The organism is Vreelandella sp. 21, from assembly GCF_050995515.1.
GTDB lineage: Bacteria > Pseudomonadota > Gammaproteobacteria > Pseudomonadales > Halomonadaceae > Vreelandella > Vreelandella alkaliphila.
Genome location: NZ_CP194673.1, coordinates 57,672 through 115,342, shown reverse-complemented (window position 1 = coordinate 115,342; position 57,671 = coordinate 57,672). Strand labels below are relative to the sequence as shown.

The 57,671-nt window shown below is 53.0% G+C and carries 51 protein-coding genes and 3 rRNA genes (2 of these 54 cut by a window edge); 29 read left to right on the top strand and 25 right to left on the bottom strand.

The window, feature by feature from the left end; all coding sequences use genetic code 11:
• The 3 genes from fliT to ACN06F_RS00515 all read right to left on the bottom strand — a co-directional run.
• A protein-coding gene (gene fliT / locus ACN06F_RS00525) for a flagellar protein FliT (RefSeq protein ID WP_038480188.1) crosses the window boundary here: on the bottom strand, nt 1-358 show its 5' portion. It extends 50 nt beyond the left edge of the window; only the first 358 of its 408 coding nucleotides appear in the window; the start codon lies at nt 356-358; the stop codon falls past the left edge of the window.
• Nucleotides 359-366: 8 nt separating this feature from the next.
• Complete coding sequence (gene fliS / locus ACN06F_RS00520) at nt 367-783, bottom strand: flagellar export chaperone FliS (protein ID WP_038480185.1); 417 nt, start codon at nt 781-783, stop codon at nt 367-369.
• A gap of 196 nt (nt 784-979) precedes the next feature.
• Nucleotides 980-2,671 carry an HD domain-containing phosphohydrolase gene (locus ACN06F_RS00515; RefSeq protein ID WP_433924496.1) on the bottom strand — a complete coding sequence of 564 codons (1,692 nt, stop codon included), beginning with the start codon at nt 2,669-2,671 and terminating at the stop codon, nt 980-982.
• A gap of 230 nt (nt 2,672-2,901) precedes the next feature.
• Between ACN06F_RS00515 and ACN06F_RS00510 the strand changes: the two genes are divergently transcribed.
• Complete coding sequence (locus ACN06F_RS00510; protein WP_084183644.1) at nt 2,902-3,285, top strand: flagellar protein FlaG; 384 nt, start codon at nt 2,902-2,904, stop codon at nt 3,283-3,285.
• Nucleotides 3,286-3,416: 131 nt separating this feature from the next.
• Here the strand turns inward: ACN06F_RS00510 and fliE are convergent, their stop codons facing one another.
• A complete protein-coding gene (gene fliE / locus ACN06F_RS00505; RefSeq protein ID WP_038480180.1) occupies nt 3,417-3,743 on the bottom strand; it encodes a flagellar hook-basal body complex protein FliE in 327 nt (108 codons plus the stop codon).
• Between the two features lie 257 nt (nt 3,744-4,000).
• Here fliE and fliF point away from each other — a divergent pair, with 257 nt between their 5' ends.
• The 13 genes from fliF to fliR all read left to right on the top strand — a co-directional run bounded on the left by fliF (nt 4,001) and on the right by fliR (nt 16,092).
• Nucleotides 4,001-5,764: a flagellar basal-body MS-ring/collar protein FliF gene (gene fliF / locus ACN06F_RS00500; RefSeq protein ID WP_095604333.1), complete on the top strand. Its 1,764-nt coding sequence runs from the start codon at nt 4,001-4,003 to the stop codon at nt 5,762-5,764.
• Nucleotides 5,757-6,764 carry a flagellar motor switch protein FliG gene (fliG, locus tag ACN06F_RS00495; protein ID WP_038480175.1) on the top strand — a complete coding sequence of 336 codons (1,008 nt, stop codon included), beginning with the start codon at nt 5,757-5,759 and terminating at the stop codon, nt 6,762-6,764. Before fliF ends, fliG begins: the two co-directional genes overlap by 8 nt.
• On the top strand, nt 6,757-7,527 hold the full coding sequence (fliH, locus tag ACN06F_RS00490) for a flagellar assembly protein FliH (RefSeq protein ID WP_038486457.1): 771 nt from the start codon (nt 6,757-6,759) through the stop codon (nt 7,525-7,527). Before fliG ends, fliH begins: the two co-directional genes overlap by 8 nt.
• A 40-nt stretch (nt 7,528-7,567) precedes the next feature.
• Nucleotides 7,568-8,956: a flagellar protein export ATPase FliI gene (fliI, locus tag ACN06F_RS00485; protein ID WP_038480172.1), complete on the top strand. Its 1,389-nt coding sequence runs from the start codon at nt 7,568-7,570 to the stop codon at nt 8,954-8,956.
• A gap of 2 nt (nt 8,957-8,958) precedes the next feature.
• Entirely contained in the window at nt 8,959-9,411 is a 453-nt protein-coding gene (gene fliJ, locus ACN06F_RS00480; protein WP_083000316.1) for a flagellar export protein FliJ, read from the top strand.
• 23 nt (nt 9,412-9,434) lie between these two features.
• Nucleotides 9,435-11,537, top strand: coding sequence for a flagellar hook-length control protein FliK (locus ACN06F_RS00475; RefSeq protein ID WP_433924495.1), 2,103 nt, complete (start codon nt 9,435-9,437; stop codon nt 11,535-11,537).
• 168 nt (nt 11,538-11,705) lie between these two features.
• Entirely contained in the window at nt 11,706-12,182 is a 477-nt protein-coding gene (gene fliL, locus ACN06F_RS00470; RefSeq protein ID WP_038480166.1) for a flagellar basal body-associated protein FliL, read from the top strand.
• Between the two features lie 20 nt (nt 12,183-12,202).
• Nucleotides 12,203-13,258, top strand: a complete 1,056-nt coding sequence (gene fliM, locus ACN06F_RS00465; protein WP_038480163.1) for a flagellar motor switch protein FliM — start codon at nt 12,203-12,205, stop codon at nt 13,256-13,258.
• Nucleotides 13,255-13,773 (top strand): flagellar motor switch protein FliN, encoded by a 519-nt coding sequence (gene fliN, locus ACN06F_RS00460; RefSeq protein ID WP_038480160.1) that lies wholly within the window; start codon nt 13,255-13,257, stop codon nt 13,771-13,773. The genes fliM and fliN overlap by 4 nt, the downstream gene beginning before the upstream one ends.
• On the top strand, nt 13,770-14,222 hold the full coding sequence (gene fliO / locus ACN06F_RS00455) for a flagellar biosynthetic protein FliO (protein WP_038480158.1): 453 nt from the start codon (nt 13,770-13,772) through the stop codon (nt 14,220-14,222). The genes fliN and fliO overlap by 4 nt, the downstream gene beginning before the upstream one ends.
• Before the next feature lie 8 nt (nt 14,223-14,230).
• Nucleotides 14,231-14,998 (top strand): flagellar type III secretion system pore protein FliP, encoded by a 768-nt coding sequence (gene fliP / locus ACN06F_RS00450; RefSeq protein ID WP_038480156.1) that lies wholly within the window; start codon nt 14,231-14,233, stop codon nt 14,996-14,998.
• Nucleotides 14,999-15,026: 28 nt separating this feature from the next.
• Nucleotides 15,027-15,296 carry a flagellar biosynthesis protein FliQ gene (gene fliQ, locus ACN06F_RS00445; RefSeq protein WP_038480153.1) on the top strand — a complete coding sequence of 90 codons (270 nt, stop codon included), beginning with the start codon at nt 15,027-15,029 and terminating at the stop codon, nt 15,294-15,296.
• A 4-nt stretch (nt 15,297-15,300) separates the two neighbouring features.
• Nucleotides 15,301-16,092, top strand: a complete 792-nt coding sequence (gene fliR / locus ACN06F_RS00440; RefSeq protein WP_120385965.1) for a flagellar biosynthetic protein FliR — start codon at nt 15,301-15,303, stop codon at nt 16,090-16,092.
• A 101-nt stretch (nt 16,093-16,193) separates the two neighbouring features.
• On the opposite strand, the gene flgL is transcribed toward fliR, so the two are convergent.
• From flgL to flgB, 11 genes are all read right to left on the bottom strand, one after another.
• Nucleotides 16,194-17,447 (bottom strand): flagellar hook-associated protein FlgL, encoded by a 1,254-nt coding sequence (flgL, locus tag ACN06F_RS00435; RefSeq protein WP_083000298.1) that lies wholly within the window; start codon nt 17,445-17,447, stop codon nt 16,194-16,196.
• Nucleotides 17,448-17,462: 15 nt separating this feature from the next.
• A complete protein-coding gene (gene flgK, locus ACN06F_RS00430; RefSeq protein ID WP_038480144.1) occupies nt 17,463-19,121 on the bottom strand; it encodes a flagellar hook-associated protein FlgK in 1,659 nt (552 codons plus the stop codon).
• Nucleotides 19,122-19,183: 62 nt separating this feature from the next.
• The gene (gene flgJ, locus ACN06F_RS00425; RefSeq protein WP_433924494.1) at nt 19,184-20,242 is read right to left on the bottom strand and encodes a flagellar assembly peptidoglycan hydrolase FlgJ; all 1,059 of its coding nucleotides are present in this window, start codon (nt 20,240-20,242) and stop codon (nt 19,184-19,186) included.
• The gene (locus ACN06F_RS00420) at nt 20,243-21,385 is read right to left on the bottom strand and encodes a flagellar basal body P-ring protein FlgI (protein WP_301271694.1); all 1,143 of its coding nucleotides are present in this window, start codon (nt 21,383-21,385) and stop codon (nt 20,243-20,245) included.
• Nucleotides 21,386-21,424: 39 nt separating this feature from the next.
• Nucleotides 21,425-22,114: a flagellar basal body L-ring protein FlgH gene (locus tag ACN06F_RS00415; protein ID WP_253486374.1), complete on the bottom strand. Its 690-nt coding sequence runs from the start codon at nt 22,112-22,114 to the stop codon at nt 21,425-21,427.
• A gap of 65 nt (nt 22,115-22,179) precedes the next feature.
• On the bottom strand, nt 22,180-22,962 hold the full coding sequence (gene flgG / locus ACN06F_RS00410; protein WP_009723999.1) for a flagellar basal-body rod protein FlgG: 783 nt from the start codon (nt 22,960-22,962) through the stop codon (nt 22,180-22,182).
• Between the two features lie 30 nt (nt 22,963-22,992).
• Nucleotides 22,993-23,751, bottom strand: coding sequence for a flagellar basal-body rod protein FlgF (gene flgF, locus ACN06F_RS00405; RefSeq protein WP_433924493.1), 759 nt, complete (start codon nt 23,749-23,751; stop codon nt 22,993-22,995).
• A 42-nt stretch (nt 23,752-23,793) separates the two neighbouring features.
• Nucleotides 23,794-25,080, bottom strand: a complete 1,287-nt coding sequence (flgE, locus tag ACN06F_RS00400) for a flagellar hook protein FlgE (RefSeq protein WP_038480130.1) — start codon at nt 25,078-25,080, stop codon at nt 23,794-23,796.
• A gap of 34 nt (nt 25,081-25,114) precedes the next feature.
• Nucleotides 25,115-25,810, bottom strand: coding sequence for a flagellar hook assembly protein FlgD (locus ACN06F_RS00395; RefSeq protein ID WP_038480127.1), 696 nt, complete (start codon nt 25,808-25,810; stop codon nt 25,115-25,117).
• A 2-nt stretch (nt 25,811-25,812) separates the two neighbouring features.
• Entirely contained in the window at nt 25,813-26,223 is a 411-nt protein-coding gene (gene flgC / locus ACN06F_RS00390; RefSeq protein WP_038480124.1) for a flagellar basal body rod protein FlgC, read from the bottom strand.
• A gap of 24 nt (nt 26,224-26,247) precedes the next feature.
• Entirely contained in the window at nt 26,248-26,679 is a 432-nt protein-coding gene (flgB, locus tag ACN06F_RS00385) for a flagellar basal body rod protein FlgB (RefSeq protein WP_038480121.1), read from the bottom strand.
• A 194-nt stretch (nt 26,680-26,873) separates the two neighbouring features.
• Here flgB and flgA point away from each other — a divergent pair, with 194 nt between their 5' ends.
• The 4 genes from flgA (at nt 26,874) to ACN06F_RS00365 (ending at nt 29,237) form a co-directional block, all read left to right on the top strand.
• On the top strand, nt 26,874-27,590 hold the full coding sequence (flgA, locus tag ACN06F_RS00380; RefSeq protein ID WP_433924492.1) for a flagellar basal body P-ring formation chaperone FlgA: 717 nt from the start codon (nt 26,874-26,876) through the stop codon (nt 27,588-27,590).
• A gap of 85 nt (nt 27,591-27,675) precedes the next feature.
• Nucleotides 27,676-27,942, top strand: coding sequence for a flagellar biosynthesis anti-sigma factor FlgM (gene flgM / locus ACN06F_RS00375; RefSeq protein ID WP_038480118.1), 267 nt, complete (start codon nt 27,676-27,678; stop codon nt 27,940-27,942).
• A 10-nt stretch (nt 27,943-27,952) separates the two neighbouring features.
• A complete protein-coding gene (locus ACN06F_RS00370) occupies nt 27,953-28,402 on the top strand; it encodes a flagella synthesis protein FlgN (protein ID WP_038480115.1) in 450 nt (149 codons plus the stop codon).
• Between the two features lie 79 nt (nt 28,403-28,481).
• Nucleotides 28,482-29,237, top strand: coding sequence for an SDR family NAD(P)-dependent oxidoreductase (locus tag ACN06F_RS00365; protein WP_038480112.1), 756 nt, complete (start codon nt 28,482-28,484; stop codon nt 29,235-29,237).
• A 410-nt stretch (nt 29,238-29,647) separates the two neighbouring features.
• On the opposite strand, the gene rrf is transcribed toward ACN06F_RS00365, so the two are convergent.
• From rrf to lldD, 4 genes are all read right to left on the bottom strand, one after another.
• A 5S ribosomal RNA gene (gene rrf, locus ACN06F_RS00360) occupies nt 29,648-29,763 on the bottom strand.
• 128 nt (nt 29,764-29,891) lie between these two features.
• A 23S ribosomal RNA gene (locus ACN06F_RS00355) occupies nt 29,892-32,785 on the bottom strand.
• Between the two features lie 319 nt (nt 32,786-33,104).
• Nucleotides 33,105-34,639, bottom strand: a 16S ribosomal RNA gene (locus ACN06F_RS00350).
• Together the 16S, 23S and 5S rRNA genes form the textbook arrangement of a ribosomal RNA operon.
• A 609-nt stretch (nt 34,640-35,248) precedes the next feature.
• Nucleotides 35,249-36,403 (bottom strand): FMN-dependent L-lactate dehydrogenase LldD, encoded by a 1,155-nt coding sequence (gene lldD, locus ACN06F_RS00345; protein WP_433924491.1) that lies wholly within the window; start codon nt 36,401-36,403, stop codon nt 35,249-35,251.
• A 308-nt stretch (nt 36,404-36,711) separates the two neighbouring features.
• On the opposite strand from lldD, the gene ACN06F_RS00340 reads away from it, so the two are divergent.
• From ACN06F_RS00340 to ACN06F_RS00330, 3 genes are read left to right on the top strand one after another with little or no spacing between them, the layout of a single operon-like run.
• Nucleotides 36,712-37,485, top strand: coding sequence for a GntR family transcriptional regulator (locus ACN06F_RS00340; protein WP_009724995.1), 774 nt, complete (start codon nt 36,712-36,714; stop codon nt 37,483-37,485).
• Nucleotides 37,482-39,401: a sensor histidine kinase gene (locus ACN06F_RS00335; RefSeq protein ID WP_433924490.1), complete on the top strand. Its 1,920-nt coding sequence runs from the start codon at nt 37,482-37,484 to the stop codon at nt 39,399-39,401. Before ACN06F_RS00340 ends, ACN06F_RS00335 begins: the two co-directional genes overlap by 4 nt.
• Nucleotides 39,394-40,776 carry a sigma-54-dependent transcriptional regulator gene (locus tag ACN06F_RS00330; protein WP_038480102.1) on the top strand — a complete coding sequence of 461 codons (1,383 nt, stop codon included), beginning with the start codon at nt 39,394-39,396 and terminating at the stop codon, nt 40,774-40,776. Before ACN06F_RS00335 ends, ACN06F_RS00330 begins: the two co-directional genes overlap by 8 nt.
• Here the strand turns inward: ACN06F_RS00330 and ACN06F_RS00325 are convergent.
• The 3 genes from ACN06F_RS00325 to ACN06F_RS00315 form a co-directional block, all read right to left on the bottom strand.
• Entirely contained in the window at nt 40,752-41,423 is a 672-nt protein-coding gene (locus ACN06F_RS00325) for a metal-dependent hydrolase (RefSeq protein ID WP_433924489.1), read from the bottom strand. The two genes, ACN06F_RS00330 and ACN06F_RS00325, sit on opposite strands and share 25 nt — an antisense overlap.
• A 111-nt stretch (nt 41,424-41,534) precedes the next feature.
• On the bottom strand, nt 41,535-42,071 hold the full coding sequence (locus ACN06F_RS00320) for a gamma carbonic anhydrase family protein (RefSeq protein ID WP_433924488.1): 537 nt from the start codon (nt 42,069-42,071) through the stop codon (nt 41,535-41,537).
• 44 nt (nt 42,072-42,115) lie between these two features.
• Nucleotides 42,116-43,456: a sodium-dependent transporter gene (locus ACN06F_RS00315; RefSeq protein WP_038480092.1), complete on the bottom strand. Its 1,341-nt coding sequence runs from the start codon at nt 43,454-43,456 to the stop codon at nt 42,116-42,118.
• A 222-nt stretch (nt 43,457-43,678) separates the two neighbouring features.
• Here ACN06F_RS00315 and prlC point away from each other — a divergent pair, with 222 nt between their 5' ends.
• The 4 genes from prlC (at nt 43,679) to ACN06F_RS00295 (ending at nt 49,687) form a co-directional block, all read left to right on the top strand.
• Entirely contained in the window at nt 43,679-45,727 is a 2,049-nt protein-coding gene (prlC, locus tag ACN06F_RS00310; protein WP_433924487.1) for an oligopeptidase A, read from the top strand.
• A 62-nt stretch (nt 45,728-45,789) separates the two neighbouring features.
• Nucleotides 45,790-46,041 carry a YheV family putative zinc ribbon protein gene (locus tag ACN06F_RS00305; protein WP_038480086.1) on the top strand — a complete coding sequence of 84 codons (252 nt, stop codon included), beginning with the start codon at nt 45,790-45,792 and terminating at the stop codon, nt 46,039-46,041.
• A gap of 369 nt (nt 46,042-46,410) precedes the next feature.
• The gene (locus tag ACN06F_RS00300) at nt 46,411-47,391 is read left to right on the top strand and encodes a TAXI family TRAP transporter solute-binding subunit (RefSeq protein WP_038480083.1); all 981 of its coding nucleotides are present in this window, start codon (nt 46,411-46,413) and stop codon (nt 47,389-47,391) included.
• 97 nt (nt 47,392-47,488) lie between these two features.
• On the top strand, nt 47,489-49,687 hold the full coding sequence (locus tag ACN06F_RS00295) for a TRAP transporter permease (protein ID WP_433924486.1): 2,199 nt from the start codon (nt 47,489-47,491) through the stop codon (nt 49,685-49,687).
• Nucleotides 49,688-49,805: 118 nt separating this feature from the next.
• Here the strand turns inward: ACN06F_RS00295 and metF are convergent, their stop codons facing one another.
• On the bottom strand, nt 49,806-50,648 hold the full coding sequence (gene metF, locus ACN06F_RS00290) for a methylenetetrahydrofolate reductase [NAD(P)H] (protein WP_038480077.1): 843 nt from the start codon (nt 50,646-50,648) through the stop codon (nt 49,806-49,808).
• 187 nt (nt 50,649-50,835) lie between these two features.
• Between metF and ACN06F_RS00285 the strand changes: the two genes are divergently transcribed.
• Nucleotides 50,836-51,774 (top strand): AEC family transporter, encoded by a 939-nt coding sequence (locus ACN06F_RS00285; protein WP_120385973.1) that lies wholly within the window; start codon nt 50,836-50,838, stop codon nt 51,772-51,774.
• Nucleotides 51,775-51,779: 5 nt separating this feature from the next.
• Here ACN06F_RS00285 and ligB read toward each other — a convergent pair whose 3' ends face one another.
• Together ligB and metK are read right to left on the bottom strand one after the other, a co-directional pair.
• The gene (gene ligB / locus ACN06F_RS00280; protein ID WP_433924485.1) at nt 51,780-53,465 is read right to left on the bottom strand and encodes an NAD-dependent DNA ligase LigB; all 1,686 of its coding nucleotides are present in this window, start codon (nt 53,463-53,465) and stop codon (nt 51,780-51,782) included.
• Nucleotides 53,466-53,603: 138 nt separating this feature from the next.
• Nucleotides 53,604-54,824 carry a methionine adenosyltransferase gene (metK, locus tag ACN06F_RS00275; protein WP_038480068.1) on the bottom strand — a complete coding sequence of 407 codons (1,221 nt, stop codon included), beginning with the start codon at nt 54,822-54,824 and terminating at the stop codon, nt 53,604-53,606.
• A gap of 247 nt (nt 54,825-55,071) precedes the next feature.
• Between metK and tkt the strand changes: the two genes are divergently transcribed.
• The 3 genes in view from tkt to ACN06F_RS00260 are tightly spaced (at most 33 nt apart) and all read left to right on the top strand, a layout consistent with a single transcriptional unit that may run on beyond the window.
• Complete coding sequence (gene tkt / locus ACN06F_RS00270) at nt 55,072-57,063, top strand: transketolase (RefSeq protein ID WP_095604691.1); 1,992 nt, start codon at nt 55,072-55,074, stop codon at nt 57,061-57,063.
• Between the two features lie 33 nt (nt 57,064-57,096).
• Nucleotides 57,097-57,450: a CidA/LrgA family protein gene (locus tag ACN06F_RS00265; RefSeq protein ID WP_038480062.1), complete on the top strand. Its 354-nt coding sequence runs from the start codon at nt 57,097-57,099 to the stop codon at nt 57,448-57,450.
• Nucleotides 57,440-57,671, top strand: the start of a protein-coding gene (locus tag ACN06F_RS00260) for an LrgB family protein (protein WP_038480059.1). It continues 488 nt past the right edge of the window; the window shows 232 of its 720 coding nt (coding positions 1-232); the start codon lies at nt 57,440-57,442; its stop codon lies beyond the right edge, outside the window. The genes ACN06F_RS00265 and ACN06F_RS00260 overlap by 11 nt, the downstream gene beginning before the upstream one ends.

The following is a 57,671-nucleotide window of genomic DNA, read 5'->3' as shown; positions in this document are numbered from 1 at the left end:
CACCTTGCTGAGGCGCATAAGCACGATGCAGGCTTCGCTGACGTTGAGAAACACCTATCAGTTTGCCTAGCTCATCTCGCCGAGCCACCAAGCGACGACGAATTTCAACATCATGCTCAAGAATGCTCTCCAGCAACTCTGTTTTTCGCTTCCGGCCATCATCATCAAGCACGGTCTCTTCATCGCGCTGACGCAACGCTTCAACTGACATCACATAGTGAGTACGCTGCTCGATAAGCTCCGCCCACTGCTCCGCATGTGCGAGCTCGTGCATTTTTGTCACACAGGTGAGTAGCTTGGCGTACGCATCAATGAGCGCTTGCTGGGCATTTTCACGAGCAGTTTCAGAAGCCGACATGCTTTGCCTCACGCACTTTGCTGTTGACCGATTTCACGCCATGCAGAGGCGATGTCTTCAAGCAAACGTTCTGCTTGGTTAAGGCTGTCTTCATCATTTCGAAGATTTGCGGCTAACAATAAACGAGAAATGTAGTCATAAAGAGAAGCAAGACGCTCAGCAATATCGCCGCCCTTCTCTTGATCCAGCGCAGCCGCCAAGCCATTGTTAATAATATCCAAGGCCTTGGAAATCGACTTTCCCTTTTCAGCCGTGTGGCCTGCCTGCATATGAATACGCGCCGCACGGATGGCCGCCTGAGCACCATCAAACAGCATTACAATGAGCTGATGAGGATCAGCTGACATAACGCCGCTTTCCACGCCAACGCGGGCGTAGGCATTGGCACCTCGGCCATAAGCGGCGCCACCGCGGGAGTATGTCATAAGCGGGCTCTCCTTTATTAATGTGAACAACAGCCACACAATCAACGACTCGCACTGTTTCTCGTTAGCTGTTTCGCGTCCAAAATCGAGCTTATTGACTCGGTTATAACTAGTATCGGCGCCTGGCTAATAGACTTTAATGTTTACCTTACTTTTCGCTCAGAAAATTTCGCTCTCTTTGCCAAGCAGTAAACGGCTACGTAGACACCGCCACTTCACGTGTTGGCTTACCCAACCTTTCTAGAACGTCCCCACGCAGCGTATTGCCCAACGTCTCGCGCATGGGCGCCTCTGCCTGACGGGTCAACGCCACTTCAGCCGGCGCACCCTGCTCGTCAAGGCGAACAACCCAAGCCATCTGTTCACTGGAAAAATACGCCAGCGACCCCACCGGCAGTGGTTTGAAATGCTCGATGTAGCGCTTGGTCCAGCGGGGATCAAATTGGTGAGGGTGGCTCAGCAAATGACGATATATTTGCTGCGCCGTTTTAGCCGGTCGGTCAGCTCGATCACGCCGCATCGCTTCTACCACATCGACCACAGCGCTCGCTTTCGCTAGCTCGTTAATATCATTGCCGGTTAAGCCATCAGGATAGCCACTACCATCCAACCGTTCGTTAATACCACCAATCACCGCTTGGGCAACGGCAGCAGAAAGCCACTGGCAGTGCTGAAGACGATCTAATAGCAACGCCACATGCTCACTCATGGCTTGGCGATGAGTGGCCTCGAAGTGTGGCGCCTTAAACAGTATTTGTGGAACAAGCGCCTTACCCAGATCATGCACCAAACCACTCGCTACAATCGCTTTGCGCACATCACGGGGCATATTTGCCCCCACCAAATCGAGCAAATGCACGGCTACTGCAATGCCATGGCGAACAAGCAGCGGCTCTGGCGACAAGCAGCGCGTCGCAAACAGCAGCGCTTCACGGTCTTCCTCATGGAGCAACAAAAGACGGTCTGCATTACGTGATAGCTGGCGAGAATCGATGTCGCTGCCTTGCTGTAAAAGCAGCAGTTGGGCATCCAGATAAGCCGCAATTTTCACTAAGCGCCGCGCCATTGGCGTTGCATAGCGGCGAATATCACGCCGCCCGACATGCTCACTTCCCGCCGCACGTTTGCCAGACTGCTCGAATAGCGGCGATGGCTGACGATCATCCTGCGCTTCTTTTTTATAACGGGCGGCTTCACGCTCGATTTCACAGACAAAATACCAAATTTGTCGCTCTTGTTCCGAGGCGCAATTCGTAAAACGGAAGCCTACGCGCAATAAGTGCCGTTCAGGGTCGGTTTTTTGATGGCGCGGGACACCCTGCACTTCAAAATAGGTGCCATCAGGGAATGTAAAGGCGAGCGTTAGCGGCAAGTCAGCTTCAGCTAACACGCCACTGGCAGTCAGCGGCAGCTCTATCTGGCAGCCATCTTGGGAAAGGTCGCGTAGCTCCCCGTAAACCCCATCACCACTTTCGCCACATATTGAAGCGGGCACAACCATGCCTAAACGCAGCTCAGCGCGAAACGACTCGCGGCGCTGGAGCACTTCCAAGGTCGCGGGGTAGTCGCTACAACATAAAAAACGCCCCCCTGCATGGCGGGTTTCGGTTAACGACAGAAACGGCGTGCGCACCACTTTACCCTGGGAGTGGCCGCGTAGAAAAAACGACTCACCTTGCTGTAAGCGATTTAGCAAATGATCGACCGAGGATAAGTCCATCACTAGCGTCTTGCCGGCGTACTGCTCCATCAACACGATAGGCTCTGGGCGTGCATCAGCGGAGGCCAAACAAAGCGACACCCCTCCACCTTCGATCATGGTATTTAAAAGAGAGCTGACTGCCGTTGGACTGGTAACTCTTTCATATTCATCTTGTTGGACTGACATTCTCGTCTCGCTCACTACCACGTTGTTATTACGTCACACCCACAAAAAGGCGACAGAGCATATCAGAAGCTTTTGGGCTGCCGTTATAACGACCACAGCCCTACGCTATGCAAAAATAAAGTTTTCAGCCCCCCTGCCGATAGCAGTGAAGAGGCCTATAGCTACGACTCGACGGCCTTATCACTTTATTGCTACCACGCCGTGTGGCTTTTTTCTAAAGGATTCCGTCTATGGGCCCCTTGTTAATTGATGAGCTAATCTCGATAGCAACAGCTCCCTATTCATCAAACAACCATCAATCAACCAATTTCCAACCAGCCAATCAACAAACATCGCTGAAGCAGACGCCGGGCATTCCAGGCGTTGGCGGAGAGCAAGCAGAGCCGCGCAACGTAAGCAAAGAATCGCTTGCGGAGCCTATACAGCGGATCAACGAAACCTTGCGGCCACGGGGGTTGGAATTTGTACTAAGTGAGCAATCTGGGCGCGTCATCACGAAGGTCATCGACCGCGAAACCGGTGATGTTATTCGCCAAATACCAGCCGAAGAGGTGTTGCTCGTCGCAGAGCGGCTGGAAGAGCTACAAGGACGAATTATTTCTTTAGAAGCCTGATCAAGCGATAGGAGAGGTTACTTCGCCATGACCAGTGATCTCTCTTGCTTACGCCACCCGCTAATCAATTACCCAGTGTTCTCATTAGCGCTTGTTACTAGCTTTTTTCGACGCCAACGAATAAACGCCATCTACACCTGCATATTCATTACGTCGCGATAGGCCGTTACCAGGCGATTACGCACTTGAAGACCCATCTGAAAAGCAACGCTCGCCTTCTGCATGTCGACCATCACGTCATTCAGTTCAACGTTCGGTTCGCCTGCCTGAAACGCCATCGCCTTTGTATTGGCGGCCTGCTGTAACCGATTGATACGCTGAATAGACGCCTGCAACTCACTACCAAAACTGCCCTGGCCCACCGCCGTGGCAATATGCTCACCCTTAATAGGCTGGGCTGCCTGGGTAGCTAAACCTTGCATTTGCTGCAGCGCTGATTGTATCGCAGGTGAACTCATAAGCACGCCTCATCCGAAGGAAGGTGAAGTAATACCAAAAGCCTATCACTGGTAGCAGAACACTCATACGTACAAATACGCCTTAAAAGCCAACCTGTTCATTCATTTATGCTCGACCTGCCACAGGATAATGGCGTCCATCACAATTCCGCTTCATCTTTTTAGCGGATAACCGCGATTGACGGATATTAGCCTATGCCTTCTTTGGTGATGCGCCTGAGCCGTCATCAGTTTTGCCTGTCCTCGTGGGGGCACGCATGAGCGAAACTGGTGCTACGGCAGGCCGTCAGAATAGTACGACACAACATGCACCCCGCAGCGGAACGGCAGACAATGAAACCAAAAGCCCCACGACGGCTCAGCGCACGTTAAAACAGCTGCGTGGCAACCCGTTGGTTGTGCTGTTGGTCGCTGCTGCAGCTTCTATTGCGATTATTGCTGCGCTTTTCATGTGGGCCAGCAGCCCTGAGTATCGGGTTCTGTATAGCAACCTGAATGAAGCCGATGGTGGACGTATCATTGCGGAGCTGGATAGCCGCGGCGTTCCCTATCAGTTCAGCGAGGGCGGTCAAGCGCTGTTAATACCAAGCGATCAGGTACACACGCTAAGGTTACAACTTGCTGAGCAAGGGCTCCCCCGTGGCGGTAACCTGGGCTTTGAGCTGATGGAGAATCAAGCCTTTGGTATCAGCCAGTTTGCTGAACAAGTTAACTTTCAACGTGGCCTTGAAGGTGAGCTGTCTCGCTCCATTGAATCACTGGGGCCCGTCGATAAGGTTCGCGTTCATCTTTCGATGGCCAAGCCGTCGGTCTTTATTCGTGATCGTGAGCCCGCCAAAGCATCGGTGGTACTGACGATGCTGCCTGGGCGTGTCCTGGGCGAGGGGCAAGTCAGCGCTATCGTCCATATGGTATCCAGCAGTGTTCCTGAGCTGGCACCGGAAGACGTCACCATTGTGGACCAAAATGGCCGCCTGCTTTCGTCTACAGCGTCACAAGGAAACGACCTGGATGGCTCTCAGCTGGCTTACATCGCGGAAGTCGAACGCTCCTATCAGCGCCGTATCGAAAATATCCTGTCTCCCATTCTTGGCAATGACAACGTACGCGCACAGGTAGCGGCGCAGATCGACTTTTCTCGCCGTGAACAGACCTCAGAGCGCTATGCCCCCAACCAGGCCCCCAATGAGTCCGCGGTTCGCAGCCGTCAGCTTAGCCTGTCATACGATGGCGAGGATCCTCTGGCGACAGGTATTCCAGGGGCATTGAGCAACACCCCTCCCGGTGTAGCGCCATCACCTATCAATCAGCCCGACGCTGATGAAGAGGATGCAGAAGTACCTGAAAACGCCTTACAGAACCTGCGTCAAGATGACGTGGTGAACTATGAAGTTGACCGCAGCATTGAACACATTCAGCACCGCCTTGGCCAGGTAGAGCGCCTATCGGCAGCGGTTGTCGTGAACTTCCGCCAGGTTGTAAATGACGAGGGCGAAGCAGAGCAAGTTGCGCTAAGCCCAGAAGAGGTTGCTCAGCTAGAGCGCTTGGTTCAACAGGCCATGGGCTTCTCGCAAGCGCGTGGCGATCAGGTGGAAGTCGTTAATACGCCGTTCGTCAGTGTCGATGACAGCGCGTCTGACGTCGTTTGGTGGCAACAGCCTGAGACCTTGTCGATTGCCTCAACCTTGGGCCGCTATCTGCTTGTCGCCCTGGCAACGCTATTGCTCTATTTGCTGATTCTACGGCCACTGATCAAGCGCTATACCCAGCCACCTGTGATGGCTGCCGCCATACCTGGCAGTACGTTTAGCGCCAGCGTTGGAGGCGAAAGCGAAGAAGATGAGCAAGAGAACGAGGCATCTGCGTCTGGTGAGAACGAGGATACCTACAGCAGCAAGCCCAAACGGCGGCGCAAAACCTCGCTGTACGAACACAATCTTAACGACCTGCGTGAAATGGCCCAGGAAGACCCCCGTATGGTCGCAATGATTATCCGCAGCTGGATGAACACTCATGAGTAGCCCGATTGCCGAGATGACCGGTGCACGCAAAAGCGCCATTCTCTTGCTTGCGCTGGACGAGGATAGCGCGGCGGAGGTTTTCAAGTACCTTAGCGCCAGCGAAGTACAAGACATCAGTCTGGAAATGGCCCGCTTGCATCAAGTCTCACACGAAGACATGAAAGCAGTGCTGGAAGCCTTCCATAAAGAAACCGAAGAGTTTGTGGCGTTGAACCTCAACTCTAGTGAGCATATTCGCTCGGTACTCACCAAAGCGCTGGGGAGCGAACGAGCCACTAGCCTTATTGAAGATATTCTTGAGACCACGGGAGGCAACTCAGGCATTGATGCGCTGAATCTCATGGAGGCCTCCATGGTGTCTGAGCTGATTCGTGACGAACATCCGCAGATTATTGCCACTATTCTGGTTCATCTGGACCGGCACCAAGCGGCCGATATTCTTGAGCTGTTTGAAGAGAAGCTGCGTAACGATGTGGTATTACGTATCGCAACCTTCAGCGGCGTTCAGCCAGCCGCACTGCAAGAGCTAACAGAAGTGCTGACCAGCATGCTGGATGGCCAAAACCTCAAGCGCAGCAAGATGGGTGGCGTCAGAACGGCGGCCGAGATTCTCAACCTGATGAACTCCTCTCAGGAAGAAGTAGCCATCGAAACGGTTCGCTCCCACAGCGAAGACTTGGCGCAAAAAATTATCGACGAAATGTTCCTGTTCGAGAACCTACTCGACCTGGACAACCGTGCCATTCAGATGGTGCTTCAAGAAGTCGAAACCAACTCCTTGGTGGTGGCCCTCAAGGGTGCCCAGGAAGCATTGGTCGACAAGTTCCTACGCAATATGTCGCAGCGGGCAGCGGATCTTGTTCGCGAAGATATGGAAGCCCGAGGTCCTATTCGCGTTTCACAGGTAGAAACCGAACAGAAAGCTATTTTGCAGGTGGTGCGCCGCTTGGCTGATTCCGGTGAGATCGTCTTAGCAGGCGGGGACGATGAGTATGTCTAACGCCAAAACGCCTGAATTTGACCGTCACGGCAGTTGGCGGCGCTGGCAGATGGACGAGTTGGCTGAACAGACAACAGGCTCACAACCGGGCGGCATACCAACGCCTTCCGCCCAACAACGCAAAGTAGAGGCAGCCAAGAAAGCAGCCGAGCAGGCGCGCCAACGTGAAGAGCAGGAACGCCAGGCACTTTACGAACGCATTCGCCAGGAAGCCGAGAAAACGGGTTATCAGGATGGCTTAGCCCGAGGCCATCAAGAAGGTCTTGAACAAGGCCTTAGTGAAGGGCGCGCCCAGGCAGAGACAGAGCTAGAGCAACACATACGTAAAACTGTGGCGCCCCTACGGTCGCTGGCAAAACAGTTTTCTGATGCGCTAGAACGTATTGATGAGACGGTGGCACACGACCTCGCCGAGCTTGCCCTGGCAACCGGCAAGCAATTAGCTGCAGACGCACTGCAAGAGAGCCCTGAGCAAATTCTTGAGATCGTTCGTGAATTGCTCCATACCGAGCCACCGCTCGTAGGCCAGCAACGTCTTTGGCTTAATCCGCAGGACCATGCACTAGTTAAAGAGCATCTCGGTAGCGAGCTACAAGCAGCCAGTTGGTCGCTTCAGCCAGATGATCAGCTCGCACGTGGCGGGTGCCGGATCACCAGTGCCCAAGGAGAGCTGGACGCCACGTTTGAAAGCCGCTGGCAGTCAGTTGTTGCTCAGTTACGCAAACGCCATCACAACAGTGATTCTCCCTCTTCTACTCGTTAATACAAAGGTAAATGCACACGTTGATGAAACAGGTAATGCAATGAGCGAGGCAACTTGCCCCCACCTTTACCGCTGGCGCAAAGCACTGCGCCGTACAACGCAGCGCGTCAGCCAGTTGCCTCACTACCGTACCAGTGGCCGCGTGATACGAGCCACGGGCATGGTCATTGAGGTAGTTGGGTTACGCGTAGCGGTGGGGAGTGCTTGCCGCATTGAATTACCGGGTGCAGATGGGCGGTTGAACGATAGCGACAAACATGCGGAAGCAGAAGTGGTTGGTTTTTCTGGCGACAAGCTGTTTCTTATGCCGCTAGAAGAAATTTCTGGCCTTATGCCGGGGGCCAGAGTCTCTCCACTTAGTGATGGCAGCGGCCACAGCGCCCGACGTTTTCCGATTGGCGATGACCTGCTGGGGCGAGTGCTCGATGGCAATGGCAACCCGCTAGATGACCGTGAAAGCTTTGAGGATACGCCTCGTGCAACCCTTAACGCGACGCCGCTTAACCCGCTTTCCCGGGCACCTATTGATGCCCAGATTGACGTTGGCATCCGTGCCATCAATGCATTACTGAGCGTTGGCCGTGGTCAGCGTATGGGGCTCTTTGCGGGCTCAGGGGTAGGTAAATCCGTGCTGCTGGGCATGATGGCGCGCTATACCCAGGCGGATGTCATCGTGGTGGGACTTATCGGCGAGCGTGGCCGTGAAGTACAGGACTTCATCGACAATATCCTGGGGCCTGAGGGCCGCAGGCGTGCTGTGGTCGTAGCGGCGCCCGCGGATACTTCACCACTCCAGCGCTTACAAGGGGCCGCTTACGCGACGCGGCTGGCCGAAGGGTTTCGCGATGCGGGGCGCAACGTTCTGCTAATTATGGATTCGCTGACCCGCTACGCCATGGCACAGCGTGAAATTGCGCTCGCGATTGGCGAGCCACCCGCCACCAAGGGTTATCCACCTTCGGTGTTTGCTAAGTTACCAGGGCTTGTCGAGCGTGCTGGAAATGCTGAGCGCGGCGGCGGTTCGATCACCGCTTTTTATACGGTGCTGACCGAAGGCGATGACCAGCAGGATCCTATTGCCGACTCAGCCAGGGCAATTCTTGATGGCCATATCGTGCTCTCTAGAACGCTAGCCGAAGCGGGGCACTATCCGGCCATTGATATTGAAGCCTCGATCAGTCGTGCGATGACCGCCATTAGCTCTCCTGAACAGCTTCAAGAAGCCCGCACCTTTAAACAACTCTTTTCACGCTATCAGCGCAATCGTGACTTGATCAGCGTAGGGGCTTATAGCCCAGGGCACGACCCAAGACTGGACGAGGCGGTGAACCGCTTTCCGTCATTGGAACGATTTCTTCAGCAAAACATTGATGAGTGTGCAACGCTTGAAGCATCACGCCAAGCTCTGCACGCGGTAGTGGGAGGTTAGCGATGAGTCATTCACAGCTCGACATGCTGACAGGCTTAGCCCGTGATGCGCGGGATAAAGCCGGGAAATTATTGGCAGAAGAACGACAAACACAGCAACAAACAGAAGCGCAGCTTCAATCGCTTAACCGCTATCGGGCGGAGTATGCCGAGCGTTTACAGACGGCGATGCGCGACGGCATCGACCCTGCCACCATGTACAACTATCAGCAATTCCTGGCGTCGCTGGATGCCGCCCTCAGCCGGGCACGGCAAGCGCTTGTGGCCCAGCAAAAACGTGTGCAGCAAAGTCAACAGCATTGGCAACAGGAACAGCGTAAGCTTTCCTCCTACGATACGCTGACATCACGACGCTTATCTGAAGAGCATCGCCGCCAAGAACGTCATGAGCAAAAATCGAGCGATGACTTTGTGACTAACCGTTTAGCCCGCCAGCCGAATGATAAGGCGCATTAGCGTCGCGCCGAGGAGCTGTATTTATGACTATTGAGCTATTGCTATCAATGCAGGGCCAGGGAGCTAACTCGTCATCAAGCTCTTCTGCAGCCCCAGGCTCTCCTCGTGCGACGCAAGGCATGTTTCTCCAGGCGTTTACGCAGGCTGCAAGCTATCAGGCCCGCACCCTCACTGACACCCCGGCAGAAAACACACCCACAGTTCCACTGAGCGATATCGTTAAACAACTAGCATCATTTGATAGTGAGCTGGATGAGGAAACACTGTCGAACATAGTCGCCACCGTAAGCGCTCAGGGGCAAACTGCCGACATCTTCTCTTCTGGTGCCGATAGCGTTGCGCCGGCTCAAACGCTAGAAATGGCATCAGCAGCGCAAGAACAAGTCCGGACACCAGAACAGGCTTCTTCGTCGCCTGCTAGCGAAGGCACTGAGACGACCCAGACAACCACGCGTGTTACTATCGAAGAAGTCGCGTCGCGCTTAGCCCTCATCGCGTCATATTCTACGCCGCCAACCGCAACCAACGCTGCGGGTTCCAATGCACAGCCTACTAACCCTGCGACGCCCTCAGCAGCAACAGGCTTAAGCAAGGCGACGACCCAGACGTCACCCGACCAGCTTGCGTCTGCCAACACATTAACTGCCGCCACTTCTTTCCTTGATCGCACAACCCTCGCGATGCCTGCGGCGCTGTCTGTTCGCGCGTTAGCCACGGAGCCTACTCCACTAGCACAGACACAAGGCCAAGATCACACTCAAGCACTGAGCGCCCATCAGCCTCCGAGGGCACAAGCAGCTACTACAGTGACCACTAATAGCGCCGTTTCACCTGCTAACGGCCAAGCCGCTATGTTGCCAGGCACCGTCGCTAGCGCTGCTCCACGTGACGTTCAGGTAGCCCAAACAGGCGAAAGAGTCGTTGCAGAAACATCACGGACAACGACGCAAGCAACAGCTTCACAACCAATGGCGTCGCAAGCAACGGCACAGTCAGCGCTTTCCACGCCAACCAGTGGATCGCCACAGGGTCTTTCATCGGCACCCAGCGCTGGCTCAGCAACCTTATTGCCGCCTGTAACTGCTAATGGCACCGCCGCCACGCTGCAAGATGCCCCCACTAGCGTTGTTCCGCGAGATGGGCAGGTAGCCCAAGCAGGCGAGCGCGTCGTTGCAGAAACATCACAAGCAATGACACAAGCGTCAACCAACGCTGCTGCATTAGTCATGCCGCCGTTGCCTGCCAATAGTTCGGCCACTAGTTCAGCCACAACGCTACCCAACAATACGGGTGAGCTGGCTCAGTCAGCGGTTGGCTCCTCACTACCCAGTGCCCTAGCAGCCACAGCACAGCAAGCAGTTGGCGTCACCAACGCCCCGCGCCCAACCCCATCAAGCGTTAAGGCGTTGCCAGCAGAAGCGGCTACCACGCCTGTTAACACCCCGACACTTGCGGCATCGCTGGAAACCATTCCTGCCCAACCGTTTACGAGCATGCAGCCAGGCATGCATGCGCTGTCTCCGCTCAATACTGCACTAGCGCCAGCGGTGAATGCTGACGCGGTGGCCAGCCTATTCGCTGAGGCAGAGACGGCGAGTGTCACCAGTGGCGCGAGCAAAGGCAGTGAGCAGGTGTTACCTGCATCGCTGACATCACAAAGCCAAGCAATGCCCAACAGCCCAGCGACAGCGACCTTAAACACGCCGCTTAACAGTCCCGCTTGGCCTTCCCAGTTAGGGCAGCAGTTAATTCAGTTTGCTCAGCGTGGCGGTGAGCACCAGGTTAAAATGCAGCTTCACCCTGCTGAGCTAGGGCCATTATCGATCACGCTCAAGGTGACCGAACAGGGCACACAAGCACACTTTTTATCGTCACACGCACCTGTTCGTCAGGCTATTGAGCAAGCCATTCCTCAACTGCGTGAAGCACTTGCTGAACAGGGTATTTCATTAGGCGAAACCTCTGTGGGCGAACAGCAGAACCCGAACGAGCAGGCTTTTGCCCAGCAAACGCCAGGAAAAGCAGCTGGCAATCGAGGCGGTGAGTTAGGTAACGATAGTGGCCCTTCACCTACTGAGGTGGATGTCCAAGGCAGCCAAGATGGCCGTGTAGATCTCTATGCTTAATGCTTAATTCAGGAGTTAGCGTTGAGTGTGACGACACTGAGACTCACAGCATCACTTAACTAAACCAAAAGATAGGCTCATCCAATGAGCTTGTTCATTTCATCACCTGTAACAGCGTTAGGCATAATGCTTGGCTAGTGTTACGGGTGAAATTTATGGGAACAGCAAATGGCAGAAGCAAGCGGCGGATCTAAAAAACTGCTTTGGATAATGATTGTATTGGTACTGCTTTCGTCGGCAGGTGCCGCGGCAGCTATTTATTTAGTACTGGATCAGCGCGGCGGCAATGCTGGAAACGACGAAGTACAGCAAGAAGTTGAGCATGTACCACCTGTTTTCACACGTATTGACCCGTTTACTGTCAATCTGGCAGATGATCGTTATGGCTCTCGCTTGCTTTATACCGGCATTACGCTTCGGGTTGGCAACGAGCAAAGTAAGGCGATTATTGAAGAACACATGCCCCAGGTGCGTAGCCGCTTGCTGATTTTATTATCAGGCAAACAGGCTAATGAATTAACGTCCACCGAAGGGAAAGAAGCGCTGGCCCAAGCAATCATCAACCGCTTGAGCGTCCCGCTTACTGAAAACCAGCCTCCCCTCGACTTACGGGAAGTGCTGTTTACCGAATTCATTGTGCAATAACCCGGGAACTGGAGCCGTTCATGTCACAGGACGATCTACTGTCCCAGGAAGAAATTGATGCCTTACTAAAGGGCGTCAGTGGAGATGATGAGCCTGCTGCTCCGTCATCGTCCACACAAGAGGAAGTTCGCGTTCGCCCCTACGATCCCGCGACACAGCATCGAGTGATTCGTGAGCGCTTGCACGCGTTAGACTTTATTAATGAGCGTTTTGCACGCTACTTCCGCAATGGTCTATTCAACTTGATACGGCGCAGTGCCGATATCACCGTTGAGTCGGTGCGTTACCAGAGCTTTAGCGACTTTTCGCGCAATGTTCCAGTACCCACTAACTTGAACCTTGTATCAATGAAGCCGCTGCGCGGATCGGCCCTGGTGGTCTTTCCACCTAACCTGGTGTTTATGGTGGTGGATAACCTGTTTGGTGGCGATGGTCGTTTCGTGACGAAATCGGATGGCCGTGAATTCACGAATACCGAGCAGCGTATTATCCAACGCCTGCTCAACTTGGCCATTGATGCCTACCAAGAGGCGTGGAAGGTTGTTTATCCGCTAGAAGTGTTTTTTTTACGCTCCGAAGTGCAATCCAAATTTGCCAACATCACCAACTCGCCCAACGAGATTGTGGTGAACACCAAGTTCAATATTGAAGTGGGCAACCTGTCGAGCAACTTCCAGATTTGCATGCCCTACGCCATGATTGAACCGCTTAGGGATTTGCTCGCCAACCCGATTAATGACAGCAACCATGACCACGATGGCACATGGTCACGGCGCATGGCGAACGAACTTCGCCAATCAGAAGTTGAGTTAGTCGCTGAATTTGCCCAAATACCCAGCCGCATTGCCCACGTAATGGGGCTTAAAAAGGGCGATGTATTGCCCATGGATATTCCCAATACGATCACCGCTCGTGTCGACGGTGTCCCGGTGATGGAGTGCGAGTACGGGAGCCAACAGCAGCAACGTGCATTACGCGTGCTACGTATGATCGACCATGCCGCTATGAATAACCTATCGTCCAAGGACTTTATTAAAGGTTCAACGCGACAGAAAGCCAAGGAACCCAAAGCATGACTGATCCAAATAAACCCGATCAAAAGGTCTCTGATGATGATTGGGCGGACGCCATGTCTGAGCAAGAAGAACCCAGTTCAAGTGCCGATGCCGCAGGTGAAGAAGACCCATGGGCAGCGGCCATGGCCGAGCAAGAAGCCGCTGAGGAAGCAGATGCCTCAAGCAGCGAAGCTGAGCCAGAAGCGCCTGTTGCTAAACCAGCAAGCGATGAAGTATTTCGTCCGTTAAGCGCTGAAAGTGGCCATGCCGAGTCTCGCGACTTGGAAATGATCATGGATATCCCGGTCAAGCTAACGGTGGAGTTAGGCCGTACCAAGCTGACCATCAAGCAACTGCTTGAACTTGCCCAGGGGTCGGTGATTGAGTTGGAAGGTCTCGCTGGCGAGCCCATGGATATTTTGATCAATGGCTATTTAATCGCCCAAGGGGAAGTGGTTGTGGTGGATGATAAATACGGCATTCGCATCACAGAGATTATTACCCCCTCTGAGCGCATTCATAAACTCAACCGATGAGCGTCGCTTCCTCTTCATCATCAAGCTCCTCACTTGATGCCATAAGCGGCAGCGGTGATGCCTTAATAGGCATGGCAGCACTCGGCAAAACAGCAGCGGCACTCGCTCTGGTCATTGCCATTATTCTGCTGTGCACAGCGGTGCTGAAACGCTGGCAAACCGCCCGTCATCATCATGGTGCCCACTTAAAAATTGTGGGCAACACCGCGGTAGGCAATCGCGAGCGTATTGTCGTGGTTGAGATTGAGGACACTTGGCTGGTCGTCGGCGTTAGCAATGGGCGAATAACGAAACTGCATGAACGCCCTGCGCCGACGGATCGCTCCACTGCGTCGCCCGCCGAGGCTCCTTCGCGTTTTTCTCAGCGTTTAGCCCAGGCAATTGCCACCAGCCGGGGCAAGCACGATCACCAGCCCCCTACCGCCTCTGATTCAAACCACACACCATGAGATTCGAGATGCACTTCGCTTGGCCTTATGGGCGGCGTTGGTGGCTAATACTTGCCACGATCGTCTGCTGCTTATTTGTTCTACCTGCTCATGCACAGCAGCTTCCTGGGCTGGTTTCTCAGCCTTTGGATAATGGTGGTCAGCAGTGGTCGCTGTCGTTACAAACGCTGCTATTTTTAAGCTCTCTGGCTTTTTTGCCAGCCATGCTACTCATGATGACCAGTTTTACGCGCATCATTATTGTACTTAGCTTGCTTAGAACAGCCATGGGTACCCAGGCAACACCACCAAACCAGGTTTTATTGGGTATCGCGCTTTTCTTGACGTTTTTTATTATGTCGCCTGTTTTAAACCAAGTGTACGACACCGCTTGGATGCCGCTCACTAATGAAACGATCAATTTTGAAGAGTTCTTACTGCGGGCTCAGCAACCGTTTCGTGAATTCATGCTCGCCCAAACCCGCGAGCCTGATTTAGCCCTGTTTGTTCGTTTAGCAGATGTAGGTCCGATGCAAGGCCCCGAAGAGCTGCCTATGCGGGTCTTACTGCCTGCCTTTGTCACCAGTGAGCTCAAAACTGCATTTCAGATTGGTTTTACTATTTTTATTCCCTTTCTGATTATCGACTTAGTGGTTGCAAGCACACTGATGGCACTCGGCATGATGATGGTGCCACCGATCACGATTTCACTGCCCTTTAAGCTCATGCTGTTTGTATTGGTTGATGGCTGGCAGTTGATTATTGGCTCGCTAGCAGAAAGCTTTTACATGATTTGAGCGTCGCGTTCAGCGACCAGGAGTATCCATGACCCCAGAAATGGTGATGAGCATTGCTTACCAAGGCATGCGGGTAACGCTTTTTCTTGCAGGCCCTATGCTGCTGGCTGCCCTTTTCACCGGCCTTATCATTAGCTTGTTCCAGGCAGCGACCCAAATAAATGAAATGACACTGACCTTCATTCCCAAAATATTAGCCGTCTTTGCCGTCCTAGTACTTGCCGGGCCCTGGCTAATTGGTTTGATCACCGATTTCACGCATCGCCTCTTCTCCAATATTCCCAGCATGGTGATGTAACGCTATGGTGGAGGTGACGTTCGCCCAGCTACAGGCGTGGTTAGTGGCTTTCTTTTGGCCATTTGCACGTATTACTGCCTTTATGGCGGCCTCGCCTCTATGGGGCCATTCCAGCGTTCCGAATCAGGCCAAGGTGGCGCTGGCGGCTATCATTGCTATTGTCATTGCCCCTATATTGCCTGCCATGCCTGATGTTCCCATCGTGTCGTGGGCAAGCGTAGGTATCATGATTGAGCAGTTGCTGATAGGCGTTGCTATTGGCTTAGTCATGCATATTATTTTCGCCGTGGTTCAGGCTGCCGGGGAGTTTATCGGCTTGCAGATGGGCTTGGCGTTTGCCAGCTTTTTCGATATGTCGAGCGGCACCAATATCATGGTGCTATCGCGTATCCTTTATATGATTACGCTGTTGATGTTTCTTGCCATGAATGGCCACCTGATGGTGTTAGAAACATTGATAATGAGTTTTGAAACGCTACCCATCGGCATTGGCGCCTTAAACCCGAATGCATTTGAGCTGCTGGCGCGCTATGCGGGAACTATTTTTGCTTCCGGTATGCTGCTTGCGCTACCGCTGGTCGGTTCACTGTTGATCATTAACTTAGCGCTCGGCATTCTCAACCGCTCAGCGCCACAGCTGACGGTATTCAATATCGGCTTCCCCGCCTCATTAACCGTTGGGCTTATCCTGTTGATGGTGTTAATGACAGATATCGGCCGCTTTTTACAACAGCTCTTTAGCCAGGGCCTGGCATTTATGCAGAGCTTGATCGAGACCATGGCGCCGTTAGGCTAATGTTCAAAGCGCACCAGCAAAAAGGCCCCAACCCTAAGCTTACCGCTAGAGGTTGGGGCCTTTTTTAATGCGACCTCATGAGTTACTAAAGAGTGGCCGTTTTACATATAGTCGAACAACGACATGCCTCTAATATCGACGAATGCTTTCTGAGCCGCCTGAAGGCCTACTTGCCGCAGACTATATTCAGAAATCGCTTCGGCGTAATCCAAATCGACCAAGTCAGACAGAGTTTGCTCATAGTTAAGCTTTCGGTTGCTGCCTACCGCATCAATCACATCCAGCTCATTCAGCCGAGCACCCGCAGAAGCACGAACGGTCAGCACGTTATCGAGCGCATTATCAAGATCACGCATCGACGTATTAAGCGTATTGCGCAGCGCCGCTTTTTCCGCGGTGCTTTGGGCAGGCGTTTCTAGTACGCTAATTGCTGCTTCCATGGTGCGAAACAGATCCGCACCACGCTGCTCACTGCCCGCCTGGGCAATCAGGATTTCATCATCAGGCTCGGCGCTGCCGGTAAGTGTGACATTAATCCCACCAAAACTAAGCTGCTGACCGTCGCCGACATATTCACCACTAGCCACCAAATCAGCAGCGTCTTCCTGCCAGGCGCCGTCGCTAAAACGTTGCACTTGATAGCTGATGCCGCTATCCAGCGCTGCATCTTCACTGAACACGACACGGTAGCTGTCGCCATAGCCTGGATCGTTAACATCCGTAAGCTGAGGACCATTGAAGGTAACGCCCCCCTGGTTTCCTGCATTGGCTTCAGCGATATAGCCAGCACCGCTGGGGACGCCCTGAAAAATCGTGGCGCCATTTTCAGCAACGGGCATCAAACGCGAGGCATCGACACGCTGCAGGCGTGAACTGTTATCACCGTTATATTCCACATTGCCGTCTGCCGATTTAACAAACGGCGGGGCGTTATCTTTATAGCCGCCGAATAAGTAGCGGCCATTGCCATCAGTGGCATTCGCCTGCCCCAGCATCGTTTCGTAAATGCCTTTTAGATCACTGGCAATGGACTCACGATCCACATCGCTTAGCGTATCGCTAGAGGCTTGAATCAACAGCGTTTTAGCACTAGTAACGGCATCACTGACACTGTTAAGAATGCTCTCTGTTTGCGACAGTGAATTTCGTGCCGAAACCCGAGAGTCTGAAAACTGCTGGTTCATCGCTCTGGATTGATCAACGCCGACAGCGCGTGATGCTGCCTGCGGATCATCGGAAGGATTAACCACGCGACGGCCACTGGCAATTTGCTGACTAACTTTCAAAAAGTCACTTTGCTGACGGTTAATAGAAGCCGTGCTCTGCTCAAACATGGTGACCGTACTAATACGCATCGCCTAAGCTCCTTATTAGTTCCGTAGATTCAAGATGGTGTCCATAATGGCACCCGCGGTATCAATCACGCGCGCATTCGCTTGGTAATACTGCTGATAGCGAATCAAGTTAGCCGCTTCTTCATCAAGATTGACGCCTGACTCAGATTGCTGCACTGCTTTCAATTGATCAGTTAACCCTTGTCGAGCATCTAAATTCACCTGGGTAATATTGGTACGGTTACCCACATCGCTAACAATGACGCCATATGCGCCGCTCACCGATGCACTACCACCCACGATGGCTTTTTGCTGTAAGTCCTGTAATGCCAAAGCATTGCGGTTATCACCTGCACCCGTCGCTACCCAGTCGGCAGGGTCGTCTTCAGGATTCACTGGTGTACCAGCAGCGATACGGTCTAGCTCTTTGATGGTGACATCCATGTCACTTGCGCCCCGGCGCACCGGCTGCACTTCAAAACGGTCACCATTGTTAGGCGTGCCGCTAATCGTAAGTGCTACGCCACCAAACGTTAGCGCACCCGTTCCCGCGTCCCAGTCAACATCATCTACTGTTGCTCCGTTATCGTTACGCGTAACGGTTGGAGCACCATCTTCAAAGCGAACGGTGTAATCCGTCGCGCGCAGCTGGTCAATCGTGTCGATATCAAACTCGGCAGACTCAATGACGGCTGTGCCACTGTTCTTCTCATGGCTAAACGTTTGGGGAGCACGCACGGCAAAAAAATCGCCACCTTGCTCGCCATCCAGATCGACACCCTGCTTGTGCTGCTCGTTAAACGCCACTGAAAGAGAAACCGCCAGCTGGCCAATTTGGTTCTGAGTTTTATCCAGCGTTTCTGAACGGAATGTCATCAGACCACCCAGGGCGCCACCTTTAATCGCTGACTCTCCCAACTGAGTTACGCCACCTCCACCATCACGATAAGCCACCACGGTACGCTGTGGATCAGCGTCTGATTGCACAGCTTCAAGCTTAAACGCGCTGGTCCCCGTTACTAACGGCTGACCATTCGGTAAACTGAGGTTGTAGCTTTTCCCATCCTGTATATTTAGGCGTATATCCATGCGTTCATTGAGCTCAGAAATCAAATGATCGCGCTGGTTCAACAGGCTATTGGGCGCTTCGCCGCTACGTGCACGGGCAAGCGCAATTTCGCGATTCAGGCCGGCAATTTGTTCAGTCGTGTTATTTATCTGAATAACTTCATCTTTGACTTGGCTATTAATATTGCTCTGCATATCTTGCAGATAACCGTCAAAAGAACGGAATTGGGCGCTGAGTGTATTGGCCGAGCCAACAACGCCTTGGCGAGCAGCAGGGTCCGCTGGCGCACTGGCCAAATCTTCCAAAGAGGAGAAAAACGACTGCATTAACGGCGACAAGCCCGCTTCTCGATCCGCAAGCAAGTTATCAATTTGGGTGACTTGGTTGTGGTAAGTCGCCAGTGCGCTTGATTGGGTCTTGGCGCTGTTAAGCTGGCTCGAGACATACGTATTAAACTGGCGCTCGATACTGTTGATCTTAACGCCGCCTCCCACAGACCCTTGGCCAAGCTGAGCCAGCTCACGATTATACCCAGGCGTATAAACGTTACTGATATTGTTACTGGTGGTGCTGAGGGCATTCTGCGCCGCATTAAGGCCGCTTAAGCCGATTGAAAACATGCTCATGGTCAATTCCTTAGGCCGATAAGATGTCTATCGGCAGTGCGCAGAAAAACTTGAATCACACGTTAACGGGAATCTGCGAGAAAATCGCGCCCCGTTGCGATCGGCCCCATGGTATTCATGACGGCAACTAGTTTATTGGCATAGTGTGGGTCCGTCGCATAACCGCCCCGCTGTAGCTCATGGGCGGCTTGTTGCGCGTCAGCGGCCTGCACGACGCCCGCGTAGCGCGGATTGTTGCCGATCAAATTGGCATAGTCGGTGAACGCATGCTCAAACGAGTCATAGACGCGGAAAGAGTCCACGACCTGGGTTCGACGGCCATCAATATACTCATGGGTGACGATATCGGTCGTCTTGCCCTGCCAGTGACTGCCCGCCTTAATACCAAACAAGTTGTGGCTATTGCCGCCGTGTTGCGTGGCAATTTCATGGCGTCCCCAGCCTGTTTCCAACGCTGCTTGTGCCAAAATAAGCTCAGCTGGCACACCGGTGGCATCACTAGCAGCCTGGGCTGGAGCCGCTAACGTCGTTAAGAAGCGCTGAACGTGATCAGGTGCCTGGCTAAAACTGGCAGGTGTCGCGGCGGAAGTGGCCGTAGCTGAGGAGGCAGCTGTCGATGCCATGCTGGCATTGCTTTCAGCGGCTGGCTGTTGGCTAATCGCGTCTAGTTCAGCTAAGAACCGCCCATTACCCGATGCTGGCGCATAACCACCGCGATTCGGCTGCAGTGGCTCATCCAACACCCTTGGGGTACCACGTGGTATGCCCGCGATCAGCGCTTGCAGCTCTTGGTCAGCGCTATCTGACTTATGATTGACCGCCCCTTGGCGCTGCAGCTGTTCCACCAGCATATCCGCCAATCCCATACCTTTAGACGAGATCACTTGCGACCACTGCTGATCCAGCATCTGCTGGTAAGTATCGGTTGTCGAACTGCTCAACAGACCTGAAGAAGGAGTAGCATCGCGCATGCTTTTCATCATCATCTGCACAAACAGGGCTTCAAACTGCTGCGCAGCGCCGTGCACACCGGCATCAGGATCCACTCGGGCGTTGTGCTGTAAGCGCTGAAAGCCGTTCATGTCCAGCGCGAATTGGCTGGTCATATCGCCAATGCTCATTTAAATAACCTCAAGCTCTGCGCGAAGCGATCCGGAGGCCTTCAACGCTTCAAGAATCGACATTAAGTCTTGGGGGGTGGCTCCCAATGCATTGAGTGCATTGACCACTTCATTCAATTGGGCACCTTCTACGATTTGCAGAAACGCTTCCTGCTGCTCAATTTCAATATCCGTATTGGGCACAACCACCGTTTCACCTTCACCAAAGGGAGCTGGCTGACTAACCCCAAACTGGGTATCAATCATGATAGAGAGGTTGCCGTGGGCAACGGCTGCTTGGCGTAGGGTGACAGCGCTATTCATGACGACGGACCCCGTCCGCGCATTGAGTACGACCCGCGCGGGCGCCTCCATGGGTGTCACCTGCACATTTTCTACACGTGCCATAAAGTTAACCCGGGCGTTTTCATCCATCGGGCCATCAAGTGCGATCACCCGCCCATTGCGCGCATACGCTACCGACTGGCCAAATTCGTTATTAATGGCCGTTACCATGCGTTGTACCGTGCCAAAATCTGACTCATTAAGCTGTAACTCTAATCGTCCGCCGTTACCGCCAAGATTTAGCGGCACTTCCCGCTCAACCAACGCCCCATTAGGAATGCGGCCGGATGCTTGCTGATTGATCTGGACACTGCTGCCGCCTGATTGAGCACCTGCGCCACCCACTAGCATATTGCCCTGTGCGATGGCATAGGTATCACCATCGGCACCTTTCAGTGGGGTCATTAATAGCGTTCCGCCACGTAAGCTGCGAGCGTTGGCAATCGAAGACACCACGATATCCAAGCGCTGACCTGGGCGTGAGAACGGCGGTAAGTCAGCGGTGACCATGACCGCAGCAACGTTGCGCAGCTGTAAGTTAGTACCTGCCGGCACCGTAACGCCTAACTGAGAGAGCATGTTCGTCAAGCTTTGGCTGGTAAACGGCGCCTGGGTGGTTTGGTCGCCGGTGCTATCCAGCCCCACGACCAAGCCGTAGCCAACCAACTGGTTATCGCGCACCCCAGCAAAGCTTGATAGTTCACGCACCCGTTCCGCTGCGGCAGGCATTGCCAGTACACAACTAACGGCAAAGAGTGCCGTGAACATAGCGACACAACGTAGCCAGTGCTTAACACCACGATAACGGTTTAACTGCATAGCCATGATAGGTCTCTGTTAGCGGGCCGAGTGACTAACTTAAAACGGCGATACATTTAAGAAAAAACGCTGTAACCAGCCCATGTGCTGAGCCTCATTGATATAGCCATCACCCACATACTCAATTCTTGCGTCTGCCACTTGGGTTGAAGGCACGGTGTTTTGCGCGGTAATTGTGCGTGGGTTAACCACCCCAGAGAAACGAATGAATTCTGTTCCCTGGTTAATCGCGATCTGCTTTTCGCCGCGTACCCGCAAGTTGCCGTTATTCATCACTTCTAATACCGATACGGTGATGGTGCCCGTGAAGGTATTATTGGCCTGAGATCCGCCTCCACCCGCAAAGTCACTAGCTCCCGACACATCGAAACCATACTCGGCCAATGTATCCAACGCATCGGGCAGTTGCGCAAGCTCTAGGTTGGCATTACCCGAACGATCCGCATTAGAACGGGCGTTCTTGCTAGCACTCACCTCTTCATCAAGCACAATGGTCAAAATATCGCCTATAGATCGCGGGCGGCGATCTTCGAATAGCGGCTGATAACCGCGGCGCGCTTGATAAATAGAGCCATTGGCGATTGGCGGCGGTCGATCTACAATCGTAATTTGCTCTTGCTCACCGACCACCGAGGCCCGCGGAATTTGCGCGCAACCAGCCGCAAATAAAATAAACAGCGCAAGGCCAACTAACAAAAAACGACGTGAAGCAGCGTGTAAATCCAACATAATGCGACCTGTTAGTAAGCCCTATTTAGTAAGCCCTATTTAGTAAGCCCTATTCATCAATAACGTTAGAGCTGACTCAAGCGCGCTAACATTTCGTCGCTGGTCGATACCGCCTTACTATTAATTTCGTAGGCGCGTTGGGTTTGGATCATATTGACCATCTCCTCAACCACATTCACGTTTGAGGTTTCTACATAGCCTTGGAATAACCTGCCAGCACCATTATTACCGGGAACATTTTGGTTGGGCGCACCAGAAGCACCTGTTTCCAAGTACAAGTTACCGCCAACGCTCTCCAGGCCTGCTGGATTAATAAACGACGCTACATTGATCTGGCCAATATCAGCATCTTGGGCGATACCAGGTTGGCGCACACTGACCGTACCATCTTCACCAATCGTGACCGACAAGGCGTTAGCCGGGACAAAAATAGCCGGCTCTAATGGATAACCATTGGCGGTCACCATTTGGCCATTTTCATTGAGCTGAAAACTGCCGTCGCGGGTGTAGCCAACGGTGCCATCAGGCAGTAACACTTGAAAAAAGCCTTCTCCATTGATCGCCAGATCGCGGGAGTTACTGGTTTCTTCAAGGCCACCTTGGGTATGCAGGCGTTCAGTCGCCACCGCACGCACACCGGTACCTATTTGCATGCCAGAAGGCAGACGATCCTGAATATTATTTTGCGCACCGGGCTGGCGCATATTTTGATAGAGCAGATCTTCAAACACAGGGCGGGAACGTTTAAACCCGTTTGTGCTTACGTTCGCTAGGTTATTGGAAATAACATCTAGCTTGGTTTGCTGAGACTCCAGTCCCGTCTTGGCTGTCCACAAGGACTTAATCATAAGCGTGTTCCCTTGGCTGAGAGGCTGCTATCAGCCCTGAATAGATAAAATGCTGTTAGCGCGCTGAGCGTTCTCGTCCGCCGTGCTGAGCATTTTCATTTGCATGTCGTAACGGCGGGCAACATCAATCATAGACACCATGGCATCTACAGCGCTGACGTTACTGCCCTCTAGTGCACCACTGACAATTCGGGCATCTTCATCACCGGGAAGCACGGCGGCAACGCCTTCCTCATTCACAGGCCCGCGAAACAGCCCGTCTTCACCGCGCGTTAATGCCTGCTCATCGGGCGTGACTAGCTTGATGCGGCCGACATCGACCAGTGCTGCCGGCCCCTCACCTTGGGGAATAGCGCTGATGGTGCCATCCGCACCAATGGATACTTGCGCACCTTGCGGCAAGGCAATGGGGCCACCTTCCCCCATTACCGGGCGCCCAACACTAAACAGTACGCCATCACTATCCAACTGCAGGTCACCCCGGCGGGTGTACGCCTCAGTGCCGTCCTCTCCTAGCACTGCCATCCAGGCATCATCCTGCATCGCGATATCGAGGGTTCGACCCGTACGTTCAATAGGGCCCTGCGAAAAATCGGTGCCTGGGGTGGTCGTCACCGCCGATACCCGCGTGTCGAGTAGCCCAGCGCCCTCTACCGGGACTGAACGCGCAGCTTGCAACTGAGCGCGAAAGCCTGCGGTAGACACATTCGACAGGTTATTGCTAACCACTGCCTGCTGGTCCATTGTGTGTTTGGCGCCGCTCATGGCGGTGTATAGCATACGATCCACAACTGACTCCTTAGCGCAGCATCACGCCATTATCACGAGTGACTACAGGTTAATAATGGTCTGCAGGAGCTCGTCCTGGGTGCTGATAGACGTTGAGTTCGCTTGGTAGGCTCTCTGGGAAACAATCGTGTCAACCAGTTGCTTCGCCAGATCAACGTTAGAGTTTTCAAGCACGCCCGACTCAATAGTGCCGAAAACGCCAGTGCCCGCTGTTCCAATGATGCCAACGCCAGAGGCATTGGTTTCACGCCAGGCATTATCACCAATCGGCTGAAGACCTTCTTCGTTTGCAAAGTTGGCCAACACTACTTGGCCAGCATCACGACGCTGTTCGTTCGTAAAGATACGGATAACTCTGCCATCGCGAGTAATTTCTAAGCCCGCCAAGCTACCTGAAGAGTAACCATCTTGCGTCAACGTATTCTGGATCGATGTGTTGTTAAACTGAGTAGTACCCACTAAATTGAAAGTAAAATCTAACTCTTCAGCTCCGCCCAGATCGCCGGCGGGGAAAGTAAAGTTGACTTCCTCACCGCCATCAACACCAATAATATTGTTATTGGCATCTCTTTCAAGATTGCCATTAGCGTCAAACGTTAATTCAAAGTCATTGCTATTATCTAACTTAACACCATCCCTAGCGACTTGAACATTCCAGGTGTTATCCCCGGTTTTGGTATAATACGTAGAGACATTTCGAGCATTACCCAGAGAGTCGTAAACCGTAAAACTATTAGAGAAGTGATATTCCACTTCTACTTCATTGGCAGGATCAGTAGTACCAAACTGATCATAAAGCACTGCCGTTTGTAGATTTTCGTTAGCAACAACACTGGCGTCTAAATTATAAGTAGCCGTGGTACGCCCAGTTTCTTGGGCAGGAATATCATCTGCGGGAATACGCAATGCTTGAGGCGCGCCGCCAGCAATGACTTCTGAAAACGGATCATTGATATCAGAAAGCCCATAGCCTGTGAGACGTTGGCCTGAAGAGTTAACCAGGAAACCTTCATTATCTTGACTAAACTGGCCGTTACGTGTGTAGGCGGCTTCTCCACTTGACTGCTCAACGCGGTAGAAGCCTTCGCCCGCCACAGCAAGGTCCAACGTACGTCCAGTAGACTCTAAATCACCAGCAGTAAAATCTTGACGAACATTAGCTACTTTAACACCAAGGCCTACTTGGCTGTTTGCTCCAGCAAAAACATCAGCAAAAATAGCACCCGAACTTTTAAACCCCACAGTTTGTGAGTTGGCAATATTGTTGCCTAGAATTTTTAAGTTTTCAGACTGTGCATTTAAACCACTTAAAGCTTGAGAAAAGCTCATTACATTCTCCTAGAGAGTGATTTAGGCGTCTAAATCAAAGAATTTGTTTGATCTGATTCAACTGAACCTGTCCGTAAACAGCCCCTAAATCCAGCTGAATATTTCCACTACCATCGTTAGGGGTCACACTATTAACAACCGCATAATTCAATGCGGTTGAGTCTAGTGTTTCACCCTCAGCATCTTGGGCCTCTAGCTGAACCGTATAACGGCCACTGGCAGCGGCTTCGCCCTGTTCGTTTTTACCGTCCCACTGGAAAGACTGCACACCAGCTTCTACCGCACCCAAGTTATAGCGTCTAATCACTTCGCCACCTTGGCCAACAATCACCGCGGTAAGCTGGTCGGCGGGTTTAGCAAGCTCAATACCAAACGGTGTCGTGTAGGGTTTTCCTTCACTATCCTGCTCTAGCATGACCTTGTTGCCAGGCACCATCACACCTTGGCCAATCAAGCCACTTGCTTGCAGTGCTTGGTTGGCATCCATTTGGCTAGTAATGCTTTGCAAAGTGGTGTTCAGCTCTTCAATCCCACTTACCGTATTAATTTGTGCAATCTGGGAGGTCATTTCCGCATTTTCCATCGGATTCAGCGGATCTTGATTCTGTAGCTGAGTAATCAGTAGCGTTAGAAAACTGCTACGCAACTCATCTGACGCGCTCTGCTTTAACTGGGAAGCACTGCCGCCGCCATTAATTGCCGAAAGTGTTGCCGGGTCGATTGTACTCATAATTAACCCTCACCCAGTGATAGCGTCTGCACCATCATCTGCTTCGTTGTGTTGAACACTTCTACGTTGGCTTGATAGGAACGCGACGCCGAGATCATGTTGACCATTTCATGCACGGGTTCAACATTGGGCTTGGCGACATAGCCTTCTTCATCCGCAGCAGGATGGTTGGGCATATATTGCAGACGTAGCGGAGCGTCGTCTTCAACTACCTCAGTGACACGTACACCACCGACGCCATATCGATTATTGTGCGCTTGGGTTTCAAACATTACTTGTTTGGCCCGATAGGTCTCTCCATCAGGGCCTGCAATGCTGTCGGCATTGGCCATATTGCTAGCGGTAACATTCATACGCTGCGCCTGGGCGCTCATGGCAGAACTAGCAATATCAAAGGCTGAAAACATCGACATAGATTACTTTCTCCTACCGCTCGGTTATTCCGGCTGCATCGCGTTTTTCAGGCCCTGAATTCGGCGATTCATGATGGTTAGTGCGGCTTGGTAACGAACAGCATTGTCTGCAAACTGTGTCCGCTCACGATCCATATCTACCGTGTTGCCATCCAAGCTGGGCTGATCGGGGATGCGATAAAGCAGCTCTGCACTGCCTACACCCCGCCATGCAGGGCCTTCACCTTGCAGATGACGTTCTGAAGTTCGTGCGAGCGGCAGCGCGCCATTTTGCTGCTGCTGTGGCTGACTGCCTGCAACAGCCTTCTTTAACTCACTGGCAAAGTCGAGATCGCGCGCTTTATAGTTAGGCGTATCGGCATTGGCAATATTGGCTGCCAGCACGTCGTGACGCGCTTGACGCAAGCCCAGTGCCTGCTGGTGATAGTTAAAGGCAGATTCAAGCTGATCAATCATGCCAATCCTCGTTCGCTGAGAGGCAAATTAAAACGGATATTATTGATGATGAATAATAGGCTTCGCATCGTCAGCCTAAAGCATGGAACAGCTGCCGTTTACACCAGCATTTCATATGATGCACAGGGTACTTTTGCACTACACTGCACGGTTGATGATTACCATCTGCTTCCCTTCGATTGAGCGACTCTCCCATGCCACACCCGCTGCGCCCAACGCGACCCTATCTGGCAACTCTTAAGCAAATACTCTGCCTATCACTGCTCAGCCTTGGCTTTTCATTTAACGCGCATGCGAATAACCAACTGCTGATGGATACCGTTCAGCAGTTCCTTTATCAAGAATCTCAATCGCTTGGGCAGGAGGTGATGATTGATATCTCACCTCCTTCTGCACATTTACCTGAGTGCATTGCACCCGAACCCTTTTTCCCGAATGCTAATCAATCCCCTATTGGGCGAATTTCAGTCGGCGTGCGCTGTGGCGAAAATCGTCGTCAAGTTCGGTATATCCAAGCGCAAATTGATATCATTGGTAGTTACGCCGTGGCTGGGCAGGATATTGATAGGGGCACGCTCATCACGAGTGATATGCTGACATCACGAGAAGGCAATCTTGGGGATCTAGCCGCCCAAGCACTTACCGACCAAGACGATATTATCGGTATGATCGCGCAGCGTCCTATTCGAAGCGGCAGTACTTTCCAGTCCCACTATCTTCAAGCGCCTCAAGTGGTGAAACGAGGGCAGCGCGTCACTGTCATAGCAGAGGGCACTGGTTTCCGAGTGTCACGCGAAGGAGAGGCCTTGTCTGATGGTGCACAAGGCGAGCGTATTCGTGTGCGCTTTGATACGCGGGAGCTAGTTACCGCACGCGTCATTGGCCAAGGAACATTGATGATAGATTTTTAATCTAATGCCTAAAGTCCTTACTACCCAGGCCGATAATAGGTAATACAGCGCATGCCGCACCAACGTTGACGATGAGGCAAACAACGTGAAAATCGATAACATTAATCCGTTGCTACGTTCTAATCAGGCGCAGCAGCGTGATGAAGCACAGAAAATAGGCGGCAATAAGCCAGCCGAAGCAGACAGCGCGACACGCTCAGCAACGCAACTTAGCCAAACGCATACGGATAGCTCACACGATATCGATACGGCAAAAGTTGAGGAAATTCGCGAAGCTATTCGTGAAGGGAAGCTAGAGATTCGCGCGGACCGCATTGCTGATGGCTTAATTGCTAATTTAAAAGATTTATAAGCGAACTATTATGGGTCTTTCACGACTGCTCTCAGATCAATTGCAACGCCTTGATGAATTAGTACTGCTGCTCTCAGATGAACAAGCACAGCTCACTAAAGGCAGCATTGACGGTGACGCCCTCTCTGCCTTAGCCCTGAAAAAACAGGCGCTGTTAGTTGAGCTAGAACGCATCGAAACACTGCGCCGAAGCGTGCAAACAAAGCTTGGCTATGCAGAAGGTGCTCTTGGCGCCAAACAAGCAGCTAACGATGCAGACTGTTTGCTTACCTGGGAAAACTTGCTCGAAAAAAGCGAGCGCGTATCACGCATGAACGAATTAACTGGGCAAATGCTATCGCTTAGAATGAAGCATAACCAGGAAATGCTGGATTACATTCGCCAAATTGCTGAAAAAACGCTCTACAAGCCAAATGGGCGCAATAATGCCCAACCAGGTCGCTTTAACGCATCTGCCTAGTATTTCCGCACATTCATAGACAAAACCTGTACAAGAAGCTTCAATGTGAACATTGATATTCACAATTGGAGCCGAAAGAATGCTTTCCCACCTTCCAGAAAACTTTACCGCTGTTGTCATCGGTGCCAATGGCGGCATAGGTAACGCTATTATTAAGAGGCTGCTTGCCGATACCCATGTGGGTAATGTCGTTGCCGTAAGCCGTTCACCTCTTGCTTCTCAAGACCCATCTTTTCAGGACGCATCCGTTGAGGTGGCGAACGTCGATATCACCACACAATCAGGGCGTGAAGCTCTCTGCCAGCAGTTAAACGGACGTCCTGTACACCTGCTATTTAATGCTATTGGCACGCTGCACGATGTCGCGCGTAATATTCAGCCTGAGAAACGCTTAGAGCAGTTAGATGAAGCATCATTCGCCCATGTTATGCATGTTAATGCCGCCACGCCCGCCCTACTGATTGCCGCACTTAAATCATCTCTGCAAGGCAAACATCCGGCTATTATCGCCAGCTTGTCGGCGCGCGTTGGATCCATTGGCGATAACGGTCACGGCGGCTGGTACAGCTATCGGGCCAGCAAAGCAGCGCACAACATGCTGATGAAAACACTTTCCATCGAACTAACGCGACTTAACAAACAGTCTATTGTGCTGTGCCTGCACCCAGGCACCACTGATACAGCGCTTTCAAAACCCTTCCAAGCTAGCGTACCCAGCGAAAAGCTATTTACGCCTGACTTCGTCGCTGAACAGCTATTGGAAGTAATGTCTAAACGCACCCCCGAAGATACTGGCAGCTTCTGGGATTGGGCTGGCAAGCCTATCGAATGGTAAATGTTAGGCAAAAAATCCCCCAAGGCATCAGCCCTGGGGATTTTTTTGAATAAGTGCCTGACGATGACGCCCCCCCCCCCAGCCCTCCGCGCCACCCTCGTCATTCCCGCAGGTTCTTAGCGGGAGTCCATGTTGAACTGGGGGTTCGGGCTGCTGCAGGTTAAGGTCAAAGTGGATTCCCGACAACCCCACTTGGGAATGACGTGCGGTGCACGCTTCGGGAGGTAGCCGCTTTGTGATAGGGGCTAGGGAGTGCTTTTTTCTTCCGCGCAAACAAAAAACCCAGCCGATGGGCTGGGTTTCTTGTTAAATAAGTACCTGACGATGATCCGGGCGGCGTTCCGCTACTCTCCAGGGGAGCCCCCTAAAAAGCAAAACCCCGACCAAATGGCCGGGGTTTCTCAATAAGTGCCTGACGATGACCTACTCTCGCATGGGGAGACCCCACACTACCATCGGCGCTAAGCGGTTTCACTTCTGAGTTCGGCATGGGATCAGGTGGTTCACGCGTGCTATGGTCGTCAGGCGTAACTTTTAATGCATATCATGCTGAACATGTCACTGATGTTTTGTGGCGTCTCTCGTTTCCTGTCGCTGACAGGAAGCGCGTATCCGGTTTTCGTTATCACTGCGACCAGACCCCTTGGGTGTTATAGGGTCAAGCCTCACGGGCCATTAGTACACGTTAGCTCAACGCCTTGCAGCGCTTCCACACCGTGCCTATCAACCAGCTGGTCTCGCTGGGCCCTTCAGGAGGCTCTAGGCCTCAGGGATGTCTCATCTTGAAGGGGGCTTCCCGCTTAGATGCTTTCAGCGGTTATCCCGTCCGCACATAGCTACCCGGCAATGCCACTGGCGTGACAACCGGAACACCAGAGGTGCGTCCACTCCGGTCCTCTCGTACTAGGAGCAGCCCTTCTCAAACATCCAACGCCCACGGCAGATAGGGACCGAACTGTCTCACGACGTTCTAAACCCAGCTCGCGTACCACTTTAAATGGCGAACAGCCATACCCTTGGGACCGACTTCAGCCCCAGGATGTGATGAGCCGACATCGAGGTGCCAAACACCGCCGTCGATGTGAACTCTTGGGCGGTATCAGCCTGTTATCCCCGGAGTACCTTTTATCCGTTGAGCGATGGCCCTTCCATACAGAACCACCGGATCACTAGAACCTGCTTTCGCACCTGCTCGACGTGTCTGTCTCGCAGTCAAGCACCCTTATGCTCTTGCACTCACTGCACGATGTCCGACCGTGCTGAGGGTACCTTCGTGCTCCTCCGTTACTCTTTGGGAGGAGACCGCCCCAGTCAAACTACCCACCACACACTGTCCTCGATCCGGATAACGGACCTGAGTGAGAACGCCAATGATGCCAGGCTGGTATTTCAAGGTTGGCTCCCCTCGAACTGGCGTCCGAGATTCAAAGCCTCCCAGCTATCCTACACAGGCAACATCAGCGTCCAGTGTGAAGCTATAGTAAAGGTTCACGGGGTCTTTCCGTCTAGCCGCGGGTACACCGCATCTTCACGGCGATTTCAATTTCACTGAGTCTCGGGTGGAGACAGCGTGGCCATCATTACGCCATTCGTGCAGGTCGGAACTTACCCGACAAGGAATTTCGCTACCTTAGGACCGTTATAGTTACGGCCGCCGTTTACCGGGGCTTCAATCAAGAGCTTCGGACGAATCCTAACACCATCATTTAACCTTCCGGCACCGGGCAGGCGTCACACCCTATACGTCCGCTTGCGCGTTAGCAGAGTGCTGTGTTTTTACTAAACAGTTGCAGCCACCTGGTATCTTCGACCGGTTCGGGCTTAGAGAGCAAGTCTCGTCACCCTACGCCGGCGTGCCTTCTCCCGAAGTTACGGCACCATTTTGCCTAGTTCCTTCACCCGAGTTCTCTCAAGCGCCTTGGGATTCTCACCCTGACCACCTGTGTCGGTTTGGGGTACGGTCGCACATGATCTGAAGCTTAGAGGCTTTTCCTGGAAGCGTGGCATCAATGACTTCCTGACCGTAGTCAGTTCGTTTCGTGTCTCGGCCTTAAGGCATCCCGGATTTACCTAAGATACCAGCCTACTCACTTTCACCAGGACAACCAACGCCTGGCTCACCTAGCCTTCTCCGTCCCCCCATCGCAATCATGTCCGGTACAGGAATATTGACCTGTTTCCCATCGACTACGCCTTTCGGCCTCGCCTTAGGGGCCGACTCACTCTGCTCCGATTAGCGTCGAACAGAAACCCTTGGTCTTCCGGCGAGGGAGTTTTTCACTCCCTTTATCGTTACTCATGTCAGCATTCGCACTCGTGATACCTCCAGCGAACTTCTCAATTCACCTTCATCGGCTTACACGACGCTCCTCTACCGCTCATCCTAAAGGATGAACCCGTAGCTTCGGTACCTGGTTTAGCCCCGTTACATCTTCCGCGCAGGCCGACTCGACTAGTGAGCTATTACGCTTTCTTTAAAGGATGGCTGCTTCTAAGCCAACCTCCTAGCTGTCTGAGCCTTCCCACATCGTTTCCCACTTAACCAGGATTTCGGGACCTTAGCTGACGGTCTGGGTTGTTTCCCTTTTCACGACGGACGTTAGCACCCGCCGTGTGTCTCCCACGCTTGCACTCACCGGTATTCGGAGTTTGCCTCGGGTTGGTAAGTCGGGATGACCCCCTAGCCGAAACAGTGCTCTACCCCCGGCGGTGATACGTGAGGCGCTACCTAAATAGCTTTCGAGGAGAACCAGCTATCTCCGAGCTTGATTAGCCTTTCACTCCGATCCACAAGTCATCCAAATCTTTTTCAACAGATCCTGGTTCGGGCCTCCAGTTGATGTTACTCAACCTTCACCCTGCTCATGGATAGATCGCTCGGTTTCGGGTCTATATCCAGCGACTGTGTCGCCCAGTTAAGACTCGGTTTCCCTACGGCTCCCCTAAACGGTTAACCTCGCCACTGAATATAAGTCGCTGACCCATTATACAAAAGGTACGCAGTCACAGAACAAGTCTGCTCCTACTGCTTGTACGCACACGGTTTCAGGATCTATTTCACTCCCCTCTCCGGGGTTCTTTTCGCCTTTCCCTCACGGTACTGGTTCACTATCGGTCAGCCAGGAGTATTTAGCCTTGGAGGATGGTCCCCCCGTCTTCAGTCAAGGTTTCTCGTGCCCCGACCTACTCGATTTCACATGATCAGATTTTCGACTACGGGGCTATCACCCACTATGGCCGCGCTTCCCAGCGCATTCGCCTAATCAGTCACATGCTTAAGGGCTGGTCCCCGTTCGCTCGCCGCTACTAGGGGAATCTCGGTTGATTTCTTTTCCTCAGGGTACTTAGATGTTTCAGTTCCCCTGGTTCGCCTCTTACGCCTATATATTCAGCGCAAGATACTCATCTTATGATGAGTGGGTTTCCCCATTCAGAGATGCCCGGGTCACAGGTTGTTTGCCACCTCGCCGAGCCTTATCGCAGGCTTCCACGTCTTTCATCGCCTCTGGCTGCCTAGGCATCCACCGTGTGCGCTTCATTGCTTGACCCTATAACCCGAAGGAGTCTGGTGTCTCGCAATGATAACGATTGCCGGATACGCTTGAGACGTATCACAAAACAATTACGTATAAACGTTTTAAAAACGTTTATGTCAGCATGATATACATTGTTAAAGAGCGACTGCTATGCGCAGTGATAAGCGAGTGCTTTTTTCACGTTAAAAGAAAAAGAAAGGTCTTTAAAGAAGAGCTTAAAAAAGCTCTTTTCTCTTCTTTCAATATGAAGAAAACGCTTATCACTGCGTATCAACAGCATTCTGATCAGGTAATTCATTGTGAGCGCTTACCGCGAGGATGATGCATCGTTTAAGGAGGTGATCCAGCCGCAGGTTCCCCTACGGCTACCTTGTTACGACTTCACCCCAGTCATGAACCACACCGTGGTGATCGCTTTCCCGAAGGTTAAGCTAACCACTTCTGGTGCAGTCCACTCCCATGGTGTGACGGGCGGTGTGTACAAGGCCCGGGAACGTATTCACCGTGACATTCTGATTCACGATTACTAGCGATTCCGACTTCACGGAGTCGAGTTGCAGACTCCGATCCGGACTGAGACCGGCTTTTCGGGATTAGCTGACTCTCGCGAGCTCGCAACCCTTTGTACCGGCCATTGTAGCACGTGTGTAGCCCTACTCGTAAGGGCCATGATGACTTGACGTCGTCCCCACCTTCCTCCGGTTTGTCACCGGCAGTCTCCTTAGAGTTCCCGGCATTACCCGCTGGCAAATAAGGACAAGGGTTGCGCTCGTTACGGGACTTAACCCAACATTTCACAACACGAGCTGACGACAGCCATGCAGCACCTGTCTCTGCGTTCCCGAAGGCACCAAGTGATCTCTCACAAGTTCGCAGGATGTCAAGAGTAGGTAAGGTTCTTCGCGTTGCATCGAATTAAACCACATGCTCCACCGCTTGTGCGGGCCCCCGTCAATTCATTTGAGTTTTAACCTTGCGGCCGTACTCCCCAGGCGGTCGACTTATCGCGTTAACTTCGCCACAAAGTGCGCTAGGCACCCAACGGCTGGTCGACATCGTTTACGGCGTGGACTACCAGGGTATCTAATCCTGTTTGCTACCCACGCTTTCGCACCTCAGTGTCAGTGTCAGTCCAGAAGGCCGCCTTCGCCACTGGTATTCCTCCCGATCTCTACGCATTTCACCGCTACACCGGGAATTCTACCTTCCTCTCCTGCACTCTAGCTTGACAGTTCCGGATGCCGTTCCCAGGTTGAGCCCGGGGCTTTCACAACCGGCTTATCAAGCCACCTACGCGCGCTTTACGCCCAGTAATTCCGATTAACGCTTGCACCCTCCGTATTACCGCGGCTGCTGGCACGGAGTTAGCCGGTGCTTCTTCTGCGAGTGATGTCTTTCCTAATGGGTATTAACCACTAGGCGTTCTTCCTCGCTGAAAGTGCTTTACAACCCGAAGGCCTTCTTCACACACGCGGCATGGCTGGATCAGGCTTTCGCCCATTGTCCAATATTCCCCACTGCTGCCTCCCGTAGGAGTTCGGGCCGTGTCTCAGTCCCGATGTGGCTGATCATCCTCTCAGACCAGCTACGGATCGTTGCCTTGGTGAGCCATTACCTCACCAACTAGCTAATCCGACATAGGCTCATCCAATAGCGGGAGCCGGAGCCCCCTTTCTCCCGTAGGACGTATGCGGTATTAGCCTGGGTTTCCCCAGGTTATCCCCCACTATCGGGCAGATTCCTATGCATTACTCACCCGTCCGCCGCTCGTCAGCGGGTAGCAAGCTACCCCTGTTACCGCTCGACTTGCATGTGTTAGGCCTGCCGCCAGCGTTCAATCTGAGCCATGATCAAACTCTTCAGTTTAAAATCATTGTGATGCTTACTCGTCACTCGAAAACGTAATGTTTACGAACAACAAAAGCGCATCAAACTTGGCTCAAGGTTCAAACGAATTCATTCCAACTATTGTTTAAAAACTTACGTTTAAAAACTATCGTTCTCATGACCGCTTGCCTTGATATTTGGTGATTTATCACCCTCATCGGCAAGCGCCCACATGAATTACCTGATCAAATTGTTAAAGAGCTGTTTTCGCTGCTGAACTTCCTAAGAAGTAACTGACTAACCGATGAACTGGCTTGCCTCAGCGAGGAAGGCGTATTCTACGCATTTCCTGGTGTTTGTCAATCACTGTTTTGAGTGAGTGAAGCGAGTGAGCGAAGAAAGCGAAATAACGATGCTTTCTGGCGTGGCTCGTTTCAAAAAGCGTTGGAAGACATCGCAGCGTATTACTGCTGAGTTCTTCTAACTCTCTGACAAACCGAAGGTTTTCACCTTCATTCACCGCTGGTAACGCTGTGCGTCCCCGGCAGCGGATGCGTACTTTACGGATTCGCTGCCGTCTTGGCAAGGGCTTTTGTAAAAAAACTTCAACATTCGTCTATTACCCCAATGCCAGCAGCAGCGTCCTCTCTATTTAAGCGCAGGAATCGCGTCAGGCACTAATGACTCGGTGCTGAGATCAGCAATCGTTCGCGCACCGGTGAGCGTCATCGCCACCTTCATCTCTTTTTCGAAAAGCTCAAGCAGGTTAGCAACTCCCGCCTCACCTGCTGCTGCAAGCGCATAGATAAAGGCGCGACCAATCAATGCTGTATCTGCGCCCATGGCAATCATCCTTACTACATCCAACCCATTACGCACACCAGAATCAGCCAGGATGGCTAAATCACCCTTAACTGCATCTGCAATAGCAGGCAGGGCACGCGCGGTAGAAGGCACGCCATCCAACTGACGGCCACCGTGGTTTGAAACCACAATGCCATCAGCCCCAAAGCGGACTGCATCACGGGCATCATCAGCATCCAGTATGCCCTTAATAACCATTGGGCCATCCCACTGCTCACGAATCCAATCCAGATCTTTCCAGGAAATAGAGGGATCAAAGTTATCGCCAAGCCAGGCAATATAATCTTCAAGCTCCGTCGGCTGACCACGATAATCAGACACATTGCCTAGATCATGCGGGCGACCATGCACACCGACATCCCAAGCCCAAAGAGGATGCAACGCAGCCTGAAGCATACGTTTCATAGGCCCGCTTTTGCCGCTCATGCCTGAATGAGCATCGCGATAACGCGCTCCAGGCACAGGCATATCAACGGTGAAGACTAATGTTTTAACCCCTGCCGCCTTAGCACGCTCAAGCACGTGCTTCATAAAGCCCCGATCCTTCAATACATAAAGCTGAAACCAGATGGGCCGCTCCACTGCCGCTGCCACTTCTGCAATTGGGCATACGGAGACCGTCGATAACGTAAACGGTATGCCTTTCTTGGTCGCTGCCCGTGCTGCCTGGACTTCACCACGCCTAGCGTACATGCCTGTTAGCCCCACCGGCGCCAAGGCAAGAGGCATTGCCATCTTTTCACCAAACAGTTCGGTTTCCAGCGATAGCGACGACATATCCTTCAACACTCGTTGCCGCAGCGCGATACCCGCTAGGTCTTCAACATTGTGCCGCAACGTATGCTCTGCGTATGACCCACCATCAGCATAGTGAAACAGAAACGGGGGGATACGACGCTTGGCAGCTAGGCGGTAGTCCGTCGGTGATGAAATGATCATGGCAGGCCCTATGCAATAAACAGATGCACTATCGATAAGTACTATCTATAAACGGTCATCGAAGCGTCAGTGTTAAACGCCCTAGATAAAATTGGTTTTACCAATTTACAAAAAATTTGCATCAACAGTAATGAGGCGCCGCAGTCGTGTCAAACGCGCATCACGCACCACGGCGTATTTTGGCCATATACTTTAGTTATAAAACAAACAAGCGGTGCCAATAGTCACCAATTTGCTAGCCTTTTACTGTTGAGACAAACCATTAAAGCCCCTACTATTGGTCTTACCAATTATGAGGATCTGTACTAATGACTTATCCACCGCTCCGCCAGCAGCGCCTGGCTGATGTGATTACCGAGCGCCTTGAGGCAATGATTCTTGAAGGTAGCCTCAAGCCTGGCCAGCGCCTGCCCCCAGAAAGAGAACTTGCTGAACGTTTTGGCGTGTCGCGCCCCTCTTTACGTGAAGCCATCCAAAAGCTTGCCGCACGAGGCCTGCTTACCAGCCGCCAAGGGGGTGGTACCTTCGTGAATGAAACGCTAAACAGCGGCTATACCGACCCTTTGCTGGAGATGCTTTCCCGACACAACGAATTTCATTTGGATTTGCTTGAATTTCGCGATGCGATGGAAGGCATTTCGGCTTATTACGCCGCGTTACGCTCAACACCAGCGGACAAAGCGGTATTAATCCAGCGCTTTGAAGAACTTGACGGTGGATTTGTGGGTGCCAACCCCGCCCAGGAAGCAAAGCTGGATGCCGCCTTCCACCTCGCTATTGCAGAAGCCGCTCATAACGTACTGTTACTTCACACTATTCGAGGAATTTTTCATTTATTAGAGCAGAGCATCGTTGATAACCTCGCCCATCTTTTTGCAAAGCCCGACTCGCGCTCGCAGTTAATGAAGCAGCACCGCGCCCTGCTAGATGCGATTTTAGAAGGCCGTGCTGAAGATGCCCGCAGCCGGGCGCACGAGCACCTAGTATACGTTGAGGAAGGTCTTCTCGAGATGGCCAGAGCGGAAACACGCGCCCAGCGAGCCCTGCGTCGTGCCCAAGGTACTAGTAGCACACCCGCATGAGTCGCTTACCCCGCCTTTCAGACTATCGCTGGCGGCTACTCTGGCTGATCGCGATTCCGCTAGGGCTGTTGCTATGCATGTGGCAAGCCGCTCAACTGGCCCGTGAGCAGGCGCTATCAAACTTACAAGACGATGCCGAAAACGAGCTGCGGCTTTCTGCCGCCAACTTAAACGGTTACCTGCTGCGCTATGATTATTTGCCACAAATGCTGGCGACCAGGGAGGGCGTACAACGTTTTTTAGACTCCCCAGACAGCCAAGACCCCATGCCGCTCAACTTACTGCTTGACCGTTTTCGCTTTACCTCTGGGGTCTCTGATGTCTATTTGCTTAACCGCAACGCCGATACCATCGCCGCCAGCAACTGGCACCGCCCCAATACATTCATTGGTCAAAACTACGCGTTTCGCAGCTATTACACCGACGCCATTACCGGAGGGCAGGGGCGTTTCTTTGGTTTAGGCGTACAGTCGCTTGAGCGTGGTTACTACTTTTCTGCGCCGGTGTGGCTTGATGACACCTCCCCCGATGCAAAACCCAACGGCGTTATCGTCGTCAAAGTGCTGCTCGACGATGTTGAAGAGGGCTGGGCGGAACAGGACGCAGAGCTGTTTGTCACCGACAGCGACAATATTATTTTCATGGCCAGCCACCCTGAGCTGCGCATGAATGCCCTCCATCCTCTTACCGACGACCAACGTGACACCCTACGGGCAACCCGACGCTATGCAATGGAGCCTTTAACGCCTTCCGGCATTGAGCTTGAAGCCCCTTACGGGTCCGATAGCTATCTCGTTAGCTTTGCTAGCGGCCCACTAAGCGGTGGGCACTATTTAAGCCTTACGCGCCCCATTCCGGAGTTTGGCTGGCAAATGCATATTTTAAAACCGCTCACCCCCGTGGTGAACGCCCAGTGGATTGCGGCGCTGATGGCGGGAGGCTTATATGGCGTGGTGGCCCTGGGCGGTGGCATTGGTTGGCAACGCTTGCGTTTACGCCGAGAGCGCGAAGCATTTGCAGAGCGCGAACGACAAACCTTAGCCAGGGTACGCGATGAGCTAGAGGTTAGCGTAGAACGAAGAACACGTGATTTAGTCGCCAGTAATCAGCGGCTTTCTGGTGAAATAGAAGAGCGGCGGCGAGCAGAAGCTAATCTACGCCAAACCCAAGATGAGCTGATCCAGGCAGCAAAGCTTGCGGTATTGGGTCAATTGGCTGCCGGTATTAATCACGAGTTAAATCAGCCATTAGCAGCTATTCGTGCCTACGCTGAAAATGGCCGGCGGTTTATTGAACTGGCGCGGGTAGATAAAGCGGATGCCAACCTAGCGCAAATTGTCGAGCTTACCCAGCGCATGGCCGATATTAGTGCTCAGTTGCGCCAGTTCTCTCGTAAGAGTAGCGAGCGCCAGGAAACAATCTCTGTGCAAGCCTGTATTGAGTACGCCCTGCGTTTATTTCACAGCCGCTTACGAGATGATGGCATCGAGGTAGTCCAACAATGGCCCGAGGAAACGCTTTGGGTTGAGGGTGATTTAGTCCGCCTGGAGCAAGTACTGGTGAATCTGATCAGTAACGCATTACAGGCCATGAAAGAGGTAGCATCACCCATGCTGACGCTAAGTGTCGAAATCGCACAACAGCAAGTGATGATCAGCGTTGCCGATAATGGCCCAGGTGTTGCGGAAAACCACTTGGGCCAAATTTTCGAACCCTTCTTCACCACCAAAGCACCCGGTAGCGGATTAGGGCTAGGACTTTCGATTTCCTCACGTATTATGGAGGATCTGGGCGGCAAGCTGCAGGTAGCAAATCAGCCCACAGGCGGGGCGCGCTTCATCATTACGCTACCCTGTTCAGCAACACCTAACGTACTGCCGCCATACTCAGTCAAGGAGAGTAACAACCATGCATGAGCCGTCGACGCTGCCGGTCATGGTGATCGACGACGAACCACACCTGCGTATCACCGCCAGCCAAACACTCGAACTCGCTGGCTACACGCCTCACTGTTTTGAGTCTGCAGAACAAGCGCTTGAGGCACTACCAGCAAACTTTCCCGGCGTAATCGTGAGCGATATTCGCATGCCTGGAATGGACGGTATGGCGCTATTACATGAATTACACAGCCGCGATGCCACACTGCCGATTATCTTAATCACTGGCCACGGTGACATCTCAACCGCGGTGGAGGCGATGCGTGCAGGTGCCTGGGACTTTCTGGAAAAGCCTTTTGCTGGGGATCAGCTACTTGATGTCGTGAGGCGAGGAATCGAAAAGCGCCAGCTGAGCCTGGAAAATTTACGCTTAAAAGCCGAGCTTGAGGTTCAGCAGGCAGCTCTTGGGCCACGCCTTGTGGGCCGCACACCCGTGATTTCTCGTCTGGCGGCAATGATTCAGCGCATCAGCCAAGTAGAGGCTGATGTGCTGCTATTTGGCGAAACCGGCACCGGAAAAGACCTTGTCGCCCGCGCCATTCATGAACGTAGCGCCCGGCGCAATAGCCCGTTTATGGCGATCAACTGCGGCGCAGTACCAGAAAACACCATAGAGTCAGAACTGTTTGGCCATGAGAAAGGCGCCTTTACCGGCGCTGTAGAACGGCGAATTGGTAAGTTTGAGCATGCCAATGGTGGCACCGTGTTCCTGGATGAGATCGAATCAATGCCATTGGCACTTCAGGTGAAGCTGTTGCGCGTATTGCAAGAGCGTAGCGTCGAGCGCCTAGGGGCCAACGAGACGGTGCCACTCAATATACGAGTGATTGCGGCCACCAAAGTGGATCTCAAAGTCGCTGCCGAAGAGGGGAGCTTTCGCGAAGATCTCTACTATCGACTCAACGTGGTTACCCTGCCACTGCCCGCGCTACGCGAACGGCGTGAGGACATTCCGTTGCTGTTCCAGCATTTCGCCGTGGTCGCTGCCAACCGCAGCGGCTTAGAAGCGCCCACCTTGGACAGCCATTCGATAGCCGCGCTACTGGCTCACGACTGGCCCGGTAATGTTCGCGAACTACGCAACCTTGCAGAGCGTTATGTGTTACTGGGAGCAGCCTTTGACTACCGCCTGGATGCGCTACTGGAAGGGGCCAACGCCGACACCGAAGAGCCAACGTTGCCGCGCCAAGTAGAGCTATTTGAAAAGAGCCTGATTAGCCAATCCCTGTCCCGCCATCATGGGCGCGTAACCGACGTATGCCGTCATCTGGGAATACCCCGCAAAACCTTCTACGACAAACTCAAAAAACACAGTTTAAGCGCTGACGATTATCGCCATAGCAGCGACCCTTGACGAAACAACTCAATCAACACGTCCCACGGCGGCACCCAAGGCACCAAGGTAAATAGCGCAATCAGCATAAAGACGTTCGAGAGTGGGCGACGACCATCGCCCAGCTTTAGCGCGGTTCCAAAAGAGCGTTTTAACCGCGCACCTTCTAGGTCCACGCTGAAAAGCTCGTCCAGGCTCAAGTGAATGATAAATCCTAGCAGTACCGCTGCACTATGGCACCAGGCCAGCCAAGCTGGCTGTGCCAGCAAGTGAAAACTAAACGCGGCAGTCATCAGCGCGCACAGCACAGCCGCCATCAATGAGTGCCAAATACCTCGATGAACCGTTAGCCGTGAGAACACCACCGCCGCAAAATAACGCACGCTAACGTAAATGCCACCACACGCCACTAGCAACAAACCTGGTGTTAACCAGGGCTGCAACAACAACACACCAAGCACCAGCGAAGGAACCGATAAAAGATTAAAAATCAGACGGATAGAGCGGGAACGGTCTGCATCAATGTCAGGCAAAATACCGCCAAAGGCTACCAGGGCAATAATTAATAGCGCCTGAGTCGCTGGCCACCACTCAGCCTGCCAGCCGACATAAGCCATTAGCACGCCGCCTGCTGCTGCTACCGTAATGTGCGTGCGAAAATTCGCCATAGCGCGGCATCCTGGAAAACTGGATAAATTACCAGACTTTTGGCTGCCGCAACATGACTATTTAAGAAAAAAGAGTGTTAGGCCAACTGCTTAGCACCTGTATTAGAAAATTTACTGAGAGAGGAACTGATCTTTTAACTTAACGTAGTTACCTGCCGTGTAAGGAAAGAAAGCGCGCTCTTTATCTTTAAGTGGACGCAATGCTTTCGCCGGGTTTCCAGCGTATACATGGCCACTTTCCAAACGTTTGCCTGGCGTGACTACCGCGCCAGCAGCAATAATTACCTCATCCTCGACAATCGCCCCATCCATCACAATCGCCCCCATACCCACCAAAATGCGACTACCCAGCGTACAGCCATGCAAAATCGCTTTATGGCCAATGGTGACATCATCACCAATCGTCAGTGGAAAGCCGTCAGGATTGAAATCGCTGGCATGGGTAATATGCAGCACGCTGCCATCCTGCACGCTAGTGCGAGCGCCAATGCGAATCCGATGCATATCACCCCGAATCACCGTCATCGGCCACACCGAACAGTCATCGCCCAGCTCCACATCACCAATCACCACGCTAGCAGGGTCGATATAAACCCGCTCGCCAAGGCGAGGCGAAACACCTTGAAAGGGTCGTAGGGCATTGCTCATTGCACACTCCTGCTTAAACGCTATTGGATTCAAATATTCAAGGACTATAGCAACCCGCCTAGCAATACAATAAACGTCAGCGGAATCGACACCCAGCGTACAATATTACGCCAGAGTACATAGCCACTCTCCCCAACACCCAATGCTTGTACAACCTGCATACGGGGCATCACCCAGGCCGCAAAGATAGCAATTAACAGCCCGCCCAAAGGCAGGAAAATATCAGGCGGAATACTACTGACTAGCTCAAACACATTGCGCCCAAACAACGGCCTGAAGTCGGCGAGAGTAGAAAACGAAAACGCCGAAAGCAGCCCCAACAGCCATACACTCAACGCTACGACGGCCGTTGACACACTGCGCCGCCATCCAAGCCCTTGCAACGTCGCCACCATGGGTTCAGCGAGGTTAATCGCTGAGGTCCAGGTAGCCAATAAGAGCAACAGAAAGAACACACTTAACCAAAACGCTCCCCAAGGCAGCTCAGAAAAAGCAATAGGCAGCGTCACAAACATCAACCCTGGGCCGTCAGCGGGGTCCATACCTTGGGCAAATACCACCGAAAAGATCGCAATCCCTGCTAACAAGGCAACGCTGATGTCGAGCATTGCAACTGCAAACGCAGCTTTCGGTAGGCTCTGCTCATCAGGCATATAAGCCCCGTAAGCCATTAGCGCGCAGGCCCCTACTGCCAGGGTAAAAAACGCATGCCCCATGGCGTGCAACACCACTGAGGCCGTTACATCGCCAAACGACGGTAAAAACAGCCATGAAAGGGCTGTACCAAATCCGTCAGTGGTTGTGGCATAACCAGCCAGTAGCAACAATAAACCGTACAGCAGCGGCATTAATAGGTTGTTCAACCTCTCTAGGCCTTTGGCAACGCCCGCTGCCACCACCGTCATGGTCATAAATAGGAACAACGAGTGGTTAAAAATCAACAGGCCTGGGTTTGCCAGAAATGCATCGAAACCCGCACCTATTTCTGCTGCGCTTGCACCATCGAAATTGCCGTTAATTGAAGCGACTAAAAACTCAATCGACCAACCTGACACCACCGAGTAAAACGATAAAATACAGAAGACGGTGAATGCACCAAATAACCCTAACCAGCGCCAGTGTCGAGAAGCACCTGCTTCAACGGCCAGCTTACTTAGCGCTTGCATTGGCCCACGACGCCCTGCCCGACCAATTAAAATCTCGGCCATCATTACGGGGATACCTAACAGCAGTACAAACGCCACATAGATCAATAAAAATGCCGCACCACCGTTCTCGCCTGCAACGTACGGGAAACGCCAAATATTACCCAGCCCAACTGCAGCTCCCGTTACCGCTAAGATAAAGGCCCGCTTTGACCCCCAGCGCTCCAGCGTTTCACTCATCACTTGCTCCTGCCATTGGTGGCACTAGTTGGCAACACTAAAAGGCGGCAAGCCTAGCAGGCGCTTACGCCCAGGCCAAACCCTGGTTCAAGCCACCGTATTCAGTCCAAACATTGAAACACGGCCTCACCGCCCGCACTGTGTCATTATTATTGCGTTTTTATGCGCCCCTAACGTATTAAAAACGTTGCGAGTTAAAAAATTAATGCCTACGAGGTGCCTATGTCCCGCAATCCGTTGCTAGAGCCGCACGAGCTTCCCCCTTTCGCTGACATTCGCGCCGAACACGTCGTGCCTGCGGTAGAAACGCTGCTGAATGAAAGCCGAGAAGTCATCGACCGACTCGCTCAACAGGCCGCTACAGCGCCACCACGTTGGGATAACTTTGCTGCGCCGCTAGAGGCTGTTAATGACCGGCTTACCCAAGCGTGGTCGCCCATCTCTCATCTCAACGGCACGATGAACACAGCCGAGCTGCGGGAAGCTTATCAAGCATGTTTGGAAAAACTCTCGGCGTTTAGCACCTGGATGGGACAACACGAAGGTCTCTTTAATGGCTGGCAAGCGCTTAAGCAGGGTGATGAATGGGCAACGCTAACGCCTGCTCAGCAGCGCACAGTAGAAAACGCTTTACGTGATTTCCGCTTAGCTGGGGTTGATTTACCTGCTGACAAAAAGGCTCGCTACGGCGAGATTCAAGCGCGTCTCTCCAGCCTATCCAATCAGTTTTCAAACAACGTGCTCGATGCTACCCAAGCTTGGCATAAGGATATTGGTCATCTTGATGAACTCACCGGCGTGCCGGAAAGCGCGCTTGATACGCTAAAAGCAACCGCCCAGGCAAAAGGCGTCGATGGGTACCGCATCACCCTCGATTTCCCGAGCTTTTTCCCCATTATCAGTTATGCCGACAACCGAGAGTTGCGGCGAGAGGTATACACCGCGTTTGTCACGCGTGCTTCCGATCAAGGCCCAGACACAGGTAAGTTCGATAACGCTCCCGTTCTTGAAGAGATTTTGGCGCTCCGCCAAGAGCTCGCCCACCTGCTTGGCTTTAATACCTACGCCGATTACTCGCTCACCACTAAGATGGCCGACTCTCCCGAACAGGTGCTTGAGTTTTTGAATGACCTAGCTCGCCGCGCCGTTCCCCAGGCCAAGGAAGAAGTCGCGGAGCTCAGCGACTATGCCCGTGAGGAACTAGGGCTTGAAACGCTTGAGCCGTGGGATGTGTCCTATGCCAGCGAAAAGCTGCGCGAGGCACGTCACTCCATCTCACAAGAGCAGCTTCGTCCTTACTTCCCTGCGCCACAGGTGGTAGATGGGCTGTTCCAGGTAGTAGAACGTCTTTACGGTGTTCGCGTGGAAGCAGCGCCTGATGCGCCTAGCTATCACAACGATGTTCAATATTTCCGCATTACCGAACAAGGTAAGCCGACCGCCGGTTTCTATTTGGATTTGTACGCTCGCGAAAACAAGCGTGGCGGAGCGTGGATGGCCGATTGCCGAGTACGTCGTCAAACTGAAAATGGCCTACAACTGCCAGTGGCGTTTCTGACCTGCAACTTCACCGCCCCAGTGGGCGATAAACCCGCTCTGCTAACCCATGATGAAGTCACCACGCTATTTCATGAGTTCGGCCACGGCTTGCATCACATGCTGACCAAACAGGACATCGCCGATATCTCTGGCATTAACGGTGTTGCTTGGGATGCGGTTGAACTGCCCAGCCAATTCATGGAGAACTACTGCTGGGAACGCGAAGGGTTAGACTTGATTGCCAAGCACGTCGATACTGGCGAGCCTCTGCCCGCTGACCTGCTAGCGCGTTTACAGGCTGCCAAGAACTTTCAGTCAGCAATGGGGATGGTGCGCCAAATAGAGTTTTCATTATTCGACTTGCGCCTGCACCATGAGTTGGAAGCGCCTAGCGCCAGCGACGTTCAAACGCTATTGAACGACGTACGCAGCCACACATCTGTCGTACCGACGGTTGACTTTAACCGCTTCCAGAATAGCTTTAGCCATATTTTTGCGGGCGGCTATGCGGCGGGCTATTACAGCTACAAATGGGCGGAAGTGCTCTCTGCCGATGCTTGGAGCGCGTTCGAAGAAGCTGGGATTTTTGACCCTAACACTGGCCAACGCTTCCGCCAGGAAATTTTGGAACCAGGCGGTGCGAGGGATGCCGCCGAGCTATTTCGTGCTTTCCGAGGCCGCGAACCAAGCGTAGAGCCATTATTACGCCATAGCGGTATTCGCGCAGCCTGAGGTTTATTTTCACTATCACCGGGTGCGGTACCTGTCTTGTTAGCGCACCCTTGGAGCCTGTTATGTCGAGTGTGAAACGCTTTATTGCTGGGGTAACCTGCCCACGCTGCGCGGCCATGGACCGGATTCGTGCCTGGGAGCAAAACAACATTCGCTACCGGGAATGCGTTAACTGCGATTTTTTCGAGCAGTTGCCGATTGAAGATGAGACAGCACCAGAGCTGACTACCCGCGTTAACCAAGTACGCGAAGAGCAAAAAACGCAGGATGTACAGCCAGTACGCATTCTCGACCCCAGTAAACCTAAACGTTAACCGCCTATTCCCAGCATTTATGCTACCGCTTTCAATTTAAGCCTCCACTACGTTGGGGGCATACCATACCACCAACTCCTCACTCCTCACTCCTCACTCCTCACTCCTCACTCCTCACTCCTCACTCCTCACTCACAAAAGTGTGCGAAAAACCACACACCAACTAACCTATGGTGTGCGAAACCCCAGACACTCAACGCTTTTTTAGTTTCAACCAAAGTTGAATAAGAAAACTTTAAGTAGCTGATTTTAATAATCACCCCGCCTATTGGCATGACTATCGCTGTATACAAATTGCTTAACGTTCAAGCCACTGGCTGTGCCAGCACGCCAGACGATAATCCCAATAACAGCTTAGGAAATCTCGCCATGCGCAATATGATGCCTAAAACCGTCGCCTTTCTTGCCAGTAGTGCCCTTCTAGCAGCAGGCACTGCCCAAGCAGACCGCTCAGAATGGCCCGATAACTTCACTGTCGGTACCGCAAGTCAGGGCGGCACCTACTTCGTTTATGGCTCAGGCTGGGCTAACTTTATTGCTGATGAGCTGGATGTTTCAGGTGGCGGTGAAGTCACCGGCGGCCCGACTCAAAATCTAGCGCTCGTTCATAGCGGCGATATGGCCTTTGGTCTGACGACGATGGGCCCAGCGTCAGACGCTGTTAACGGTGAAAGTCCACTAGCGCCTGGCTTGGCAATGGACAATGTATGCGCGCTGTTCCCGATGTATGAAACACCCTTCTCTATTGCCGCTCTTTCAAGCTCAGGCATTGAATCCATCTCAGACATTCCTGATGGCGCGCGCATTGGCTTCGGCCCAGCAGCTTCTACATCAGACACTTACTTCCCCGCTATCCTCGAAACGCTGGGCGTTGAGTTTGATCGTCGTAATGGCGGCTGGTCTGACTTAGGTGGTCAGCTGCAGGATGGCCTGCTGGATGTGATCGCGTTTGCAGCGGGTATTCCGATTCCGGCCGTTAGCCAACTCGAAGTACAGACCGATGTGAACATCATTGAGTTTACCGAAGAAGAGATGGCCACCGTCCTGGACGCCTTCCCGGTTGCTGAATTCACTATCCCAGCAAGCACTTACACCACACTGGAAGAAGACGCACGCGCTGTGTCTATGTGGAACTTCGCCATTGCGGGCTGTGATCTGCCGGAAGACTTTATCTATGAAGTCACCAAAGCCACGATGGAAAACAATGACCGTATGCGCTCAGTGCACCGCAGCGCTGAAACCACCATTCCAGAAAACATCGTCCACAACAATGTGCTGCCCTTCCATCCGGGCGCCGCACGCTGGTACGAAGAGAATGGCTACGACATCGATGATGACATGATCAACTAAGCCAAGCCCCTCTTCACGCTGCCCTGTTTTCCGCTGGCCGGGCGGGGCAGCGTTCGCTACCGCCTCTTTTTTGCTTTTGCTGTGAGGGTGACCTCTGATGAGTCACAATACCGATCAAGACCCCAACGGCCTCAAGGATGACGCCCAAACTGCTTCATCGATACCCGAGTCAATTGCCGAGGGTGTCGATGAAGAGGTTGTCGAGTCCAACCGCCGTGTGTTTGTTGGCTGGCAGTTCCTTTTGTTTGCCGCACTGGCCATTGGCTATTCAAGCTTCCACCTGTTTTCGCTCAATGTGTATCCGATGGAAACCTGGTCGTTTCGCATTGTGCACATTGCCGGTGCGCTAATTTTAGGGTACGGGCTGTTTGCCGGTGCTCGCTTTGCAGAAGATGATCAGCAAGCCTCCCCTGCATGGCTCAAATGGGCCAGCTATGCGCTCCTAGCGCCTGCGATCTATGCACTTGTACAGGTCGTTCTGATGCAGCAAACACTCAATGGCGGTGCCATGCGCATCGATCCCAGTATTGAGACACTGCATTACGGCTACCCACTGATAGCCACCACAGCTGCAGCTATTGCTCTCTCGTGGTTCTATCGTCAGGCACGCCACCGCTTTAATCCCGCCGATCTCGTTCTGATGGTGTGCGCCATCGCCAGCGCTGCTTACTTGCTAATGGCCTTTAATACCAATATGCGCATGTCGACAGGCACCTCGTTTGCTCCTCCCGGCATTTCTTGGGCGGCCATTGCGGGCTCACTGCTGATTCTTGAGCTTACTCGTCGCGTGGCTGGTTTAGCACTGGTGGTTATTTCAGCGGTTTTCTTGGTCTATGTCTTTGCTGGCCAGCATCTACCAGGCTTCCTAGGCTACCCAGGCTTGTCCGTGCAGCGCTTCTTCAGTCAGGTCTATACCGATGCGGGCATCCTTGGCCCAACGACCGCGGTGTCATCGACTTATATCATTTTGTTTATTATTTTCGCGGCGTTTTTACAGGCCTCCAAAGTAGGCGATTACTTCGTCAACTTTGCGTTCGCAGCCGCTGGCCGTGCCCGTGGCGGCCCGGCGAAAGTATCTATTTTTGCTTCCGGCTTAATGGGCATGATCAACGGCACATCAGCGGGTAATGTGGTATCGACTGGCTCGCTTACCATCCCGCTGATGAAAAAAGTCGGCTATCCGGCGCGCAGTGCTGGTGCCATTGAAGCAGCGGCGTCTACTGGTGGTCAGATCATGCCGCCCATCATGGGGGCAGGCGCCTTTATCATGGCGGAAGTCACCGGCATTCCTTATACAGAAATTGCGATTGCGGCGGTCATTCCAGCCATTCTTTACTTCGCCTCTATCTACTTTATGGTGGATTTTGAAGCGGCGCGTAAGGGCATGCGTGGCATGCGTAAAGATGAAATCCCGCTATTCTCCAAGCTGGTTAAACAAGTCTATCTATTCGCGCCAATCATCATTCTTATTGTCGCTCTCTTTATGGGCTACTCCGTCATTCGTGCCGGTACACTAGCCACCGCATCAGCGGCAGTTGTTAGTTGGATCTCACCCAATAAAATGGGTATTCGGGCTATTTTGAGAGCCCTCCAACTAGCGGGCATAATGTCGATTCAGATCATCGCGGTGTGTGCTTGCGCGGGCCTTATTGTTGGCGTTATATCACTGACGGGCGTCGGCGCGCGCTTCTCTTCACTGCTGTTAGGCCTTGCCGGGGTTAGCCAGCTATTGGCATTAGTTTTTGCCATGCTGATCAGTATCCTGCTCGGCATGGGCATGCCTACCACGGCAGCCTACGCGGTAGCAGCATCGGTGGTGGCACCCGGCTTGATCAATATCGGTATCGAGCCGCTCGTAGCACACTTCTTTGTGTTCTACTTCGCGGTCGTGTCGGCCATTACGCCGCCAGTGGCGTTAGCATCTTACGCCGCCGCCGGTATTTCTGGGGATAACCCCATGGGCACATCGGTCGCTTCGTTTAAAATTGGTCTTGCTGCATTTATCGTGCCGTTTATGTTCTTCTACAGCCCAGCCATGCTAATGGAAGGCTCCGCGATGCAAATACTTCGTGTCGGGGTGACCGCCACACTGGGGATCATCTTGCTTTCAGGCATGGTGCAAGCATGGTTCTTTGGGCCGGTAAACACCTTACAGCGTGTGGTTATGCTGGTCGGTGCGCTGTTTATGATTTACGGCGGCATTTACAGCGATATTGCAGGCCTGGCCATTGGCGCAGCGCTGTTCATTATGCAGCGTAAGCAGCATGGCAATAAGGCCACGCCCAGCACCACTTAACGGCACAATCGGCTATTCACTTAACCACTAGCCATTAACCGCCCAACGAAAACGCCCGCTCGAGAGCTATCGAGCGGGCGTTCTTCTTGATCGCTAGGCTAGATTATTTAAGAGCGCACTAGCCTCTCAGGTTATCAACAATTTTCAGTACGGGTGCTGCCTGATTAAGCGTGTAGAAGTGTAGGCCAGGTGCACCGCCATCGAGTAAGCGCTCACACAAACGGCTAACAACATCGGTGCCAAAAGCGGCAATAGCGTCACTATCATCACCATAAGCTTCCAACTGCTTGCGAATCCAACGGGGAATTTCTGCGCCACAGGCATCTGAAAAACGCGCCAATTTGGTGTAGTTAGTAATCGGCATAATGCCAGGAATAATCGGCTGCTCGACACCTAATGCCCGAGCTTTTTCAACAAAATGGAAGTAGGCATCCGCGGTAAAAAAGTACTGGGTGATGGCCATGTTGGCGCCAGCCTTCATTTTACGGGCAAAGTTTTCCACATCCTTATCGAGATTGGGTGCCTGTGGATGAGATTCAGGATAGGCGGCCACCGCAATATCAAAATGGTCACCGGTTTCCGCTCGGATAAACTCGACCAGTTCATTGGCGTAGCGCAACTCACCAATGCTTCCCATGCCCGATGGCATGTCGCCACGTAGCGCCACTAAGCTGTCGACACCCTCTTCACGATACTGCGCTAGCAGGTCGCGCAATTGCGCTTTTTCACTGCCAATGCAGGAAAGGTGTGGCGCGGTCGTAATGCCGCTCTGGCTAACGGTGCGCACAATATCGCGTGTGCGCGCTTGAGTGGAACCACCGGCACCATAAGTGACCGAGAAAAAGCGCGGATGTCGAGCGGCCAGTTCATCGCGCACGTGCATTAACTTCTCTCTTCCCGCATCGGTATTGGGCGGAAAGAATTCAAAGCTAATACCTAACGGGTGCTCTTGACTACTCATGGGACTTCCTCGCAAAGCGTTAACATCGTGATAATTTAGGTTATTCTCCTCTTTCCGCCGCGCTGGAGCTAATGAAAGATTCCACAGTCGGCCTTTAATTCGGCTCATGTTAGCTATTTACACAACTACTGAGTTACATAGAGCTATTTAACCAACAGCGTCATCATCTAACGACTAGGATGCAGAAATGGATTTAGCGCCAAGTGCCCTAATGGGGCCACTGTTGATGTTATTGGGGTTTGTAGGCTTGGGATGGATTGCCGCACAGCGCTTAAAAATCGACCCGCGCCCCATTGCCACATTACTGGTTTATCTGATCGCACCACTGACCATTTTCCGTGCACTGATGAACGGCGGCCCTACGGCGGAGTATCTGCTATTAACACTGGCGCTATTCATCTTGGTAAGTACCATGGCGCTGGCCGTACGCTGGTTTACCCAGCACCGCTTTGGAGCACAGGAAGGGGCGCTGTTAGCGTTCTCTTCTGGCACTGGCAATACCGGTTACTTTGGCCTGCCCGTGGCGCTAATTTTACTGCCGCCAGAAGGTGTCACGCTTTATCTCTTCTGCATGTTAGGGATTAATCTATACGAGTTTACGGTGGGCTTTTACTTAAGTGCCCGCGGCCACTTTTCCATGCGCCAAAGTCTGATCAAAATTGCTCGACTGCCGCTGGTCTACGCGTTTTTGTCTGCGCTGCTGCTGAATGCACTTAACGTGACACTTCCCAGCGCACTGATGAACTCGCTTGACGTTTTCCCCGCCACCTACACCCTGCTAGGTATGATGATTATTGGCATGACCCTTAGCCAGGTGACGCTTGATGCTTGGGACTCCCGCTTTGTTGCCACCTGCGTGGGCTTACGTTACCTACTTTGGCCGCTGGTGATGCTAGTCGCCGTTTTATTACTTCAAGCCTTGGGCCCGCTTGCACCAGAACTCGGTATGGCGTTGTTACTGTTAGGCGTCGTACCCATGGCCTCTAATGTGGTGGTAGTCGCGATGGAGCTAGGGATTCAACCGCAAAAAGGAGCATTAGCGGTGCTTACCACCACGCTATTAGCGCCATTACTAATTCCTCTCTATCTCCACCTCATGCTGCAACTTACCGGGCTAGGCCTCTGATTGGGTTAAAAGCCTTCAACCCCCGCCAGCTTTAGCTGAGCGGCCATCCGCTGCACGTCTGGATGGCTGAAAAATGCCACCAGCGCGTCAGCACGCACGGGTCCAACGCCGGGTTCGGCTTGCCAATCTGAGTGTGTGTAACCTGCTAACGTATCCCAATCCCCTAGCTGGGCGCTGCCACCTGGTGGTATCCCTAACGCCGCTAACCACTGAACATAGGAGGCCGCCTGTGCGGCCTGGAACTGAGCGACAAGCGCTGCTGAACGAACGCTTCCCACGCCATGTGCCCGCTGAAGCTGTGCCGGCGTTGCTGCCAGCCAGCCTAGCAGTTCGGTCACAACACCAGCCTCCATAAGCGCTTTCCAGGTGCCCTCTCCCACGCCCTGCATGTTTAACTGATCGCTTAAGAAGCTAAGCCGCGCCAGCAACTGCGAGTCGCAGTCCGTGGTAAGCGTAAAGCAACTTAACAGGTGATAGCGCTCTGGCGAGGGCACGCCAAGGGCCGCTCGCTCCTGGGTTTGCCAAACGACTTCTGTTGCCTGGGGAATAGTGAGACCCGCCAATGTTATCGCGATATGATCACCCGGGCGCACGTCCCATGCTTCCCAGCGCTCCAGAGACCCCAGCGACACACGACTAATACGCCGTCCTTCTAGCGTCACTGGGTAAAGCCACAACAGCGGCGTCACGCGCCCTGTTCGACCAACGCGAAACTCGACACCACGCACCTGAGCTAACGCCTGCTGAGCGGGGTACTTCCACGCAACGGCCCACTCCGGCGGCGATGATGACCAGCGTTGCCCTCCAGGGCGCTCGGACTGTTTCAGTACCACTCCATCGGTGGCGAACGGCAATGGGCCGTTAAACCACGTATCGCGCCAGTTGGCGGCGTCATGCTGGGAATTGATAGGGTGGGTGTAATCGGCGGTATCAAAGCCTAACGCGGTCAGTTGGCCAAGCCTTTCATTCATCTCTCTCGGCCCTTCTGGCCAATCCCAGATAAACAGCCCGATACGCTCACGGGTTTGCCGCGAAGGTGATGCCTGAGCCATGGCCCCGGCAACAGCACCTCGCGCGCCAGAGGCGGAACTCTGCGACTGAATATGATCATTCAATATCCAGTAGAGTTCGCCCTGGAATACTGCGGATAGCGGCGTTGGTAGCCTATTTGGCACGGCGGGGAGTTGCTGTACACGAACCGTCCAGTTCTGCCCGCGTTCACCGTCACCGCGGCTAACCGCTTCGACCAACACGCCCTCTTCGTAGCGTAGCGTTATCGCAACACCATCGACCTTAGGCTGGATCCAAAGATCATCTCGGCGGCTCATAAAGCGTCTCACACCGTCATCATCGGCCTTATTCAAGCCCGTTTGCGCCACGGGATGATCTAGCGTGCCAGCGCTACGGGTGACTCTGGTTAGCGGCCGTTGCCGAGCCACTTCCCCCAGGCAGGCTTGCCAGTTTGCTAGCCGAGCGACCGCTTGATCGTAAAGCTCATCATCAATCAGTGACTCGCCCTGATCGTGATAGGCACTGTCCCATCGAGCAATATGCTCTGCAAGTGTTTGGCTCTCTTGCGCCAGCCGTTCACGGGGCCAGTCAGGGCACACGTTGGCCTGTGCGGATAAGGTGACACTCATCAACCAAGCAACCAGTAACCACTTCCAGCCTGCTGCACGCCACTTTCTCATGCTTCACCTCTCCCTCTTACCTCCCTTATCCATAAAGTAATCTTAGCGTAAGGCTTATCATCCCATTCAACGCACAACAAAAACGCCCCTTGGCGTAGGCCATAGGGGCGTTCTCTCTTACGACAGGCGTTGCCTGGTTTACAAACCAGCAGCTTGGCGCAGAGTGTCGGCTTTATCGGTTTTTTCCCATGGGAAGGCGGTAAAGGTTTCTGTATGAACTTGGCCTTTGTCGTCTACCCAGCTGTAGCTATGCTCAAACGGCTCACGTCCAAAGTGACCATAAGCAGACGTGAGGCGGTACATCGGGTGTAGCAGGTCGAGCATTTTGGTAATCGCGTAAGGGCGCAGATCAAAGTGCTCACGCACTAGCTCGACAATTTTAACATCGTCGATTTTACCGGTGCCGAAGGTATCGATGGAAACTGACGTCGGCTCGGCAACGCCGATAGCGTAGGAAACCTGGATTTCGCACTTATCAGCCAAGCCTGCGGCAACGACGTTTTTAGCCACGTAACGGCCAGCATAAGCGGCGCTGCGGTCAACTTTAGACGGGTCTTTGCCAGAGAAGGCTCCACCACCATGCCGCGCCATACCGCCGTACGTATCGACGATAATTTTACGCCCTGTTAAGCCACAATCGCCCACCGGGCCACCAATAACAAACTGGCCGGTCGGATTAATGTGGTACTGGGTATGCTCATCCAGCCACTCAGCGGGAATCACCTGTTCGACGATTTCGCGCTTAACCATTTTGCGCAGGTCGTCTTGGCCGATTTCCGGGTCGTGCTGAGTAGACAATACGATAGCATCGACACCACAGGGCTTGCCTTCCGCGTTATAACGGAACGTTACCTGACTTTTGGCATCCGGGCGTAGCCACGGCAGCAGGCCGTTTTTACGCAGCTCCGCCTGACGCTCAACCAAACGGTGCGAGTAGTGAATTGGCGCCGGCATAAACGAGTCGGTTTCGTTAGTCGCGTAGCCAAACATCAACCCCTGATCGCCAGCACCCTGATCTTCAGGTTTCGTGCGGTCGACGCCCTGAGCGATATCAACGCTTTGTTTGCCGATCAGGTTGATCACCCCACAGGTTGCGCCATCAAAGCCCACGCGAGATGAGGTGTAGCCAATATCGGTAATCACATCACGTACCAGCGCTTCCAGATCAACCCACGCAGACGTGGTGATCTCACCAGCAATAATGGCAACGCCTGTCTTCACCATGGTTTCACAGGCAACGCGGGCCTGTTTATCTCGGGCGATAATGGCATCTAGTACCGCGTCGGAAATCTGGTCGGCAATCTTATCAGGATGCCCTTCGGAGACAGACTCGGAGGTAAACAGGGAATATTCGCTCATCGCGCTCTCGACCCTCTGTATGACGGCTGCAGAGTGACCGCAGCATCAGCAGGAAATCATGGCAGGAAGTTCAGTTCCCTGCCCATATATAGAAGCGGCACGACAATTTTCGCTACCACTTCGGGAGGCAGAGTCTACACGCTGTTGGGGGTTCTTCCCAGAACGTGGCTCCAGAATTTGCCGCCGCCGGGGAAGTCAGCGACAATAGCGCCTTTATTATTTCCGTTTTCAGGCGAGGAGCACCCCCATGCCGTCCCGTTTTGAGCTGGCCAATGCCATTCGCGCCCTTTCCATGGATGCTGTTCAGAAGGCCAAATCTGGCCACCCTGGCGCGCCTATGGGCATGGCTGATATCGCCGAGGTGCTGTGGAATGACTACCTCAAGCACAACCCCGAAGATCCCAAGTGGGCTGATCGCGACCGGTTCGTGTTGTCTAATGGCCACGGCTCAATGCTGCTTTATTCGCTGCTGCACCTCAGCGGCTATGAATTAAGCCTGGAACAGCTGCAGAACTTCCGTCAGTTGCATTCGCCCACGGCTGGCCACCCGGAATTTGGCTACGCCCCAGGCATCGAGACCACCACCGGCCCGCTGGGCCAAGGGTTCGCCAACGCCGTTGGTTTTGCGATTGCTGAAAAAACGCTGGCCGCGCAGTTTAATCGCCCTGGCCACAACATTGTTGATCACCATACTTGGTGCTTCCTGGGTGACGGCTGCTTAATGGAAGGCATCTCCCATGAAGCCGCATCGCTGGCAGGTACTCAACAGCTTGGCAAGCTGATTGCCCTGTATGACGACAACGGCATCTCTATTGATGGTGAGGTTGAAGGCTGGTTTACCGACGATACCGCTAAGCGCTTTGAAGCGTACGGCTGGCACGTGGTGCCGAACGTCGACGGTCATAAGCCGGAAGAGATCAAAGCGGCTATTGAATTAGCCAAGAGCCACGACGATAAGCCTAGCCTGATTATCTGCAAAACAATCATTGGCTTTGGCGCACCTAACAAACAGGGTAAAGAAGAGGCACACGGCGCACCCTTAGGTGACGACGAAGTGGCTCTCGCCCGTAAGCAACTCGGCTGGGAACACGCACCGTTCCATATCCCCGAGCCCGTTTATTCTGCTTGGGATGCCCGTAACGCTGGCAAAACCCGCCAGCAGGAGTGGGATGCCCGCTTCGCCCGTTATGCCGAAGCATTCCCAGCCGAAGCCAAAGAGTTTGAGCGCCGCATGAAGGCGCAGCTACCGGCAGAGCTTTCAACAGCCGCGCTCATTGAGCAGGCTCAAGAGAAAGGTGAAAGCATTGCCTCTCGCAAGGCCTCTTTTGAAGCGTTGAATGTTATCGGCCCGCAAATGCCTGAGCTGCTCGGTGGTAGCGCTGATCTTGCGCCATCTAACTTGACCTTCTGGAAGGGCGCCAAAGCCATCACTCCGGAAGACGCTAGCGGCAATTACCTGCACTACGGGGTACGTGAGTTCGGCATGGGCGCGGTGATGAATGGTATCGCCCTCCACGGTGGTTTCGTTCCGTATGGCGCGACCTTCCTGATTTTCATGGAATACATGCGTAACGCCGTGCGGATGGCCGCGCTGATGGGCCAACAGGCCATTTATGTATTTACCCATGACTCTATTGGTCTGGGCGAAGATGGTCCCACCCACCAGCCGATTGAACAGCTGACCAGCCTGCGCACAACGCCTAACCTGAACACATGGCGCCCCTGTGACGCGGTTGAAACAGCGGCTTCCTGGGATGCAGCGGTGAAACGCCACTCTGGCCCCACCGCGTTGGTGCTCTCGCGCCAGAATCTGCCTCATCAGCAGCGCACCAAGGCGCAACTAGCGGCCATTCAGCGCGGTGGTTACATTTTGAAAGACAGTGACGGCACGCCCGAGCTGATTTTGATTGCCACCGGCTCTGAAGTATCGCTTGCCATGGACGCCGCAGCAGAACTAGAGCAGCAAGGTAAAGCGGTGCGCGTGGTCTCCATGCCGTCAACCTACCGTTTTAATGGCCAGGACGCGGAATACCGTGAAAGTGTACTGCCCAAAGCAGTCACCAAACGGATTGCGATCGAAGCGGGCCATGCCGACTACTGGTACAAGTATGTTGGCCTGGATGGTCGTGTTATCGGTATGACCACCTACGGTGAATCTGCACCTGCGGGCGAACTGTTCAAACATTTCGGCTTTACGGTTGAAAATATTGTTAAACAGGCCAATGAGCTACTGGGCTAACGCCATGCAGGCTGATCTAGCGCGGGTTCTGCCATGCCCGCGCTAAATGGTCTGCTATGGCTAATTAGCTATTGGTTAATTGGGGAAGTGGTCATCCACTTCTCCGGTTTGCCTTTTTCTTCAGGGGTGGTGGGCATGCTGTTGCTATGTGCCACCCTTGGTGTCTTAGGGCGCGTGCCTTCAAGTTTAGCGGCCGCAGCACAACCGTTAATCGCGCTTCTGGCCATGTTGATTATGCCAGGCGTCGTTGGCGTGTTCTTTATTCTGGATGAACTCGCGGGTCAGTGGTTCGCCATAATCATTGCGCTATTGCTAGGGACGTTATTAAGCGTGATTACCACGTTATGGTTATTACAACGGCTAATTGGGCGATCAGATGCCCACTGATATGCTGTCCACTCTAACAGCCACACCGCTGTTTGCTGTAGGACTTACGCTTGCAGCCTATTTGCTCGGTAACTTGCTCTTTAAGCGCTTGCGTAACCCTTCTTGGCTACCCGCTATTTTAATCGCTGCGTTGCTATTAGCAGCGGCACTCGTCGCGATAGGGCTGCCTTATTCGATTTACCAACAAGGGGCCTCATGGCTCACCATTTTGTTAGGGCCGG

Excerpts from the sequence above, each read along its gene's own strand:
- fliO (WP_038480158.1), top strand. The coding sequence starts at position 13,770 with ATGAGCGTCGCTTCCTCTTCATCATCAAGCTCCTCACTTGATGCCATA.
- flgK (WP_038480144.1), bottom strand. The coding sequence starts at position 19,121 with ATGAGCATGTTTTCAATCGGCTTAAGCGGCCTTAATGCGGCGCAGAAT.
- tkt (WP_095604691.1), top strand. The coding sequence starts at position 55,072 with ATGCCGTCCCGTTTTGAGCTGGCCAATGCCATTCGCGCCCTTTCCATG.
- ACN06F_RS00265 (WP_038480062.1), top strand. The coding sequence starts at position 57,097 with ATGCCCGCGCTAAATGGTCTGCTATGGCTAATTAGCTATTGGTTAATT.
- ACN06F_RS00395 (WP_038480127.1), bottom strand. The coding sequence starts at position 25,810 with ATGAGTACAATCGACCCGGCAACACTTTCGGCAATTAATGGCGGCGGC.
- ACN06F_RS00475 (WP_433924495.1), top strand. The coding sequence starts at position 9,435 with ATGACTATTGAGCTATTGCTATCAATGCAGGGCCAGGGAGCTAACTCG.
- ACN06F_RS00285 (WP_120385973.1), top strand. The coding sequence starts at position 50,836 with ATGGATTTAGCGCCAAGTGCCCTAATGGGGCCACTGTTGATGTTATTG.
- flgA (WP_433924492.1), top strand. The coding sequence starts at position 26,874 with ATGCCACACCCGCTGCGCCCAACGCGACCCTATCTGGCAACTCTTAAG.
- ACN06F_RS00330 (WP_038480102.1), top strand. The coding sequence starts at position 39,394 with ATGCATGAGCCGTCGACGCTGCCGGTCATGGTGATCGACGACGAACCA.
- lldD (WP_433924491.1), bottom strand. The coding sequence starts at position 36,403 with ATGATCATTTCATCACCGACGGACTACCGCCTAGCTGCCAAGCGTCGT.
- ACN06F_RS00420 (WP_301271694.1), bottom strand. The coding sequence starts at position 21,385 with ATGCAGTTAAACCGTTATCGTGGTGTTAAGCACTGGCTACGTTGTGTC.
- fliH (WP_038486457.1), top strand. The coding sequence starts at position 6,757 with ATGTCTAACGCCAAAACGCCTGAATTTGACCGTCACGGCAGTTGGCGG.
- fliR (WP_120385965.1), top strand. The coding sequence starts at position 15,301 with ATGGTGGAGGTGACGTTCGCCCAGCTACAGGCGTGGTTAGTGGCTTTC.
- ACN06F_RS00295 (WP_433924486.1), top strand. The coding sequence starts at position 47,489 with ATGAGTCACAATACCGATCAAGACCCCAACGGCCTCAAGGATGACGCC.
- ACN06F_RS00305 (WP_038480086.1), top strand. The coding sequence starts at position 45,790 with ATGTCGAGTGTGAAACGCTTTATTGCTGGGGTAACCTGCCCACGCTGC.
- ACN06F_RS00340 (WP_009724995.1), top strand. The coding sequence starts at position 36,712 with ATGACTTATCCACCGCTCCGCCAGCAGCGCCTGGCTGATGTGATTACC.
- fliG (WP_038480175.1), top strand. The coding sequence starts at position 5,757 with ATGAGTAGCCCGATTGCCGAGATGACCGGTGCACGCAAAAGCGCCATT.
- ACN06F_RS00315 (WP_038480092.1), bottom strand. The coding sequence starts at position 43,456 with ATGAGTGAAACGCTGGAGCGCTGGGGGTCAAAGCGGGCCTTTATCTTA.
- fliQ (WP_038480153.1), top strand. The coding sequence starts at position 15,027 with ATGACCCCAGAAATGGTGATGAGCATTGCTTACCAAGGCATGCGGGTA.
- fliN (WP_038480160.1), top strand. The coding sequence starts at position 13,255 with ATGACTGATCCAAATAAACCCGATCAAAAGGTCTCTGATGATGATTGG.
- flgG (WP_009723999.1), bottom strand. The coding sequence starts at position 22,962 with ATGATTAAGTCCTTGTGGACAGCCAAGACGGGACTGGAGTCTCAGCAA.
- metK (WP_038480068.1), bottom strand. The coding sequence starts at position 54,824 with ATGAGCGAATATTCCCTGTTTACCTCCGAGTCTGTCTCCGAAGGGCAT.
- prlC (WP_433924487.1), top strand. The coding sequence starts at position 43,679 with ATGTCCCGCAATCCGTTGCTAGAGCCGCACGAGCTTCCCCCTTTCGCT.
- ACN06F_RS00510 (WP_084183644.1), top strand. The coding sequence starts at position 2,902 with ATGGGCCCCTTGTTAATTGATGAGCTAATCTCGATAGCAACAGCTCCC.
- fliF (WP_095604333.1), top strand. The coding sequence starts at position 4,001 with ATGAGCGAAACTGGTGCTACGGCAGGCCGTCAGAATAGTACGACACAA.
- flgJ (WP_433924494.1), bottom strand. The coding sequence starts at position 20,242 with ATGAGCATTGGCGATATGACCAGCCAATTCGCGCTGGACATGAACGGC.
- ligB (WP_433924485.1), bottom strand. The coding sequence starts at position 53,465 with ATGAGAAAGTGGCGTGCAGCAGGCTGGAAGTGGTTACTGGTTGCTTGG.
- ACN06F_RS00300 (WP_038480083.1), top strand. The coding sequence starts at position 46,411 with ATGCGCAATATGATGCCTAAAACCGTCGCCTTTCTTGCCAGTAGTGCC.
- ACN06F_RS00515 (WP_433924496.1), bottom strand. The coding sequence starts at position 2,671 with ATGTCAGTCCAACAAGATGAATATGAAAGAGTTACCAGTCCAACGGCA.
- ACN06F_RS00365 (WP_038480112.1), top strand. The coding sequence starts at position 28,482 with ATGCTTTCCCACCTTCCAGAAAACTTTACCGCTGTTGTCATCGGTGCC.
- flgE (WP_038480130.1), bottom strand. The coding sequence starts at position 25,080 with ATGAGCTTTTCTCAAGCTTTAAGTGGTTTAAATGCACAGTCTGAAAAC.
- flgC (WP_038480124.1), bottom strand. The coding sequence starts at position 26,223 with ATGTCGATGTTTTCAGCCTTTGATATTGCTAGTTCTGCCATGAGCGCC.
- fliS (WP_038480185.1), bottom strand. The coding sequence starts at position 783 with ATGACATACTCCCGCGGTGGCGCCGCTTATGGCCGAGGTGCCAATGCC.
- fliP (WP_038480156.1), top strand. The coding sequence starts at position 14,231 with ATGCACTTCGCTTGGCCTTATGGGCGGCGTTGGTGGCTAATACTTGCC.
- fliL (WP_038480166.1), top strand. The coding sequence starts at position 11,706 with ATGGCAGAAGCAAGCGGCGGATCTAAAAAACTGCTTTGGATAATGATT.
- fliI (WP_038480172.1), top strand. The coding sequence starts at position 7,568 with ATGAGCGAGGCAACTTGCCCCCACCTTTACCGCTGGCGCAAAGCACTG.
- flgL (WP_083000298.1), bottom strand. The coding sequence starts at position 17,447 with ATGCGTATTAGTACGGTCACCATGTTTGAGCAGAGCACGGCTTCTATT.
- flgB (WP_038480121.1), bottom strand. The coding sequence starts at position 26,679 with ATGATTGATCAGCTTGAATCTGCCTTTAACTATCACCAGCAGGCACTG.
- metF (WP_038480077.1), bottom strand. The coding sequence starts at position 50,648 with ATGAGTAGTCAAGAGCACCCGTTAGGTATTAGCTTTGAATTCTTTCCG.
- ACN06F_RS00415 (WP_253486374.1), bottom strand. The coding sequence starts at position 22,114 with ATGTTGGATTTACACGCTGCTTCACGTCGTTTTTTGTTAGTTGGCCTT.
- ACN06F_RS00370 (WP_038480115.1), top strand. The coding sequence starts at position 27,953 with ATGGGTCTTTCACGACTGCTCTCAGATCAATTGCAACGCCTTGATGAA.
- ACN06F_RS00325 (WP_433924489.1), bottom strand. The coding sequence starts at position 41,423 with ATGGCGAATTTTCGCACGCACATTACGGTAGCAGCAGCAGGCGGCGTG.
- fliE (WP_038480180.1), bottom strand. The coding sequence starts at position 3,743 with ATGAGTTCACCTGCGATACAATCAGCGCTGCAGCAAATGCAAGGTTTA.
- ACN06F_RS00320 (WP_433924488.1), bottom strand. The coding sequence starts at position 42,071 with ATGAGCAATGCCCTACGACCCTTTCAAGGTGTTTCGCCTCGCCTTGGC.
- fliM (WP_038480163.1), top strand. The coding sequence starts at position 12,203 with ATGTCACAGGACGATCTACTGTCCCAGGAAGAAATTGATGCCTTACTA.
- fliJ (WP_083000316.1), top strand. The coding sequence starts at position 8,959 with ATGAGTCATTCACAGCTCGACATGCTGACAGGCTTAGCCCGTGATGCG.
- ACN06F_RS00335 (WP_433924490.1), top strand. The coding sequence starts at position 37,482 with ATGAGTCGCTTACCCCGCCTTTCAGACTATCGCTGGCGGCTACTCTGG.